The sequence below is a fragment of the Prosthecodimorpha hirschii genome, from assembly GCF_001305515.1.
Taxonomy (GTDB): domain Bacteria; phylum Pseudomonadota; class Alphaproteobacteria; order Rhizobiales; family Ancalomicrobiaceae; genus Prosthecodimorpha; species Prosthecodimorpha hirschii.
This window is the reverse complement of record NZ_LJYW01000001.1, coordinates 3,612,650-3,669,634: the sequence shown is the minus strand read 5'-3', so window position 1 is coordinate 3,669,634 and position 56,985 is coordinate 3,612,650. Positions and strand designations below refer to the sequence as shown.

At 68.9% G+C, this 56,985-nt stretch carries 51 protein-coding genes (1 of these 51 running past the window's edge); 38 read left to right on the top strand and 13 right to left on the bottom strand.

Going from position 1 to position 56,985, the window contains the following annotated elements:
* Positions 1–1,308: the 5' portion of an Asp-tRNA(Asn)/Glu-tRNA(Gln) amidotransferase GatCAB subunit A gene (locus ABB55_RS16055; RefSeq protein WP_054359702.1), read on the bottom strand. 111 nt of this gene lie to the left of the window's left edge; only the first 1,308 of its 1,419 coding nucleotides appear in the window; the start codon lies at positions 1,306–1,308; its stop codon lies beyond the left edge, outside the window.
* Between the two features lie 8 nt (positions 1,309–1,316).
* Positions 1,317–1,493 (bottom strand): hypothetical protein, encoded by a 177-nt coding sequence (locus ABB55_RS30410; RefSeq protein WP_160321252.1) that lies wholly within the window; start codon positions 1,491–1,493, stop codon positions 1,317–1,319.
* Positions 1,494–1,681: 188 nt separating this feature from the next.
* Here ABB55_RS30410 and ABB55_RS16050 point away from each other — a divergent pair, with 188 nt between their 5' ends.
* A complete protein-coding gene (locus ABB55_RS16050) occupies positions 1,682–2,554 on the top strand; it encodes a DMT family transporter (protein WP_160321251.1) in 873 nt (290 codons plus the stop codon).
* An 88-nt stretch (positions 2,555–2,642) separates the two neighbouring features.
* Positions 2,643–4,241, top strand: coding sequence for an ABC transporter substrate-binding protein (locus tag ABB55_RS16045; RefSeq protein ID WP_054359700.1), 1,599 nt, complete (start codon positions 2,643–2,645; stop codon positions 4,239–4,241).
* Between the two features lie 393 nt (positions 4,242–4,634).
* Here the strand turns inward: ABB55_RS16045 and ABB55_RS16040 are convergent, their stop codons facing one another.
* Positions 4,635–5,048 carry a DUF6481 family protein gene (locus tag ABB55_RS16040; protein ID WP_054359699.1) on the bottom strand — a complete coding sequence of 138 codons (414 nt, stop codon included), beginning with the start codon at positions 5,046–5,048 and terminating at the stop codon, positions 4,635–4,637.
* A 557-nt stretch (positions 5,049–5,605) separates the two neighbouring features.
* Between ABB55_RS16040 and ABB55_RS16035 the strand changes: the two genes are divergently transcribed.
* The 6 genes from ABB55_RS16035 to ABB55_RS30405 all read left to right on the top strand — a co-directional run bounded on the left by ABB55_RS16035 (position 5,606) and on the right by ABB55_RS30405 (position 11,839).
* On the top strand, positions 5,606–6,832 hold the full coding sequence (locus ABB55_RS16035) for a lytic murein transglycosylase (RefSeq protein ID WP_200912112.1): 1,227 nt from the start codon (positions 5,606–5,608) through the stop codon (positions 6,830–6,832).
* A gap of 151 nt (positions 6,833–6,983) precedes the next feature.
* Positions 6,984–7,361: a DUF2946 family protein gene (locus ABB55_RS16030; RefSeq protein ID WP_054359698.1), complete on the top strand. Its 378-nt coding sequence runs from the start codon at positions 6,984–6,986 to the stop codon at positions 7,359–7,361.
* Between the two features lie 93 nt (positions 7,362–7,454).
* Positions 7,455–9,620 (top strand): TonB-dependent receptor, encoded by a 2,166-nt coding sequence (locus ABB55_RS16025; protein WP_054359697.1) that lies wholly within the window; start codon positions 7,455–7,457, stop codon positions 9,618–9,620.
* A 94-nt stretch (positions 9,621–9,714) separates the two neighbouring features.
* Positions 9,715–10,335 (top strand): MotA/TolQ/ExbB proton channel family protein, encoded by a 621-nt coding sequence (locus ABB55_RS16020; RefSeq protein ID WP_054359696.1) that lies wholly within the window; start codon positions 9,715–9,717, stop codon positions 10,333–10,335.
* Complete coding sequence (locus ABB55_RS16015) at positions 10,332–10,859, top strand: ExbD/TolR family protein (RefSeq protein ID WP_054359695.1); 528 nt, start codon at positions 10,332–10,334, stop codon at positions 10,857–10,859. The genes ABB55_RS16020 and ABB55_RS16015 overlap by 4 nt, the downstream gene beginning before the upstream one ends.
* Before the next feature lie 647 nt (positions 10,860–11,506).
* Positions 11,507–11,839 (top strand): TonB family protein, encoded by a 333-nt coding sequence (locus ABB55_RS30405; RefSeq protein ID WP_160321250.1) that lies wholly within the window; start codon positions 11,507–11,509, stop codon positions 11,837–11,839.
* Between the two features lie 27 nt (positions 11,840–11,866).
* On the opposite strand, the gene ABB55_RS16005 is transcribed toward ABB55_RS30405, so the two are convergent.
* The gene (locus ABB55_RS16005; protein ID WP_152982067.1) at positions 11,867–12,715 is read right to left on the bottom strand and encodes an IclR family transcriptional regulator; all 849 of its coding nucleotides are present in this window, start codon (positions 12,713–12,715) and stop codon (positions 11,867–11,869) included.
* A gap of 296 nt (positions 12,716–13,011) precedes the next feature.
* On the opposite strand from ABB55_RS16005, the gene ABB55_RS16000 reads away from it, so the two are divergent.
* From ABB55_RS16000 to ABB55_RS15875, 26 genes are all read left to right on the top strand, one after another.
* Positions 13,012–13,917 (top strand): MBL fold metallo-hydrolase, encoded by a 906-nt coding sequence (locus ABB55_RS16000; RefSeq protein WP_054359692.1) that lies wholly within the window; start codon positions 13,012–13,014, stop codon positions 13,915–13,917.
* Entirely contained in the window at positions 13,914–15,518 is a 1,605-nt protein-coding gene (locus ABB55_RS15995; protein ID WP_054359691.1) for an FAD-binding oxidoreductase, read from the top strand. Before ABB55_RS16000 ends, ABB55_RS15995 begins: the two co-directional genes overlap by 4 nt.
* Positions 15,519–15,526: 8 nt before the next feature.
* Entirely contained in the window at positions 15,527–16,783 is a 1,257-nt protein-coding gene (locus ABB55_RS15990) for a 3-isopropylmalate dehydratase large subunit (RefSeq protein ID WP_054359690.1), read from the top strand.
* An 8-nt stretch (positions 16,784–16,791) separates the two neighbouring features.
* Positions 16,792–17,301 (top strand): 3-isopropylmalate dehydratase small subunit, encoded by a 510-nt coding sequence (locus tag ABB55_RS15985; protein WP_054359689.1) that lies wholly within the window; start codon positions 16,792–16,794, stop codon positions 17,299–17,301.
* Between the two features lie 14 nt (positions 17,302–17,315).
* Entirely contained in the window at positions 17,316–18,176 is an 861-nt protein-coding gene (locus tag ABB55_RS15980; RefSeq protein WP_054359688.1) for an isocitrate lyase/PEP mutase family protein, read from the top strand.
* Between the two features lie 36 nt (positions 18,177–18,212).
* Positions 18,213–19,337, top strand: coding sequence for an ABC transporter substrate-binding protein (locus ABB55_RS15975; protein WP_083463663.1), 1,125 nt, complete (start codon positions 18,213–18,215; stop codon positions 19,335–19,337).
* A 97-nt stretch (positions 19,338–19,434) separates the two neighbouring features.
* Positions 19,435–20,307 carry a branched-chain amino acid ABC transporter permease gene (locus ABB55_RS15970; RefSeq protein WP_054359686.1) on the top strand — a complete coding sequence of 291 codons (873 nt, stop codon included), beginning with the start codon at positions 19,435–19,437 and terminating at the stop codon, positions 20,305–20,307.
* On the top strand, positions 20,304–21,263 hold the full coding sequence (locus ABB55_RS15965; protein WP_054359685.1) for a branched-chain amino acid ABC transporter permease: 960 nt from the start codon (positions 20,304–20,306) through the stop codon (positions 21,261–21,263). Before ABB55_RS15970 ends, ABB55_RS15965 begins: the two co-directional genes overlap by 4 nt.
* 14 nt (positions 21,264–21,277) lie before the next feature.
* Positions 21,278–22,066, top strand: coding sequence for an ABC transporter ATP-binding protein (locus ABB55_RS15960; RefSeq protein WP_054362102.1), 789 nt, complete (start codon positions 21,278–21,280; stop codon positions 22,064–22,066).
* Positions 22,059–22,763, top strand: coding sequence for an ABC transporter ATP-binding protein (locus ABB55_RS15955; protein WP_054359684.1), 705 nt, complete (start codon positions 22,059–22,061; stop codon positions 22,761–22,763). The genes ABB55_RS15960 and ABB55_RS15955 overlap by 8 nt, the downstream gene beginning before the upstream one ends.
* 3 nt (positions 22,764–22,766) lie before the next feature.
* Positions 22,767–25,394: an alpha/beta fold hydrolase gene (locus tag ABB55_RS30630; protein WP_200912032.1), complete on the top strand. Its 2,628-nt coding sequence runs from the start codon at positions 22,767–22,769 to the stop codon at positions 25,392–25,394.
* Between the two features lie 147 nt (positions 25,395–25,541).
* Positions 25,542–26,345, top strand: coding sequence for a carbon-nitrogen hydrolase family protein (locus ABB55_RS15945; protein WP_083463662.1), 804 nt, complete (start codon positions 25,542–25,544; stop codon positions 26,343–26,345).
* A 21-nt stretch (positions 26,346–26,366) separates the two neighbouring features.
* A complete protein-coding gene (locus tag ABB55_RS15940; RefSeq protein WP_054359683.1) occupies positions 26,367–27,032 on the top strand; it encodes an RraA family protein in 666 nt (221 codons plus the stop codon).
* A gap of 57 nt (positions 27,033–27,089) precedes the next feature.
* A complete protein-coding gene (locus ABB55_RS15935) occupies positions 27,090–28,136 on the top strand; it encodes an extracellular solute-binding protein (RefSeq protein ID WP_054362099.1) in 1,047 nt (348 codons plus the stop codon).
* Between the two features lie 130 nt (positions 28,137–28,266).
* Positions 28,267–29,379: an ABC transporter ATP-binding protein gene (locus tag ABB55_RS15930; protein ID WP_083464132.1), complete on the top strand. Its 1,113-nt coding sequence runs from the start codon at positions 28,267–28,269 to the stop codon at positions 29,377–29,379.
* 14 nt (positions 29,380–29,393) lie between these two features.
* On the top strand, positions 29,394–30,263 hold the full coding sequence (locus ABB55_RS15925) for an ABC transporter permease (RefSeq protein ID WP_054362097.1): 870 nt from the start codon (positions 29,394–29,396) through the stop codon (positions 30,261–30,263).
* Between the two features lie 3 nt (positions 30,264–30,266).
* Positions 30,267–31,061, top strand: a complete 795-nt coding sequence (locus ABB55_RS15920; protein ID WP_054359682.1) for an ABC transporter permease — start codon at positions 30,267–30,269, stop codon at positions 31,059–31,061.
* Positions 31,062–31,229: 168 nt separating this feature from the next.
* A complete protein-coding gene (locus tag ABB55_RS15915) occupies positions 31,230–33,275 on the top strand; it encodes a hydantoinase/oxoprolinase family protein (protein ID WP_054359681.1) in 2,046 nt (681 codons plus the stop codon).
* A gap of 11 nt (positions 33,276–33,286) precedes the next feature.
* Positions 33,287–34,969 (top strand): hydantoinase B/oxoprolinase family protein, encoded by a 1,683-nt coding sequence (locus ABB55_RS15910; protein WP_054359680.1) that lies wholly within the window; start codon positions 33,287–33,289, stop codon positions 34,967–34,969.
* Complete coding sequence (locus ABB55_RS15905; protein WP_054359679.1) at positions 34,966–36,009, top strand: Ldh family oxidoreductase; 1,044 nt, start codon at positions 34,966–34,968, stop codon at positions 36,007–36,009. Before ABB55_RS15910 ends, ABB55_RS15905 begins: the two co-directional genes overlap by 4 nt.
* 220 nt (positions 36,010–36,229) lie before the next feature.
* Positions 36,230–37,315 carry an NAD/NADP-dependent octopine/nopaline dehydrogenase family protein gene (locus ABB55_RS15900; protein ID WP_054362096.1) on the top strand — a complete coding sequence of 362 codons (1,086 nt, stop codon included), beginning with the start codon at positions 36,230–36,232 and terminating at the stop codon, positions 37,313–37,315.
* A complete protein-coding gene (locus ABB55_RS15895; protein ID WP_083463661.1) occupies positions 37,312–38,298 on the top strand; it encodes a 3-hydroxybutyryl-CoA dehydrogenase in 987 nt (328 codons plus the stop codon). The genes ABB55_RS15900 and ABB55_RS15895 overlap by 4 nt, the downstream gene beginning before the upstream one ends.
* A gap of 73 nt (positions 38,299–38,371) precedes the next feature.
* Positions 38,372–39,427: a TRAP transporter substrate-binding protein DctP gene (dctP, locus tag ABB55_RS15890; RefSeq protein WP_244472052.1), complete on the top strand. Its 1,056-nt coding sequence runs from the start codon at positions 38,372–38,374 to the stop codon at positions 39,425–39,427.
* Between the two features lie 83 nt (positions 39,428–39,510).
* On the top strand, positions 39,511–40,011 hold the full coding sequence (locus ABB55_RS15885) for a TRAP transporter small permease (RefSeq protein WP_054359677.1): 501 nt from the start codon (positions 39,511–39,513) through the stop codon (positions 40,009–40,011).
* Positions 40,012–40,024: 13 nt separating this feature from the next.
* The gene (locus ABB55_RS15880; protein WP_317131860.1) at positions 40,025–41,344 is read left to right on the top strand and encodes a TRAP transporter large permease; all 1,320 of its coding nucleotides are present in this window, start codon (positions 40,025–40,027) and stop codon (positions 41,342–41,344) included.
* Positions 41,345–41,420: 76 nt separating this feature from the next.
* The gene (locus tag ABB55_RS15875; protein ID WP_244472051.1) at positions 41,421–42,206 is read left to right on the top strand and encodes an aspartate/glutamate racemase family protein; all 786 of its coding nucleotides are present in this window, start codon (positions 41,421–41,423) and stop codon (positions 42,204–42,206) included.
* Positions 42,207–42,264: 58 nt separating this feature from the next.
* Here ABB55_RS15875 and ABB55_RS15870 read toward each other — a convergent pair whose 3' ends face one another.
* The 6 genes from ABB55_RS15870 to ABB55_RS15845 form a co-directional block, all read right to left on the bottom strand.
* Complete coding sequence (locus ABB55_RS15870; RefSeq protein WP_054359676.1) at positions 42,265–43,593, bottom strand: NAD(P)/FAD-dependent oxidoreductase; 1,329 nt, start codon at positions 43,591–43,593, stop codon at positions 42,265–42,267.
* Positions 43,594–43,645: 52 nt separating this feature from the next.
* The gene (speB, locus tag ABB55_RS15865) at positions 43,646–44,611 is read right to left on the bottom strand and encodes an agmatinase (RefSeq protein WP_054359675.1); all 966 of its coding nucleotides are present in this window, start codon (positions 44,609–44,611) and stop codon (positions 43,646–43,648) included.
* Between the two features lie 24 nt (positions 44,612–44,635).
* A complete protein-coding gene (locus ABB55_RS15860) occupies positions 44,636–45,460 on the bottom strand; it encodes an ABC transporter permease (protein WP_054359674.1) in 825 nt (274 codons plus the stop codon).
* A 4-nt stretch (positions 45,461–45,464) separates the two neighbouring features.
* Entirely contained in the window at positions 45,465–46,727 is a 1,263-nt protein-coding gene (locus ABB55_RS15855; protein ID WP_054359673.1) for an ABC transporter permease, read from the bottom strand.
* A 127-nt stretch (positions 46,728–46,854) separates the two neighbouring features.
* Positions 46,855–47,901 (bottom strand): ABC transporter substrate-binding protein, encoded by a 1,047-nt coding sequence (locus tag ABB55_RS15850; protein WP_054359672.1) that lies wholly within the window; start codon positions 47,899–47,901, stop codon positions 46,855–46,857.
* 103 nt (positions 47,902–48,004) lie between these two features.
* Entirely contained in the window at positions 48,005–49,099 is a 1,095-nt protein-coding gene (locus ABB55_RS15845) for an ABC transporter ATP-binding protein (RefSeq protein ID WP_054359671.1), read from the bottom strand.
* Between the two features lie 487 nt (positions 49,100–49,586).
* On the opposite strand from ABB55_RS15845, the gene ABB55_RS15840 reads away from it, so the two are divergent.
* Entirely contained in the window at positions 49,587–50,465 is an 879-nt protein-coding gene (locus ABB55_RS15840) for a LysR family transcriptional regulator (protein WP_054359670.1), read from the top strand.
* 16 nt (positions 50,466–50,481) lie between these two features.
* Here ABB55_RS15840 and ABB55_RS15835 read toward each other — a convergent pair whose 3' ends face one another.
* The 3 genes from ABB55_RS15835 to ABB55_RS15825 form a co-directional block, all read right to left on the bottom strand.
* Positions 50,482–51,774 (bottom strand): NAD(P)/FAD-dependent oxidoreductase, encoded by a 1,293-nt coding sequence (locus tag ABB55_RS15835; RefSeq protein WP_054362092.1) that lies wholly within the window; start codon positions 51,772–51,774, stop codon positions 50,482–50,484.
* A gap of 200 nt (positions 51,775–51,974) precedes the next feature.
* The gene (locus ABB55_RS15830; protein WP_054362091.1) at positions 51,975–53,189 is read right to left on the bottom strand and encodes a M24 family metallopeptidase; all 1,215 of its coding nucleotides are present in this window, start codon (positions 53,187–53,189) and stop codon (positions 51,975–51,977) included.
* A gap of 145 nt (positions 53,190–53,334) precedes the next feature.
* Complete coding sequence (locus ABB55_RS15825) at positions 53,335–53,952, bottom strand: DapH/DapD/GlmU-related protein (RefSeq protein WP_054359669.1); 618 nt, start codon at positions 53,950–53,952, stop codon at positions 53,335–53,337.
* Between the two features lie 158 nt (positions 53,953–54,110).
* Between ABB55_RS15825 and phnC the strand changes: the two genes are divergently transcribed.
* The 3 genes from phnC to phnE all read left to right on the top strand — a co-directional run bounded on the left by phnC (position 54,111) and on the right by phnE (position 56,953).
* Complete coding sequence (gene phnC / locus ABB55_RS15820; protein WP_054359668.1) at positions 54,111–54,911, top strand: phosphonate ABC transporter ATP-binding protein; 801 nt, start codon at positions 54,111–54,113, stop codon at positions 54,909–54,911.
* 58 nt (positions 54,912–54,969) lie between these two features.
* Entirely contained in the window at positions 54,970–55,884 is a 915-nt protein-coding gene (gene phnD, locus ABB55_RS15815; protein WP_054359667.1) for a phosphonate ABC transporter substrate-binding protein, read from the top strand.
* Positions 55,885–56,065: 181 nt separating this feature from the next.
* Positions 56,066–56,953 (top strand): phosphonate ABC transporter, permease protein PhnE, encoded by an 888-nt coding sequence (gene phnE / locus ABB55_RS15810; RefSeq protein WP_054359666.1) that lies wholly within the window; start codon positions 56,066–56,068, stop codon positions 56,951–56,953.
* Positions 56,954–56,985 lie beyond the last annotated feature (32 nt).

Sequence of the window (56,985 nt, the reverse complement as noted above, 5' to 3'; positions counted from 1 at the left end):
CCGGCCGACGATCTGCATGGACAGCGGCAGGCCGTCGGAGGAGAAGCCGGACGGCGTCGACAGGGCCGGCGAGCCGGTCACGTTGAAGGCGCGGGAGAAGAGCGACTTCCGCTTCGACATGAAGGCGGCGACCTCGCCGAGGAGCGGCGCCGGATCCGGGGTGGTCGGCGTGACGATCACGTCCACGGTGGTCATCACGGCGGCCAGTTCGCGGATCAGTTCGCCGCGCAGGCGCAGCGCATTGACATAGTCGGGCGCGCGGACGAGCGCCCCCATGCTGATGCGCTGGCGCGCGATCGCCCCGTAGAGCTCCGGTGTCCTGGTCAGATACTGCTCGTGGATGGCATAGGCTTCGGAGCGCGAGATCAGCGTGCCGGTGTCGTTGTAGGTGCCGAGCGGGGACAGCGTCACCTCGACGATCTCGGCGCCGAGCGCGCGATAGACCTCCAGGGCCGCCTCGATCGCCGCCTTGGTCTCAGCGCCGCAGTCCACGTCGGTTTCCCAGAAGTGGCGCGGCACGCCGATCCGCAGCCCCTTCAGGCTTGGCGACAGGGCGGCGGCGAAATCCGGGATCGGCACGTCGGCGCTGCCGGGGTCGAGCGGATCGTGGGCCGCGAGCGCCTGCATCATCAAGGCGCAGTCCTCGGAGGTCCAGCACATCGGGCCGCCATGGTCGAGGCTGAAGGACAGCGGCAGGATCCCGCGCCGGCTGACCAGCCCGTAGGTCGGCTTCAGACCGGCGATGCCGCACCAGGCGGCCGGAAACCGGATCGAACCGCCGGTATCGGTGCCCATTCCGGCCATGGCCAGGCCCGCCGCCACGGCGGCGCCGGTCCCGGACGAAGACCCGCCCGGATCGTGCTTCGGATTCCAGGGATTGCGCGCCGGCGGCCAGGGCAGATCGAAGGAGGTGCCGCCGATGGCGAACTCCCAGGTCGCGGTCTTGCCGAGCAGGACCGTGCCGGCCTCGGCGAGCAGCCGGGTCGTGACCGCATCCTCGGCGGGGACGTGATCCTTGAAGAGAGCGGAATGCGCCGTCGTGGCGATGCCGGCGGTGTTGTAGATGTCCTTCAGCGCGATCGGAATGCCGTGCAGCGGTCCGCGTGACCGGCCGGCCATGATCTCCGCTTCCGCCCTGCGGGCATCCGCCATGGCCTTGTCGGCGGTCACCAGAATGTAGGCGTTGAGCCCGGCGTCGTAGCGCTCGATGCGCTCCAGGAAGGCCCGGGTCAGTTCGACGGGCGAAAGCTTGCGCGCCGCGATCTGCCTGGAGGCCTCGGCGATGGTCAGAAAGCACAGGTCGGTCACGGCGGGCCTCACTTCTTCCAGAGCCGAAGCGCCTGCACGGGCTCGGTGAGATAGGACCAGTCGCGGCGGACGGTCGCGGCGGCGGCGGCGAGATCGGCGGCGAGCGCGGCCAGCTTCTCCACATCGCCCGGCGGCAGCTTCAGCCCGGCAGCCGCGAGCTGCCGGTCGACGGATAGGTCGGCCATCGAAAGTCTCCTCGATTGAAACAGGCAGAGTGCCGGATTGGATGCAATCCGGGCCTGCGCCTTGCAAGGCACGCGCCATCGGGGCCGCCACGGCGGCGGAATGCACGGATCCCTTCGGGCACCCCCGCAGGCCCCTGCGGGGACGACGGACCGGGAGCGGCGTGACGATGCGGAGCGAGGGCGACAGGGTGAGCGAGAACGCCGTAAAGATCGGTATTTATTGGATGATTGCGAGCACGATCTGTCTCAGCGTGGGCAATTCGGCGGTCCGGGTAGTGGCGGCCGATCTGCATCCGTTTCAGATCAGCTTCATGGCCAACACCCTGATCCTGGCCGTCGTCTGGCCTGCCTTCAAGGAGCGTGCGGATCCGATCCATCGCCCAACGAGGCGGCGATTGTACACTTTTACGGCAATCTTCGGCGGCATCTCGAATCTGAGCTGGTTCTATGCGCTGGCCAACGTACCCCTGGCAGAGGCCACGGCGGTCACCTTCGCGGCGCCGATCCTGGTGACCGCGCTGGCCGGCGTGATGTTCGGCGAGAAGGTCGGACTCGAGCGCTGGCTGGCCGTTCTGGCCGGGTTTTCCGGCGTCATCCTGATCGTTCGCCCTGGTTTCACGGCGCTCGATGCCGGCATGGTGGCGGTCCTGATCTCGACCGTCGGCATGGCCGCGCTCTATGTGCTGTCCAAGCAGCTGACCCGCGTCGAGGGCATGCGCCGCGCCGCCGCCATGATGACCGCCATCCCGGTGGTGATGAGCGCCATCCCGGCCGTCTGGGTCTGGAAGACGCCATCATTGAGTACAATGGGCTGGATCGTTGCCATGGCCGCAGTGATATATGGCGGCCGCATGTCGATGCTGCTCGCCTTCCGCAATGCGCCGGCGTCCGTGGTCATGCCCTTGGATTTCGGCCGTCTTCCGTTCATTGCCGCGATCGCCTACGTCGCCTTCGGCGAGGTTCCCGATGGCCTTGCACTCGCCGGTGCGGCCTTGATCGTCGTCGCTTCCGGCTACGTTGCCCTGCGCCCGCCGACGGTTGGTGGACAAAACGTGGCATGACGATTGCTTTGGATACAATATCGCAGCTTTGCGGCGACCGCCACGCTGACGGCGGTCGCCGGCTCCCCCGATCTGAGAGGACATCGCGATGCGCCATTGGAAGACATTCGTCACCGCAGCGGCCCTGATCCAGATGGTCGCCGGCCCGGTCCTGGCCGAGCCCGGTCATCTTCGGATCGCCATGACCGCCGCGGACGTGCCGACCACCACCGGCATGCCGAACAACGGCGCCGAGGGCATGCGCTTCGCCGGCTATCCGATCTTCGAGCCCCTGGTCGACTGGGACCTCGCCAACGCCGTCGACCGGCGTGCCGGCCTGCGTCCGGGCCTTGCCGAATCCTGGCAGGTCGACGAGACCGACAAGACGAAGTGGATCTTCAAACTGCGCAAGAACGTGAAGTTCCACGACGGTTCGGCCTTCAATGCCGATGCCGTCATCTGGAACTTCGATCGGCTGTTCGACGACAAGTCGCCTCAGTTCGAGGCGGCGGCCTCCGGTATCGCGCGGGCGCGGGCGCCGCAGGTGGCGAAGTGGGAGAAGATCGACGACTACACGGTGGCGATCTACACCAAGAAACCGACCGCCTTCTTCCTCTATATCGTCGTCTGGCTGCCGCTCGCCAGTCCGGCCCAGTTCGAGAAGGTCGGCAAGAGCTGGGAGGCCTTCGCCAAGGCGCCGGCCGGCACCGGCCCGTTCAAGATCACCAAGGTGACGCCGCGGGTCTCGATCGAACTGGCCAAGAATGCCGACTATTGGGACCCGAAGCGGGTGCCGAAGGTCAACAAGGTGACCCTCTTCCCGATGCCGGAGGCGAACACGCGGCTATCGGCGCTGCGCTCCGGTCAGGTCGACTGGATCGAAGTGCCGCCGCCGGATGCGATCCCGAGCCTGAAACAGGCCGGCTACAAGATCACCACCAAGCTCTACCCGCATATCTGGCCCTGGGCGCTGTCGGTCGAGCCGGACAGTCCCTTCAAGGACAAGCGGGTCCGCTATGCCGCCAACTATGCGGTCGACCGCGACGGCCTGGTCGGCTTCCTGAACGGGACCGCCACGCCGGCCTATGGCTTCGTCGGCCCGGACGACGTGCAGTTCGGCAAGCCGAAGATCCGGTTCGGCTACGACCCGGCAAAGGCCAAGGCGCTGATGAAGGAGGCCGGCTACGACGAGAAGAATCCGGCCAAGGTGAAGATCATGATCTCCACGTCCGGTTCCGGCCAGATGCTGCCGATCCCGATGAACGAACTCGTCCAGCAGAATCTCGAAGCCGTCGGCTTCAAGGTCGAGTTCGACGTGGTCGAATGGGGCACCATGCTGCTCGGCTTCCGGCAGGGGCCGGACAGCGCCATCAACAAGGGTCGGCACGCGATGAACATCTCGCTGACCTGGACCGATCCGTCGGTCTGGTACCGGTGGTTCCACACGGACGCCTTCACGCCCACGGCCAGCAACTGGATGCACTGGTCCAGTCCCGACTACGACAAGATCATCGACCAGGTTTCGGTGACCTTCGACGAAAAGGAGCAGGAAAAGCTGCTCGCCAAGGCCCACGAGATCCTGGTCGATGAAAGTCCGTGGCTGTGGATCGTGCATGACCTGAACCCGCGCGCCTTCTCGCCGAAGGTGAAGGGCTATGTGCCGGTGCAGAGCTGGATGCAGGATTTCACGCAGGTCACCGTCGACTGACGACGGAGCCGGCTGGCCTCCCGCGCGCCTCTCGCGGTCTTGCCGTCCGCGCGCGGTTCCGGTCACGGCCCGGCGGTCCGGCGCAGCGAGCGATCGCGGAGCGATCGTCGGACCGCCCGCCGGCTTCCGGGCTCGTCGCCCTGTCGCCGGATATCGGCCCCGCCGGCCTCCAGTTCGGGGCGGCGGTTGCCGCGCGATCACGCCGATCCGGCGGCGGCACCGGCGTGGTCCGTCCGGCCGGCCAGAGCCTGGCGGATGGCGCGTTGCGTCACGCGAACGGCCCGGGACGCTGGCGCCCCGGGCCGTTGAAAAACGAAATCTCGTCGTGTCCGACAGAGGCATGACCGGGCGGCGCGCCGACCGTCGGCCTTCCCGGATCAAGCACGGCCGGTGTCAGCGGCGAACGGCCTTGCGGACATGGCGATTGTCTTCGCCCTGCTGCTTGCGCACCTTGCGCGCCGCATAGCGTTCGTCCCGGGCTTCCTTCTTGCGAGCCTCCTCGGCCGCCAATTCGGCTTCCTGCTCCTGTCGGGCGGCCTCCTGCCTGACGGCCTCGGCTTCCGCATCGGCGATCGCCTGCAGGCGGGCCTTCTCGTCCTCGATCGCCTTGGCAGCGTCGGCAGCCATCTTTTCGCGGCGGCGCGTCTCCTCGCGCACGGCGCGGGCCTCGGCGACCGCCTTCCGGGCTTCCGCCCGGCTGACGACGGCGGGATCATTCGGGTCGATTCCCGCCTTGAACTTGTCAAGGAGCTTGGACTGGGCGGCGGCGGCGGCTTGGCGACGTTCGGCGAAATTCGGAATTCTCATGGGAGGGTGTGGACTCCAAGGGACGGTGAAGGCGAATGCGGGGCGGCCGTTGCGGCAGCGCCGTCCGATCGCTTTGGGCGAGTGGGGCCGTCGGACCTGTCAGGTTCGACAAGCCAGCTGGTGGCCTCCAGGGCATGACGCAAGCGGCAATGACATAAGCCCGGTTGACGGATCATCACACGGATGACCGTGGCTGCGTCTGATCCGTCAAGGATCGGAAAACGACACGAATTGTCACCGACAAAGCGAAAGCGTGATGTCGTGGATCGAAAATCGTCGTCATCTGCCATGGACGAGGGCGCTTATACAGGACCCCCTTGCTTTCTCCTAAGGAAAAATCTGCCGCCGCCGTCGCACCTTCGGCCCGTTCATGCACCGGCCGGCCCCGCCGCCATGCCCCGAATGCCGGACCGCCTTCATTCCGAGGGCTCGGGAAAGGCCGGAACGATGCCCCGGAGAGCGGCGGCCATGGGAAGCGCAGGTCCCACGCGCGAACATGGTCGTGCTAGCCTGCCGGATCACGATCGCGCGAGTCGGGGAGGCGATCCTTGTCGTTCATCGGGCGCTTGATCGCCATCGGTCTTCTGTCGGCTCTCGCCTTTTGGGCCGGGCCGTCCCATGCGGCGGACGCGGGCTTTTCCCGGTTCGTCGCATCGCTCTGGCCGGAGGCCGAGGCGGTCGGCGTTTCCCGGGAAACCTTCGACCGGGAGACCCGCGCCCTCGAACCGGACTACGGCCTGCCCGATCTCGTCCTGCCGGGACGCCCCGAGACCGGGGCTCCGCGACAGCCGGAATTCGTGCGCCCACCGGCCGACTATATCAACGAAGCCCAGATCGCGCGGCTGGCCGGGGACGGGCGCCGCCTTCTGGGCGCGCATCGCGCGGCGCTCGAGGGGGTGGAGGCGCGCTTCGGCGTTCCGGCCACGATGGTGCTGGCGATCTGGGGGCGGGAAACCGATTTCGGCCGCTCGCCGGAGCGCTACGACGGTCTCCGTGTGGTCGCCACGCAGGCCTATGTCGGACGGCGCAAGGACCAGTATCGGCGCGAATTCGTGCTTGCCCTGAAGCTTCTGGAGACCGGAGCGGTGACCAGAAAGGCCTTCCGCGCCTCCTGGGCCGGGGCGACCGGGCTCACTCAGTTCCTGCCGTCCGAGTATTTCTCCCATGGCGTCGATTTCGACGGCGACGGCCGGATCGACATCTGGCGCTCGGTCCCCGATGCGCTTGCCTCCGCCGCCAAGCAACTCGCCGACAAGGGCTGGCAGCCCGGCCTGCGCTGGGCCTGGGAGGTCCGGCCGCCCGCACGGGCCGACTGCACCCTGGGCGTTCCCGAAATGCGCCGGACCGTCGGGGCATGGCTCGACGCCGGCTACGCGCCGGTCGGCGGGCGCATTCCGACGGCTACCGAACGGACGGAGGCCGCGTCGCTGCTGCAGCCGGAAGGCATCTATGGCCCGTCCTTCCTGACCACGAAGAACTACTTCGTCATCAAGGAATACAATTTCTCGGACCTCTACGTGCTGTTCGTCGGCCATCTCGCCGACCGGATGCTCAGCCCGCAGCGCTTCGCGACGCCCTGGTCGGCGACCGGGCAATTGAAGACCGCCTCGGTCGAGGAGATGCAGCGGCATCTGACGCGCCTCGGCCACTACCGCGACAAGGTGGACGGCAAGGCCGGGATGCTGACCCGGGCGGCGCTCGGCGCCTACCAGAAATCGGCCGGGCTGACGGTCGACTGCTGGCCGAGCGAGGCGGTGCTGGGGTCCCTGCGCCTGGCGCGGTGACCGGACGGGCGAGACGGCGGGCGAGACGGCGGGCGCGCCTGCCGCCGACGCCCGCCACGCCCGTCAGGGCTGCGTTGCGCCGATAGGTCTCACGGCCCGGTTGGCCCGATCACGGCGCGGTGATAAGGGTGATGCGGGTTGGGGGAAGGGCGTGACCGGCGCGCGCAAGACGATCGCACGACTGCTCTGTGTTCTCGCGCTGATCGTCCAGATCATCGCGCCGACGCATGCTGTCGCGGCGATGGCGAGTGCCGCTGCCGACCCTCTCGCCGGCGCGATCATCTGCGCCGCGGCGTCGGACCCGTCCGACCGAACGCACCCGGCTTCGGCCCCGGACCATCGCAGCGAAGCCTGCCTTTTCTGCCGGCTCGTCAACGGCGACGGCTTTGCACCGCCGCCGTCGATCGTCGCCTTCGTGGTCCCGATCGCCACGATGCGCGGCGCGATCTGGGCGAAGCGCGACACGCCGACCATCGTTTCGCGTCTGCTTGAGCAGATCCGAGGCCGCGCCCCGCCTGCCCTCTCCTGAGAAGACGTTGCATCGTCCGCGCCGGCCGCAAGGCCGCGGCGCACGTCAGTCGTCGAAGGACCGCGACCTCGGTCGCCTCCTCGGGAGATCGTCATGAAATCCGTCCGCCTCCACGGCAGCGTCAGCCTGCTCACGCTCGTCCTTGCCGCTTCGCCCACCCTTGCCCAGCAATCGAAGCCCGAGATCCTGCCCGAAGTCGTCGTCACCGCCGACGGGCAGGGAAAGATGTCGACGCCGTCGACCGGCCTCGCCTCGCCGCTCAGCGCCTTCACCATATCGGGGCAGCCGCTGCAAAGGCTGTCGCCGTCGAACAGCGACACGGCCGGCCTGCTGACGACCATTCCGGGCGTCGACGTTGCGACAGGCGGCGGCGTCTCCGGCCTGCCGGTGATCCACGGTCTCGCCAGCGACCGCGTCAACGTGCTCACCTACGGCATGGCCATCACGGCCTTCTGTGCCAACCACATGAATCCGCCGCTGTCGCATGCCGACGCGAGCGCGATCGGTTCGGTCGAAGTCCTGTCCGGCATCACGCCGGTGTCGAAGGGCGGCGACAGCATTGCCGGCTCGATCATCGTCGAGCGCAAGCGTGCGGTCTTCGCCAACGACGACCGCATCGAGGTGCACGGATCGGTGTCGGGCTTCTACCGCTCGAACGGCCACGGCCTCGGCGGCTCGCTCGACGCCTCAATCGCCAACCGCGACTGGAATCTCGAATATACCGGTGCCTGGAGCCGATCCGACAACACCAAGGCGGGCGGCAACGGCGGCACCATCCGCTCATCGGAATACGAGTCGCTCAACCACATGCTGACGCTCTCCCGGCGTCTCGACAACGGCCTCGTGACGCTCAGCGGCGGCATCCAGAACATTCCCCGCCAGGGCTATCCGAACGCCTGGATGGACATGCTCTACAACCGTGCCGCCTTCGTGAACGCGGCCTATGAGGGCACGTTCGACTGGGGCCGCCTCGACGCCAAGGCCTATTGGCGCGAGACCAACCACTACATGAACTTCCTCGACGACAAGGGCGGCAGCACGCCGAAGACCGGCATGCCGATGTATACCCACGGCCACGATGCCGGCTGGTCGGTCAAGGCGACCATCGACCTGTCGAAGCAGGACATCGTGCGGCTCGGCAACGAGATGCACCATGCCGATCTCGACGACTGGTGGCCGGCCGTGCCGGGTTCGATGATGATGGGCCCGAACACCTACCGCAACATCAACGACGGCCGGCGCGACCGGATCGGCACCTATGCCGAGTGGGAGCGCGCCTGGACGAAGGAATGGTCGACGCTGATCGGCGGTCGTATCGATGTCGTCGACATGAATACCGGCGACGTTCAGTCCTATAACGGCATGGACACGGACGCGACCGCCGCGACCGCCTTCAACGCCCGCAACCATCACCGCACCGACGTGAATTTCGACCTGACGGCGCTCGTCCGCTGGAAGCCGAACGACCAGACCGACGCCGAATTCGGCTATGCGCGCAAGACCCGCTCGCCCAATCTTTACGAGCGCTACGCCTGGGGCACGGGCGGCATGTCGAGCCAGATGACCGGCTGGTTCGGTGACGGCAACGGTTATATCGGCAATCTCAATCTGAAGCCCGAGGTCGCCCACACGATCTCGACCACCCTCTCGCTGCACGACCCCGCATCGAAGGCCTGGTCGTTCAAGGTCACGCCCTATGTGAGCTACGTCGAAAACTACATCGACGCCGACCGTGTCGCGCCGCCGATGATGTGGGATCCGAATTTCGTCCAGCTGAAATTCGCCAATCACGATGCCCTGCTGTGGGGCTTCGACGCCAATGCCAGCGCGGCGATCTGGTCGAGCCCGGCCTGGGGCGCGATCTCGCTGACCGGCCGGCTCGCCTATACGCGCGGCGAGAATCTCGACACCAATGACGGCCTCTACCGCATCATGCCGCTCAATGCGACGATCGGGCTCGACCATCGCCTGGGCGACTGGACCAACGGCTTCGACGTGAAGCTGGTGGCGGCCAAGACCGACGTCTCGAAGACCCGCCTCGAACAGACGACCCCGGGCTATGCCCTGCTCAACTGGAAGACGGGCTATCGCTGGGGCCAGGTCAGCTTCGACTTCGGCGTCGACAACATTCTCGACAAGAAATACGCGCTGCCGCTCGGCGGGCTGAACATCGTCGACTACGGCTGGAACGGGCAGCCGCTGCGGCCGCTGCTCGGCACCGGCCGGTCGTTCTGGGCCGGGCTCAAGGTCCAGCTCTGATCGAGCCTTCGGGTCGGCGGCGGCGCGGCGGCCGAGGCCGCGCATGCCGCCGGCCAGCGCCGTCCCCGGCACAACAGGTCACGGATTCCCCTCCATGGATGCCATCACGCTGTCCCCGCTGGGGCTTTTCCTCGCGGCCGGACCGGTCGGCCGCGGTGTCATGATCCTGCTCGGGCTCGCCTCGCTCTGGTGCTGGGTGCTGATCATCGAGGGACTGTTCGCCGCGGCGCGATTGCGGCGGGCGGTATCGGGGCCGATCGATGCGGCCGCCGGCGCCCATCTGGCGCCGGTCTTCGAAGCCGGCCTTCAGGCCGGCAGCTTGGTGATACCGGGCGAGAGCGTCGGCGAGCGACGCCACCGGCTCGCCGAGGCCATGGGCCGCGCGGCGCGTCTGCTGCTCGCCGATGCCGAAGGCCGCCTGCCGGATCTGGCCGTGATCGCCTCGGTCGCGCCCTTCGTCGGCCTGTTCGGCACGGTCTGGGGCATCATGACCAGCTTCGCCGGCATCGCCACCGCGCAGGATACCAGTCTGGCGGTGGTCGCCCCGGGGATCGCCGAAGCCCTGGCGGCGACGGCCTATGGGCTCGCCACCGCCATTCCGGCCTCGGTCGCCTATAGTCGGCTCGGTGCCCGTTTCGCCGCGACGGCCTCGGCGCTCGCCGACCGGATCGACGAACATGCGGTGACGCTCGTCGCCGGGAAGGCCCGGCAATGACCCGCCGCCCCCTGCGTTCCCTGCGGCCGGAGGGCTTCCGGCCGCTCTCGGACATCAACGTGACGCCGCTGGTCGACGTCATGCTGGTGCTCCTGATCGTGTTCATGGTCACCGCGCCGATGCTGGCGGCCGGCCTCAAGGTCAATCTCCCGCGCGCCGATACCGCCCGCCCCTTGCCGCCGCGCACGCCGATCGTGGTCACCGTGACCCGCGACGGCGGACTGTCGGTCGACGGCGCCCCGGTCGGCCGCGACGCCTTGGTGGCGGCCCTCGGCCGACAGCTTGCCGGCGACGGCGAGCGCCTGGTCCAGATCCGCGGCGATCGGGATACCCCCTATGGCGAGATCGTCTCGGTCATCGACCTGCTCGCCGCCGGCGGCATCTCGCGCCTCGCCCTGGTGTCGCGCCCGAACGGACCGGCGACCGCCGGCGCTCCGGCGGCCGCGAGTTCGCCGTCGACGACGGGGCCGTCGACCATGGGGTCGCCGACGACCGGGCCGTCGACGATGGGGCCGCCGCCGTGACGACATCCGCATCGCGACCGCGATGGCTGCGGCCCGCGGCCTGCGCCGCCGCGCTGGCGATCCATCTGGCCGCGTTCGCCGCCTACCGGCCACAGACCGGCATCGCCGCGATCGGCCCGGTCGAGATCGACATTCTGAACGATCCCGGGCCCGAGACGCGCCCGACCCCGGACGCCGTCCCGATGCCGGACTCGAGGGCGGCGACGGCGGAGGTCGTCCCGCCACCGGAACCGGAGCCCAAGCTCACGCCCGAGCCCGAGCCAGAGCCCGAGCCGACCCCACAGCCAGCGACCGAACGGATACCGGAACCGAGGCCGCCGGAGCCACAATCGCCGCCGCCGGCCGCCGAAGCCGACCCGCCCGTGCCGGCACCGGACCCGACACCGGAACCCGTGCCGGCACCGGAACCCGTACCAACGCCGGAGCCCGTGCCGACGCCTGAACTCGCACCGGCACCGGAGCCCGTTCCGACGCCGGTTGTCCCCGTCGAACCCGAAAATCTGCCGCCGCCCGAGCCGCCCCCGCCCCGGCGCGCGCCACCGGTCGACCGCGAACCGTCGGCGATCGAGCGAAGCCCGGTCCGGGCCGTTCCGGCTCCACTGAGGCGCCCGCAGCGGGAGACGCGGCCGGACCGCATCAGGCCGTCCGTGGAGTCGCGCCGGTCCGAAGTTTCGCGGCCGCGCGCCTCCGCGCCCGACCCGACCGCCACCGCCGCCTACGCCGCCGAGGTCTCCGCCGCCCTGCGCCGCCTGCGCCACTATCCGGCAGCGGCCCGGGATACCGGCATCACCGGAACCGTGACGGTCACCTTCATCATCGGCCCCGGGGGTCGCGTCGCCACCCATGCGATCGCGCGATCGTCCGGCCACCCGGTCCTCGATCAGGCCGCCCGGGCGATCCTGGGAAATCTCGCACTGCGCCCCCCGCCGGCCGGACTGTTCCGCGCGACCGTACCGATCCGGTTCGAACTGACGCGCTGACGGACCGGGTCCGCACCCGGCCGGCGGCTATGATCCGATGCGGGCCGCGATCGTGGCGGCGGCGCGGAGCAGCCGATCGAGATGTACCGGCCGGCCGCGGCGCGACATCTGCGGGGTCAGGCCGGCGAGACTGATGGCACAGAGCAGCGCACCGGAGCGGTCGAGGATCGGCACCGCCAGGGCCGACAGACCGACCGCCACGTCGTCGACCGCGAATTCGTAGCCGCGCGCACGGATGGTTTTCAGGTGATCCCGCAATTGATCGGGCGCCGTGACGCTGCGCGGCGTCATCGCCACCAGCGGCCTGGCCAGGGCCGCCTCGATGGTCGGCTCCGGCTGGTAGGCGAGCAGCAGCTTGGGCGCACCGCCGCAATTGTGCGGCAGGCTGCCGCCGACGGCCCACCAGCGCACTTCCATGCCCTTCATGTCGTGGACGCGCTCCAGGCAGGTCGCCTGGCCATCCTGAAACACCGAAAGAAAGGCCGTGAAGTGCAGCTCGGCCGCCAGTTCGGACAGGACCGGGACGGCCGCGGCGCGCAGGTCGATCTCGCCGGCCGCGCTGGCCGCGAGATTGCGGACGGCCCGCCCCAGGCCGTAGCGCTGGTTGGCAGCATTCTGCACGATGAAGCCTTCGCCCATCATGGTGATCAGCAGACGCCGGGTGGTGCCCTTGTCGAGGCCGGTCGCCGCGGTGACCTCGGCCAGCGACATTTCAGGCTGCCCCTCGAAGGCGCGCAGGATCGCGAGCGCCCTTTGCACGGCGCGAACATGCGTGATGCTGCCCGCCTTCTCGGTCATTCGCGTCCCCCAGACGAGCCGCTCCGGCTCGATCACCACGAGATGCCGGTGGACCGCGTCCGTGTCAAGATATGACATGCCGATCAAACTGCCGGCGGCCCCCGAGGGAATCGCGACGGATCGGCCAAGGCGACCTTTCGAACACAACTACTATGTTGATTTTTATTGATTTTTTATCCCGGAGAAGAGCGCTCAGCCGGTGCGTATCGGCTCCTCCGGACCCAGCCGAACATGTGCGCGCGCCGGGCGACGGGTGCAGGTTCGGCGATATTATGTGTCATGGATAGACATAGAAGTTATCTGTTGACACACCGACACCAGTGCGGTCTGTTGCGCACCCAAGAGAACGCAAAAGACGTTCCGGGAGGAAATTCGTGACCAGCGCCCGCATCGGGGCGATCGAGGTCGTGCGCGTCGAAGAGATGCTCACGCCCGGCTTCGACCCCGCATTCCTGTTTCCGGACTGGGATCCGGCGATCCTCGATCGCCATCCGCAGCTGCGCGAGCCGACATTCCGCGACCCGGACAGCGGGCGCCTGATGTCGAGCATGCAGAGCTGGCTGGTCCGCGCCGGCGACGACGTGATCATCGTCGATACCGGCTGCGGCAACGGCAAGACGCGCTCGGCGCCCGCCTTCCGCCGCTTCCACGATCTGGCGACCCCCTATCTCGACCGTCTGGCGGCCGCCGGCGTCCGCCCGGAAGACGTGACGCTGGTGGTCAACACCCATCTGCATGTCGACCATGTCGGCTGGAACACGCAGCGGGTCGGCAACCGATGGGTGCCGACCTTCCCGAACGCCCGCTACGTCTGGGGGCAGGTCGAGACCGACCATTGGCTCGATCCGGCCGGCGGCCTGGCGGTGCAGCCGGAGGCCGCCGAAGTGATCGAGGATTCGGTCCGGCCGGTGCTCGATGCCGGTCTGGTCGATTTCGTTTCGGACGGCGATCAGCTCCGCCCCGGTCTCGTCTTCCGGGCCGCCCCCGGCCACACGATCGGGCAGCTGCAGCTTTGGATTGAATCCGACGGCGAGGCCGGCGTCTTCACGGCCGACTGTCTGCACCAGCCGATCCAGGTCTACGAACCGGGCTGGAACAGCCGCTTCTGCGAGCTGCCGGAGGCCGCCGTGGCGACGCGGGCGGCACTGCTGGAGGCCGCAGCCGCCACCGATGCGGTGATCTTCCCGTCCCATTTCGGCGCCCCGCATGCCGGCCGCATCGGCCGTCGCCCGGGCGGCTACACCTTCCTGCCCCTGCCATCCGCCGGGAGACCGTCATGACCCTGCTCGCCGACCCGGCTTCGGGCCTGCTCGACCGACTGCACGGCGCCCTCGGCGCCGAGGCGGTGCTCGCCGACGAAAAGAGCCGCCGCTACTATGCCAACGACATTTTCTGGCAGCCCGGCATCGAGCCGGCCGCGATCCTTCTGCCGCGCACCCGCGAGGAGGCCGCCGCCGGCATCCGACTCACCACGGAAGCCGGATTGTCGGTGGTGCCGCGCGGTGGCGGCATGTCCTACACCAAGGGCTACCTGCCAGACCGGGCCGGCGCCGTGGTGATCGACGCGCGCCGGCTGAACCGCATCGTCGAGGTCAATGCCGCCGATCTCTACATCACCGTCGAGACCGGCTGCACCTGGGAGCAGGTGGCCGCGGCGCTCGAGGGAACCGGCCTGCGCACCGCCTATTGGGGGCCGCTTTCAGGCCATGTCGCGACCGTCGGCGGCGCCCTATCGCAGAACAGCGCCTTTTTCGGCTCGGCCGCACATGGCACCGTCGCCGAAGCCGTGCTCGGCGTCACCGTGGTGCTGGCCGACGGCAGTCTGGTCACCACCGGATCGGGCGGACGGATCGGCACCAAGCCGTTCACGCGGGAGGGCGGGCCGGACCTGACCGGACTGTTCCTCGGCGACAACGGCGCGCTCGGCTTCAAGGTCGCGGCGACGCTCCGGCTGATGCGCCGTCCGGAGGCGGTCGGCTTCGTGTCGTTCGGGTTCCGGTCGATCCGCGACATGGCCGCCGCCCAGGTCGAGATGGCGCCGCTCAAGGTCGTGGCCGAAGGCTTCGGCATCGACCGGACCAAGGTCGAGCATTCCGCCTCGGTCAACAAGCTGATGGACGGCGTGCGCACGCTCGGGCAGGTCGCCCGCGCCGGCGGCGGGCTGGTCGCCGGCCTCAAGGATGCCGTGCAGGTCGCGGCGGCCGGCACCGCCTTCCTGAAAGAACATGCCTTCACGCTGCATCTGGTCGTCGAGGCGCGCAACGCCGCCGAACTGGACACGTCGATGGCGGCGGTCCGAGAGATCGGGCGCCGGCACGGCAGCGAGATCGAGAATACCGTGCCGAAGGTGATGCGCTCGAAGCCGTTCGGGCCGCCGCGCGGCATGCTCGGCCGGGACGGCGAGCGCTGGGTGCCGATCCATGCGGTGTTCCCGCTTTCCGCCGCCCTCGAGGTCTGCGACGCCAACGATGCCTTCTACGCGACCCGCCGCGACTTCATGGCCCGGCACGGCATCGTCTATTCGGTGATGACGATGACGGTCGGCACCGAGTTCTTCCTGGAACCGGCCTTCTACTGGCAGGACGAAATCACCGACCTGCATGCCCGAACGCTCGGCGAAGACGTGGTGCGCCCCTGGCGCGGTCGTCCGGCCAACGAGACGACGCGGGCCGCCGTCGCCGAACTGCGCCGTGCGACGCAGGAGCTCTATGCCGGGCTCGGCGGCGTCAGCTGGCAGGCGGCGCGCGACTATCCGTTCCGCGAAGTGCTCCAGCCGCCGACCCTGGCCCTGCTCGAAAGCGTCAAGCGCGCGCTCGACCCGCGCGGCCTGATGAATCCCGGCGCGCTCGGTCTCGCCGCCACGCCAACCCTTACCGCCTGAGGCCGCAGATGGGCTCTACGATCACCGAAAAGATCATGGCGCGCGCCGCCGGTCTGCCGTCCGTCAAGGCCGGCGACGAGGTGCTGGCCAAGCCGGACTACGTCATCGCCTATGACTTCCCCGGCTATACGGACGTCTACTTCAAGTCGATGAAGGAGGATTTCGGCATCGAGCGCGTCGCCGAGCCGGATCGCTTCGCCATCTTCATCGACCACATGGTGCCGGCGACCAGCCCCAAGGAAGAGGAGCTGCACATCATCACGCGCACCTGGTGCGCGGAGAACAACGTGCCGCTGTTCGAGCGCAAGGGGATCGGCCACCAGGTCGCGGCCGAGGTCGGCTATGCGGTTCCGGGCGCCTTCGTGGTGCATTTCGACGGCCATATCAGCCAGCTCGGCACCTTCGGCACGCTGGCCATGGGCATTCGGCGCAACATCCTGGAGGCCTTCGTCCGCGAGCGCATCTCGATCCGCGTGCCGCACACCGTGCGCGTCGATCTGGAGGGCGAACTCCAGCCGGGCGTCATGGCGCGCGACGTGTTCCACCATCTGGTGCGGGTGCTGGGTCCGTCCTCCTGCCGGTTCCAGGTGCTCGAACTGGGCGGATCGGGCCTTTCGCAGCTCTCCACCGAGGGCCTGCAGACGGTGACCGGGCTCGCCATGTTCACCGGCGCGATCACGGCGATCGTCAATCCGGACGAGACCCGTCTCGCCTATGCGCTGCCCCGGGCGCGCAAGGCGCTCGACCCGGTCTGGAGCGATCCCGACGCCGACTATGCGGCCCGTCACACCATCGATCTCTCGGTGATCGAGCCGGTCATCGTGATCCCGCCGACGCCGGCCAACACGCGCGATCTGAAAGACTATCTCGGCCTCGAAGTGCAGGTCGGCTATCTCGGCTCCTGCGCCTCGGGCCGGCTGGAGGACCTGCGCGTCGCCGCCAAGATCCTGGCCGGCCGGCAGGTCGCACCCGGTTTCCAGCTCAACGTCATCCCGACCAGCCAGGAGATCATGGCGGCGGCGGCCAACGAAGGCCTGATCGGGACGCTGGTGGCGGCCGGGGCCTTCGTCTCCTCGCCGAGCTGCGACTACTGTTTCGGCCGCATCGCCACGATGACCCAGAAGCAGCGCGCGGTTTCGACCGGAACGCTCAATGTCCGCGGGCGCATGGGCAGCACGGATTCCGAAATCTACCTGTGCAGCGCCGCCTCGGTGGCCGCCGCCGCGATCGAAGGCGCGATCGCCGATCCGCGCAAATACTGGTGAGGTCCGTCATGCCGCTTCAGAACCTGCGCGGGCGCGTCGCCTTCATCTTCGAAGAGATCGACTTCGACGTCGACCAGATCGTCGGCGTCAAGAACATCAAGATCACCGACATCGAGGAGCTCGCGGCCGCCGCGATGCAGGACTACGATCCCGACTTCCGTAAGGCGGTGCGCAAGGGCGACCTCCTCGTCGGCAATGCCAATTTCGGCTACGGCCACCCGCACTATCCGCCGATGCGGGCGATGCGGCACCTCGGCATCGCCGGCATGATCGCGGAGTCCTTCTCGCCAGGCTACTGGCGCGGCGAGGTCAGCATGGGCTTCCCGCAGGTCAGCTGCCCGGGAATCCTCGGTCTGGTCAAGCGCTGGGACGAGGTCGAGGTCGACTGGCAGCAGGGTCGGGTTCTGAACCTGACAACCGGCGCTGCGCTGCCCTTCGAGCCGCTGGCGCTGGCCGACCGGCGCATGATCGAGGCCGGCGGCCTCGTTCCCTATCTCAAGCAACCCCTCGAAGTCTGAGCCGGAGACCCGTCATGGCCTCGTCCGAATTCCGCGCAAGGGTCGTCAACCAGAAGACCGTCTGGTCGGCCGGCGCCTACGATACGCTTTCGGCCCGCTTCATCGAGGCGGCCGGCTTCGATGCCGTGATGACCTCCGGCTTCGGCGTCTCCGCCTCGCTGCTCGGCCAGCCCGATGCCGAGCTCTATACGATGTCGGAGAATCTGGGCGTCGCCCGCAATGTGGTGGCGGCCGTGCGGGTTCCGGTGGTGGCCGATATCGACACCGGATACGGCAACGCCATCAACGTGATGCGCACGATCCGCGAGTTCGAGGCGGCCGGCGTCTCGGCCGTGATCATGGAAGATCAGATCGCCCCGAAGCGCTGCCCGATCTGCGTCGCCGGGGTCGAGGTCATCGACAAGGACGAGGCGGTCGCCAAGATCCAGGCGGCCGTCGCGGCGCGGCGCAATCCGGACATGCTGATCATCGCCCGCACCGACGTGGTCGACGAGGCCGAGGCGATCGACCGCGCCAAGGCCTATGTGGCCGCCGGCGCCGACGTGATCCAGCCGATTTCGAAATGCTTCAAGTCGATCGAAGGCCTGCGCGCGCTGCGGGAGGGCTGCGGCGTGCCGCTGTCGCTGCAGATTCTCGGCTGGCTGGAGAAGAACCTCTCGCGCCAGGAGGTCGAGAGCGTGGCCGGCATGGCGACCTTCGCGCTGGTGCCGCTGATGACCGTCGCGGCGGCCCTGCGCGAGAACCTCGCGGTGCTCGCCGCTGAGAAGAGCAGCCGCAACCTGCCGCGCCCGGTCATGGCGCATGATCCCTTCGTCGAATTCATCGGCTTCGGCGAAGTCGAGGAACTGCAGAAGAAATACCTGCGGTCCCGCTGACGGCAGGCCCCAGAAAGAAAAACGGGAGGAACGCGCATGTTCAGAACCACGCTACTCGCCTCCGGCATGGCGCTTGCCCTGCTGGCCGCCGGTCCGGCTGTCGCTCAGGACAAGCCGCCGGTGAAGATCGCCGCCATCGTGCCGCAGAGCGGCGCCGGGGCCTTCGACGGGCAGCTTGCCCTGGAGGGCATGCAGGCCGAGGCCGCCCTGGTCAACGCCGCCGGCGGCATTCTCGGCGGGCGCAAGATCGAACTCGTCGTCTATGACGACAAGGGCACGCCGGAGGAAGGCGTCAGCGCCGCCCGCCGCGCCATGGAGCAGGACAAGGTCGACATGATCGTCGGCGGCTGGTTCTCGGCCGTCGCCCTGTCGATGAAGGAGGTCACCCGCGACAAGATCATCTCCGTGATGACCTCGTCGCAGCATCCGGACGTGACCGCCAAGGGACACAAGTTCCTGTTCCGCCTGAACGCCACATCGAACATGATGTCGAGCAAGTATGGTCAGGAAATCTGCGCCCGCATCAAGCCGAAGTCGGTCGCCTTCATCACCATCAACGACGATTTCGGTCGCCTCGAAGTCGATAACTATACGAAGCTGCTCGGCGCCTGCAATGTCGAGATCAAGGGCAACGAGTTCTACAATCGCAACGATACGGACTTCACCGTCGCCCTGACCAAGCTGAAGAGCCTCAATCCGGATGCGATCTACGTCTCGGCGATCAACACCTCGCAGGGCGCCACCATCTATCGGCAGGCCCGGCAGGCGGGCTTCCGCGGCACGCTGATCGCCTCCGCCGGCAACATGAATCCGAAGCTGATCGAACTGGCCGGACCGGCGCTCGAAGGCGTCTATTCGATCTCGCTCTATGCCCCCGACAGCGACAACGCCAAGCTGAAGGCCTGGACCGAGCAGTACGGCAAGACCTTCAAGAACCAGCCGGCCTTCATCGGCACGCTCGGCGCCCAGGCCGTGCAGGTCCTCGCCGCCGCCGCCGACAAGGCCGGCACGGCCAACGATCCGGACAAGATCGCCGCCGCCCTGCGGAGCCAGACCTGGCCGACGCTGCTCGGCGAGATCAAGTTCGAGGAGAACGGCCAGGCGCTGCAGAACCTCTATCTGATCCGCGTCGAAGGCGGAAAGATCGTCAGCATCAAGTGACCGACCGGCGGTCCCGGGGGCGGCGCCGAAGCGTCGCCCCACCCGTCCGGCCGGGCCTTCCCTGGCCGGGTCGTTTCCGACCCCATGGAAATTCCTGATGGATTGGACCCTCCTCGGCCAGCAGCTCGCCAACGGCGTCGTCAACGGGATGAACTACGTGCTCATCTCGACCGGACTGACCCTGGTCTTCGGCGTGCTGCGCGTGATCAACTTCGCCCATGGCGAATTCTACATGCTCGGCGCCTTCCTGACCTACTTTGCCATGTCGGCGCTGGGCATCGGCTATCTGCCCGCCGTCCTGCTGGCGACGGTCGCGGTCGGTGCGCTCGGCATCCTGGTCAACCGGCTGTTCTTCTGGCCGCTGCGCAAGGAGCACGAGTTCACCGTGCTCCTGTCCAGCCTCGGCCTCGCCCTGCTGGTCACCCACGGCGCCGAACTCGGCTTCGGCCACGACCCGAAATATCTCAACAGCCCGTTCACCGACGACATCCTCGAGGTCGGCACGATCGTGCTGACCCAGCAGCGCGTGCTGATCTTCGCCGCCGCCGTCCTGGTCCTCGCCGCCACCTATGCGGCGATCCGCTGGACGACCTTCGGGCGAATGATGCGCGCGACGGCGCAGAATCCGGAGGGCGCGGCCCTGACCGGCGTCGACATCCGCTTCGTCCACACCATCACCTTCGTGCTCGCCTGCGGCCTCGCCGGGCTGGCCGGCGCGCTGGTCGGCCCGGTCGCCATGATCTTCCCGACGGTGGGCAGCTGGGCCGTCCTGAAAGGCTTCATCGTGGTCATCCTGGGCGGTCTCGGCAGCGTGCCCGGCGCGCTGGTCGGCGGGCTGACGCTCGGCGTCGTCGAAGCGCTCGCCGGCGGCTACGTCTCGCTCGGCTTCATGGAGGCGATCGGCTACGCGATCATCATCCTGGTGCTGCTGTGGCGCCCCCAGGGCCTGTTCGGGAGCGTCGCCCGATGATCCGCAAGGCGCTTCCCTTCGCGGCCGCCCTGGTGCTCGCGCTCCTGCCGCTCGGCACGCAGTCGACCTACCTGCACCACGTCATGGTGCTGTGGATGCTCTATGCGCTGCTCGCGCTGTCGCTCAACGTGATCATCGGCTATCTGGGCGAACTGAGCTTCGGCCATGCCGCCTTCTTCGGCCTCGGCGCCTACGCATCGGCGATCCTGACGATGCAGACCGGCGTCCCGGTCTGGCTCGCCCTGATCGCGGCCGGTCTGGTCGCCGGCCTGTTCGGTTTCGTGATCGGCTACGTCTCGCTGCGCATCGTCGGCCCGCAATTCGCCATCCTGACGCTCGGCTTCGGCTCGATCATCTACACGGTCACCAACTATTGGGACGACCTGACGCGCGGCCCGATGGGGATCAACAACATCCCGCCGGTCACCGTCCCGGGGGTGGGTCCGCTCGGCGAGGCGCGCGACTACTATTTCGTGGTGGTGGCCTGCGTCCTGGCTTTCGCCTATGCCTGCCACGCGCTGATGCGCAGCCGGACCGGCCGGGCCTTCCTGGCGGTTCGCGAGAATGCGCCGCTGGCCGCCTCGCTCGGCATCGACGTGTTCCGCACCAAGCTGCTCGGCTTCGTCGCCGCCACCGTCGTCGCCGGCATCGCCGGCGGGCTCTATGCCCACTATCTGCGCGTGATCACGCCGGAGCTGATGAGCCTCCAATACATGGCGGCGCTGATCATCATGGTGGTGGTCGGCGGGCGCGGCACGGTGGTCGGCCCGATCCTCGGCGCCCTCATCTACGTGGTCCTGCTCGAAGTCCTGCGCGCCTTCGGCCCGCTGCGCCTGATCGTCTTCGCCGCGCTGCTGACCGGCTCCGTCATCTTCGTTCCCCACGGGCTGGTCAGTCTCTGGCGGCCCTGGCGCCGACGGGCGGACCCCGCCATCCGCCCCGAGCCCGCGCCATGACCGGAGCCCGCGCCATGACCGGAGCCGCCCCGCTTCCCCTGATCGAAGCTGTCGACCTGACCCGCGCCTTCGGCGGCCTGGTCGCCGTCAACAAGGTCTCGCTCGCCGTGCACACGGGCGAGATCGTCGGTCTGATCGGCCCGAACGGTGCCGGCAAGACCACCATGTTCAACATGCTGGCCGGCTCCCTCGCCCCCTCCGCGGGCACCATCGCGTTCGAAGGGCGCGACGTGACCCGCGCGCCGGCCCATGAGCGGGCGCGGCTCGGCATCGCCCGCACGTTCCAGATCACCAGCGTCTTCCCGATGCTGACGACCCGGGACAACATCCGCACCGCCACCTATCGGACGCGCGGCGCCGGCTGGCTCGCCAGCACCTTCCGGACGGCGGCGTGGCGCCGCGACGAAGCCGCGATCGACGCGGTGGCGGACGAAGTGCTGGCCTTCTGCGATCTCGCCGCACAGGCCGACATTCGCGCCGATGCGCTGTCCTACGGCGAGCAGCGGCGTCTGGAGGTCGCGATCGCCCTGGCGGCGGCCCCGCGCCTCCTGCTGCTCGACGAACCGGCGGCCGGCCTCAATCCGGAGGAAGGCCAGCGGCTGGTCGGCATCATCCGCAAGGTGCGCGACCGCGGCGTGACCGTTCTGCTGGTCGAACATCATATGCGCGTCGTCATGGGCGTCTGCGACCGGATCGTCGTGCTCGATCACGGCGCGCGCATCGCCGAGGGCACCCCACAGGAGGTGGCCGGCAATGCCGATGTCGTCCGCGTCTATCTCGGCCGGGAGCAGGCCCATGCTTGAACTGGTCGGGATCGACGTCCGCTACGGACACAAGCGCGCGCTCGAAGGCGTCTCGATGCGCGTGAACCAGGGCGAGATCGTCACGCTGATCGGCTCGAACGGTGCCGGCAAGACCACCGCGCTGAAGACCATGTCGGGTCTGATCCGCCCGGCGGCCGGCGAGATCCGCTTCGAGGGCGAACGGATCGACCGGCTGCCGCCGCATCGCATCATCGAGCGCGGGCTGGTGCAGGTGCCGGAAGGCCGGCTGCTGTTTCCCGACATGACCGTGATGGAGCATCTCGATCTCGGCGCCCACCGCGCGCGGTCGGACCAACCGTTCTCGGCGCGGCTGGACGGGATTCTGTCGCTGTTTCCGATCCTGGCGGAACGGCGGGCGCAGAAGGCCGGCACGCTCAGCGGCGGCCAGCAGCAGATGCTGGCGATCGGCCGGGCCCTGATGGCGGCCCCGCGCTTCCTGATGCTCGACGAACCCTCCCTCGGCCTTGCACCCGTGATGGTCGACCTGCTCGCCGATGCGATCCGGACGATGCATGCCTCGGGCATCACCATCCTGGTCGTCGAGCAACGGGTCGACCTGGCGCTGAGCCTCGCGGACCGCGGCTATGTGCTGGAGACCGGCCGGATCGTGATCGAAGACAGTGCGGACCGGCTCCTGTCGGATAGCCGCATCAAGTCCGCCTATCTGGGGATCTGAGCCATGACGCCGCGCGCCGCCATGGTCACCACCGGCTTCGGGCAGATGCGCCTGTTCCGCGCCGGCCGGGGACCGGCCGTGGCGGTTCTGCCGGATCTCGCCGAGGCGGCGGTCGTCGTCGCGGCCCGGCTGGCGGCCGCGATCCCGTCCGTGGCCTGGACGGTCCTCGAACTGCCGGGCATCGGCGGCTCGGCGGAGATCGAGCCCGCCACGTACGCCGGGGTGATCGCCGCGGTGGCGGCGGCCCTGGAGGCGGCCGGGCTGGCCGAAGCGCCGATCCTGGCCGAAGGGTTCGGCACCGCCTTTGTTCCCGGCGAAGGACCCGCAGCGCGCGTCGTCGCCACGGGCGGCGGCCGGGCCCGTGCCCGGGCCGCATCCCGGCTGGCCCCGCCGGATCTGGCGCCGCGCCCGGACGGCACCCACCTGCCCGCGCTGTTCGCCCATCTGCGCGACGCCGCCATCCTGGATCCGGCCGATCCGCTCCGGCCGCTGCGCGACGGCCCGCCCCTGCCGGATGCCGATGCCCTGCACGAGACGCTGATCGCGGCGGCGGTCGCCCCGCTGCACTACCAGGCCCTCTGGCGGCTGGCCGCCGATGCCTTGCGGAACGGATCGCCCGATCGCCCCGACCTCGACTGGCACGACGCGCCGGCCGCGGCGGCCGCCTTGGCCCGGCACGATCCGGACGCCGCCCCGCTCGCCGCCGCCGCGCCGCTCGGCCCGGGGCGGATCTGGCAGGACCATGTCGATATCCCCGAAGCCCGCGTGCATCTGCGCCGCGCGGGGCCGGACGCCAAGACCCGGCCGCTCTTCGTCCTGCAGTCGGCACCCGGCTCGGCCGCACCGCTGCGGGACGTGATCCTCGGCCTCGCCGAAGGACGCCGCGTGATCGCGCCGGACTATCCGGGCAACGGCGATTCCACCAAGCCGGACGGGCCGGTCGACATCGCCCGTCTTGCCGGGTGGATGTGGCAGACCGCCGATGCGCTCGGCATCGACGGCTGCGACCTCTGGGGGACCCATACGGGCGCGCTGGTGGCGCTGGAGATGGCCATCCAGGCCCCGCACCGGGCCGGGCGGCTGGTGCTGGAGGCGCCGCCGATCCTGTCCGGCGGCTTCACCGCGGACATCCTCGCCCACTATCTGCCGCCGATCCGCCCCGACCCGTTCGGCCTGCATGTCTGGCAGGCCTGGACGATGCGCCGGGACATGTTCCTGTTCTGGCCGTGGTACCGGCGCGAACGTGCCGCCGGGCGCGCCCTCGGCCTGCCGGATCCGGACATGCTGCACGACTGGACCGTGGGTCTCCTGAAGAGCGGCCGCAGCTACGACCGCAGCTACCGGGCGGCCTTCGAATACCCGACCGCGGAGCGCCTCGCTCGCCTCGAACGGCCGGCCCTCCTCTGCGCCGGTCCGACCGACATGCTGGTCGACGCCCTGGAGAGCGCCCGGCAGATCGCACCCGACCGGATCACGATCGACGCGACGCCGGCCACCGTCTGGTACCCGAACCAGGCCGAGGACGACCGCCGGGAGACGATCCGTCGATACGCCCGCTTCCTGGACGGCACGGGGGGAATAGTCCCTGCCGGTCCGCGACAGGACGGGGCGGGCGGGGGCGAGGCGGACCGCGGACCGGGACCGATTTCGATTTCCGTCTGCATCGCGGCCGGTTTGGGCTATCCTTTGGCCCCCTCGTCTTCGGAAGCGATCGCCCCCGTGAATCTGCGCTTTCTCGAAACGTTTCTCTGGGTCGCGAAGCTGCGCAGCTTCTCGACCGCGGCGGAGAAGCTGCACACGACCCAGGCGGCCGTTTCCAACCGCATTGCGACGCTGGAGCGCGAACTCGGCATCCGCCTGTTCGAGCGCGATCCGCGCACCGTCCGGCTGACGCCGCAGGGCCACACGGCGCTGAAGCGGGCCGAGGAGATCGTCCGCCTGACCTCCGAATTCCGCGAATGCGTCGGCGATGGCGCACGGCTCAGGGGGCAGATCACGATCGGGACCGTCGACACGATCGTCTACGCCTGGCTGCCGCTCCTGATCGAGCAGATGGGCAACCGCTACCCGAGCGTCAGCCTCGATCTCAACGTCGACACCAGCCTCAACATCGCCCGCCAGCTCCTGGAGGGCACCGTCGATCTCGGCATCCTGATGGGGCCGGTGGTCGGTGCGGACATTCGCAATCTCGAAATCTGCCGGTTCGAATGCGAGTGGTTCGCGGCGACCAAGCTGGCGATCCCGGCCGAACCGCTCGAACTGGTCGACCTCGTCCGCTTTCCGATCCTGGCCTATTCGAAGGGATCGCAGCCGCACCACGCCATCCAGCGCCTGCTGGAGGCGGCCGGGATCGCGACCGACGAGGCGCGCATCTACAATACCAACTCGATCGCCACCATGATCCGGCTGCTCTGCGACGGCATCGGCATGACCACCCTGCCGCCGGCAGTGGTGCGCGAGCCGCTCGCCGCCGGGCTGATCCGGCGCGTCGCCGTCAATGCGCGCATCCCGCCGCTGCATTTCCACGCAGCCTATGCCGATCGGCCGGGCAATCCGATCCCGGCCGCGATCGCCGGCATGGCGGCCGAAATCGCCGCGGACTTCCAGGCCTTCGCCGATCGGATGCTGTAGCGGCGCCGGCCGGCCGCCGATCCGGCGCAGGTTTTCTGCCCAAGGCGTGATCTATAGATTTTTCTTGTCGATCCGGATCAGCATTTCGCGTTTGCCGACCGCACCGGGCTTTGGTCTCCTGCTGGCGTGGAGCCAGAAGGAAGAGCCATGAAGATCGGCATCGTTCAGATGAACACCCAAGACGACAAGGCGGCCAATCTCGCCGTCGCGTCCCGGCTGGTCGAGAAGATCGCGGCCGAGGAGAAGGCCGATCTGATCGTGCTGCCGGAATATTACGCCTTCCTGGGGTCCGACCCGCAGGCGGCACGCGACAGCGCCGAGACGCCGCCGGAGGGCGATGCCTATCGCACCATGTCGGCGCTCGCCGCCCGCCTCAAGGTCACCATTCATGCCGGCTCGATCGTCGAGAAGGACGGCAACGGCTTCTTCAACACCACCTACGTGTTCGGCCCGGACGGCGCCGAGATCGCCCGCTACCGCAAGATCCACCTGTTCGATGTCGACGTGCCGGGCGGCGTCAGCTACCGCGAATCCGACACGGTCGGCCGCGGCGAGGAGGTCGTCACCTACCAGGTCGCGGGTCGCACGGTCGGCTGCTCGATCTGCTACGACCTGCGCTTCCCCGAACTGTTCCGCGCTCTGCGCGACAAGGGCGCCGAGGTCATCGTGCTGCCGGCGGCCTTCACGCTCCTGACCGGCAAGGATCACTGGGAGGTGCTGCTGCGGGCGCGTGCCATCGAGACCCAGTGCTGGATCGCCGCCTCCGCGCAGGTCTTCGCCCATGCCGGCGGCACCAAGGCCTGCTACGGCCATTCGATGGTGATCGACCCCTGGGGCCAGGTCACCGCGATGGTTCCCGACATGGTCGGCACCACCGCCGCGCGCCTCGATTTCGACCGGATGGCGGATATCCGCACCAAGCTGCCGGTCGCCAATCATCACGTGCTCTGACCCGCCCCGGAGGCGCTCCCGATGTTCGACATCAACCCGATGCCGCCGCAGATCCCGGCCGAGCTGGTCGCCCTTCTCGAGCAGGTCGAGACCGCGACGGTCGGCCATGTGCTCCATTCCGGCTTCGTCGACCGCCGGATCAGCGCCGTCCTGCCGGGCAAGCGCGTCGCCGGCACGGCGGTCACGATCCGCATTCCGCACGCCGATTCCGCTCTGCTGCACTGGCTGACGGCGGAAGTCCGGCCCGGCGATATCGTTCTGGTCGACCGCTGCGGCGACGACCGGCATGCCTGCTGGGGCGGCGTCATCACCAATGTCATGAAGCAGGCGGGCGTGAAGGCCGGCGTCATCGACGGCCCGGCGACCGATTTCTCCGAGATCGTCCGCGTCGACATGCCGATCTGGTGCCGCGGCCCGTCGCCGATCACCACCAAGCTGATCGGCTCCGAGGGCGCCGTGAACGTTCCGATCTCGGTCGGCGGCCAGGTCGTCCATCCCGGCGATGCGGTGCTGTGCGACGAGAGCGGGGTGATCGTGCTCGATCCGACGCGCGCCCGGGCCGTGGCCGAGAAGGCCCTGCAGATGCAGGCGGCCGAACTGGTCCTGCTCGAACGACTGCGCAACGGCGAGCGCCTGCCGGACATCAGCGGCGCGCGCGCCATGGTGGACGCCAAGCGACGGGCCTGAACCGGGCGGGGCCGGTTCGGCAATCGCATCCAGGGACAACAGGGGAAGGACGAGATGATGGATAGGCGTCACTTTGCGAAGACGGTTCTGGCTTTCGCATGCGGCCTTGCGGCCGTTCCGGCTTCGGCGGCGGAGACCGTGACCCTGATGGCCTATACGGGCCTGTTCCAGGATCGCTACACCCAGGCCGTCCTCGCGCCCTTCGAGAAGGCCAACCCGGACATCAAGGTCGTTTTCGCGCCGCAGCCCACGTCGGGGGCCATGATCGGCCAGTTGCGCGCGCAAAAGGCGGCGCCCCAGGTCGACGTGGTGATCATGGACGTGTCGGTCGCCAAGGCCGGGACCGACGAGGGCCTGTTCGTCAAGCTGGAGGCCAAGGACCTGCCGGTCATCGACGAACTCTATCCCAACGCGCGCATTCCCGAGATCGCCGGCGTGGCGGTGACCTTCGACAATCTCGTCCTGATCTACAACACCGAGGCCTGGCCGACGGCTCCGAAGAGCATCGCCGACATGGCGACGCCGGCCGTCAAGGGCAAGGTGGTCATCCCCGGCATCCCGGACATCCAGGGCATGTCGCTGGTCGCCATCCTCGACAAGAAGAACGGCGGCCCCGGGGTCGAAGGCAAGTTCGCCAAGGGCATCGAGGCCATGGAGGCGATCGCCCCGAACGTGCAGACCTGGGAGCCGAAGCCCGAGGTCTATGCGCCGGTGATCGCCGGCCAGGCGAGCATCGGGGTCGGCTGGAACGCCCGCGCCCAGGTCAACACGGACACGTCCGGCGGCAAGATGAAGGCCGTCATCCCGGCCGAGGGAACCGCATTCCAGATCAACACGATCAATCTGGTCCAGGGCGCCCCGCAAAGTGCCGCCGCGCGCAAGTTCATCGCCTATGCGCTGTCGGCCGAGGCCCAGAAGAGCTTCACCGAAACCATGTTCTACGCGCCGACCAACGCCAAGGCGCAGATCGCGCCTGCGGCGATCGACCGGACCGTCGTCAAGTCGCTCGACAAGGTCGTCCCGATCGACTGGCTGGCCGTCGCCAAGGTGCGCGACCAGGTCGCCGAGGCCTGGCGCCGCAAGGTGATCCCGCTGTCCCGCTGACCGTCCGACCGAGGCGGACGGCCGATCCGGCCGCCTCGTCGCCGACCCGTCATTCCGCATCCGCCGGCCTTGCCGGCGGGTGACGGGACGACGCATCCTTTCCGGATCGCCAGTGATCGAGCGGGACCCCATGATGCATCAGGCACCGACCGCCATGACCATCGCCGAAGCCGGGCCGGTCCGCGGACAGGGCTTCCTGTCCCTGCAGGCGCTGACCCGGCGCTACCACGACTTCGTGGCCGTCGACGCCGTCGATCTCGATGTCGCCAAGGGCGAGTTCGTGTCGCTGCTCGGACCTTCCGGCTGCGGCAAGACCACGACGCTGCGCATGATCGCCGGCCTCGTGCCCGCCTCGGACGGGCGGATCGTGGTCGCAGGCCGGGACATCACGGCCATGCCGACCTACCGGCGCGACATGGGTCTGGTGTTCCAGAGCTACGCGCTGTTCCCGCATATGACGGTCGCCGGCAATGTCGCCTTCGGGCTCGAGATGCGCGGATTGCCGAAGGCCGAGATCCGCACGCGCGTCGCCGAGGCGATCGCCATGGTGCGTCTCGACGGCCGCGAGGACCGCAAGCCCGGCCAATTGTCCGGCGGCCAGCAGCAGCGCGTCGCCCTGGCGCGCGCGCTGGTCATCCGGCCGTCGATCCTGCTCCTGGACGAACCTTTGTCCAATCTCGATGCCAAGCTGCGCGAGGAGATGCGCAACGAAATCCGCGACATCCAGCGCCGGCTCGGCACCACGGCGATCTTCGTCACCCACGACCAGGACGAGGCGCTGACCATGTCGGACCGGGTCGTGGTCATGAATCACGGCCATATCGAGCAGATCGGCACGCCCGAGGATCTCTACGAGCGCCCGGCCTCGCCCTTCGTCGCCGCCTTCGTCGGGCGGACCAACCGGCTCGAGGGCGTGCAGCAGGGCGCGACCGTCACGGTCTCGGGCCTCGCCATCGAAGCGCCGATCCCGAAATCCGGCCCGGTCGAGGTGCTGGTCCGCCCGCACCGGGTCCATGTGGCCCCGCACGGAGCGCCGCCGCCCGCCGGCCGCAACCGCGTGGACGGCACGATCCGGCGCGCCACCTATGCCGGCAACGTCGTCCAGTACGAGATCGACGCCGGGTCGGTGACCCTGACCGCGGAGGCGGCGACGGCCGGCATCGGCGGCCTCATCCCGGTCGGCACGGCGGTGACCGCCGCCTGGGCGGTCGAGGATACCCTGGTCTTCGGGAGGCCGTCGTGAGTGCGACCGCGACCGTGGCCGCGACCGCCGGATCTGCGGCGGACCGGCCGGCCGGCGGCGGTCTCGTCGTCGCCCTGCTGCTGCCGATCGCGCTGGTCAATCTGGTCGGTTTCCTGCTGCCGGTCTTCAATCTGGCGCTGATCTCGCTGCAGGAAGTGCAGGCGAGCGGCGCCATGACGGGCGGCTGGTCGACGGCCAAATGGGTCTCGGTGGTGACCGACGACTTCTATTGGGAACTGCTCTGGAACACGATCCGGACCAGCCTCGGCATCACGCTGGCGACGCTCCTGGTCTCCTACCCGATCGCCCTCTACCTGCACCGGTCGAGCGGGCTCTGGCGCAGCGTGCTGCTGGTCATGGTCATCTCGCCGCTGCTGCTCTCCGCCGTCGTGCGCACCTATGGCTGGATCGCCATCCTGTCCGATCAGGGCGTCGTCAACAGCGTGCTGAAGGCCTTCGGGGCCGCCGAGCCCTGGCGGCTGATGTTCAATCTGACCGGCGTCACCATCGGGCTGACCGAGATCCTGATGCCCTACATGATCCTGGCCCTGGTCGCCGGTTTCGGCCGGCTGGACCCGCGCGCCGAAGAGGCCGCCGCCACGCTCGGCGCCTCGCCGTTCCGGGTCTTCCGGCGCATCGTGCTGCCGCTGTCGGTGCCCGGCATCGCGCTCGGCTCGCTCCTGACCTTCGTTCTCGCGGTGTCGTCCTTCATCACGCCGAAACTGCTCGGCGGCGGCCGCGTCTTCCTGCTCGCCACCGAAGTCTACGACCAGGCCATCGTGACGCTCGACTGGCCGCTCGCCGCGACCCTGTCGATGATCGTTCTGGTCGTCTTCGGCATCGCGATCGCGGTCTATGGCCGCCTCGTCCGATCGATCGGGTGACCCATGGACAAGCCGCCGATCTCGCCCGCCCTCAAGTGTCTCGCCGCCATAGCCTTCCTGTTCCTGCTGGCACCGGTGCTGATCGTCGTGCCGCTATCCTTCTCGGGCGATGTCTTCATGTCCTTCCCGCCGAAGAGCTGGAGCGGACGCTGGTACGCGGCGATCCTGCAGAACCCGAAGATGCTGGAAGCCTTCCTGTTCAGCGTGAAGCTCGCTGCCGGCGTGACGGTGGTCAACCTGGCGATCGCGGTGCCGGCCAGCTACGCCTTGGTGCGGCTCGCTCCGCGCGGCGCGGAGGCGATGACCAGCCTGTTCACCGCGCCGCTCTTGCTGCCGACCATCGTGCTCGGCCTCGCCATGCTGATCATCTTCGCGCGGATCGGCCTGCTGGCGACCGTGCCGGGGCTGTTCGTCGCCCATCTGGTGGTCACCCTGCCGTATGTGCTGCGCGTCATTTCGACCGCCCTCTCGACCCTGCCGATCGCCGTCGAGGAGGCCGCCGCCACGCTCGGCGCGGCGCCCGCGACGGTGTTCCGGCGGGTGACGCTGCCGATGATGCTGCCCGGCCTCGTCGCCGCCGGCGCGCTCTCGTTCCTGGTGTCCTTCGACGAGGTCGTGCTGTCGCTGTTCATGTCCGGCCCGCGGCTGTCGACGCTGCCGGTCGAGATGTATCACCACGTGGAATCCCGGGCCGATCCGCTGGTCGCGGCGATCTCGGTGCTCCTCGTCGTCTTCACCCTGGCGATCGTGATCGTGGTCGATCGATCGCTCGGACTGGCCAAGACCTTCGTGAAGTGATCCCGGCGGCTCGTCCCCGGCCCGTCTCGAACCGAACCGGCGGCCTGAGCCGCCATCCGCAACTCCGAACGACTCGCGCGGCCTAGCGCGCGGGTCCGACGGGATGCGCCCGGACGGCCAGCGGCCGCCGCGCCGCGTCCCGGCGCCATCGAAGCGAAAGTCCACCGCATGACCTCGCCCCTGCGCATCGCCGTCGACATCGGCGGCACCTTCACCGACATCGAGATCCTGGAAGCCGCGACCGGCCGCGTGCATCAGTTCAAGACGCCGTCGACGCCGTCGGATCCCTCCATAGGATTGATCGGCGGCATCAAGGCGGCGGCCGAGCGGTTCGGCCTCGACATCGGCGCCGTCGAGCACATCCTGCACGGCACCACCATCGCCACCAATGCGGTGCTGGAGCGCAAGCTGCCGGCCGGGGCGATCGTCACCACGGCCGGCTTCGAGGACCTGCTCCAGATCGGCCGGCATGGCCGGCGCGACGTCTACGCCATCGCGCTCGATCCGCCGGCGCCGCTGGTGCCGCGCCGCCACGCCTATGGGGTCCCGGAGCGGATCGGACCGGACGGGCAGGTCCGCGTCCCGCTCGACGAGGCGCGGGTCGCCGCAGTGGCGGACCGTCTGCGAGAGGCCGGCGTCTCGGCCGTCGCCGTCTGCCTGCTGCATGCCTATGCCAATCCGGCCCACGAACGCCGCGTCGGCGAGATTCTGGCCGCCGCCCTGCCGGGCGTCGCCATCTCGCTGTCCTCGGACATCTCTCCGGAGATCCGTGAATATGAGCGGCTGTCGACCACGGTCCTCAACGCCATGCTGATCCCGGTCGTGTCCGGCTACACGCGTCGGCTGTCCGACCGGATCGCCGCGGAGGTCCCGGGCAGCCACATCTATCTGGTCCAGTCGAACGGCGGCGTCAGCGGCCTCGCCAAGGCCGGTCGCGAGCCGGCGCGCCTGCTGCTGTCCGGCCCGTCCGGAGGCGCCGCGGCGGCGCGGCGGCTTTCGGCGGAACTCGGCGAACCCGATCTGGTCGCCGTCGACATGGGCGGCACCTCCTTCGACGTCTCTGTGGTCCATGGCGGCCAGGTGTCGATGGTCACCGAAGGCGACATCGACGGCCTGCCGGTGCGCCTGCCGATGGTCGAAATGCGCACCATCGGCGCCGGCGGCGGCTCGATCGCCTGGGTCGACGACGGTGGACGGCTGCGCATCGGGCCGCAATCGGCCGGCGCCCAGCCGGGACCGGCTTGCTACGGCCGCGGCGGCACCGACCTGACCGTCACCGACGCCAACCTGATCCTCGGCCGGCTGGAAGCATCGTCCTTCATGGGCGGCGCCATGCCGCTCGATGCGGCCGCCGCGCGCGCCGCGGCCGAGCGGGTCGCCCGACGGATCGGCCTCGGCGTCGACGAGACGGCGGCCGGCGCCATCTCGGTGACCAATTCGAGCCTCGCCACGGCGATCCGGCTCAGCCTGTTCGAGAAGGGTCTCGATCCGGAGGATTTCGCGCTGCTCTCCTTCGGCGGTGCCGGCGGCGTGCATGCCTGCGAGGTGGCCGAGGATCTCGGCATCCGCCGCGTCGTCTTCCCGCCGCATGCCTCGACCCTGTCGGCCTGGGGCATCCTGTGGTCTGACATCGTCCACGATCTCGCCGCCACCGAGATCGGCCTTCTGGCCGAGGCCGGCCCGCGGCTCGCCGCCGCCGCCGTGAGACTTCGCGGCGAAGCCGAACGGCTCCTCGCCGAGGATGGCGTGGCCGAGGCCGACCGCCGCTTCGAGTGGCGCATGGATCTGCGCTACGCCGGTCAGGCCTTCGATCTGGCCGTGCCGATCGACGACGCCGATTTCGGCCCCGCCGGCCTCGAGGCCGCGGCCGCGCAATTCCATGCGCTCCACCGCCGCCGCTTCTCCTATGACGAGCCCGCGACGCCGGTCGAGTTGGTCGCCCTGCGGCTCGCCGCGGTCGGTCGCCTGGCCAAGCCGGCGCCCGACGCCTCCGAGGCCGCAGCCGCCGCGGCGACGCCCAAGACCCGTCGGGCCTGGGCGCGCGGGGCTTTCGTCGACACCGCCGTGTGGGCCCGCAGCGCGCTCGGCGAACGTGCCGTCGCCGGTCCCGCCGTGATCGAGGAGACCTATACCAGCTCCTATGTGCCGCCCGGCTGGGAGGCCCGGCTCGAACGCTCCGGCGCGCTCGTCGCCCGTCGCATCGCCGACCAGTGAGGAAAGCCCCGATGACCGCCATCAGTCCCGTCCGGGTCGAAATCGTCCGCAATGCCCTGGTCGCCGCCGCCGAGGAGATGAGCATCACCATCTGGCGCACCAGCCGCTCCACGGTGGTGCGCGAGATCCTCGACTTCTCGACCGCCGTCTTCGATGCCGAAGGCCGCCAGGTCGCGCAATCCGCCCGGATACCCGTGCACCTGAATTCGATGTCGGCCTGCCTGGAACGGCTGATCGCCGATTTCATCCCGCTCGAGCGCTGGGACGACGGCGACGTGATCGTCACCAACGATCCCTATTCGGGCGGCCAGCACCTGCCCGACATCCAGACCTTCCGGCCGGTGTTCCACGAGGGGCGCCGGATCGCCATCGTCGGCACGCTCTGCCACCATGTCGACGTTGGCGGCGGCGCGCCCGGCAGCTACTACGCCGATGCACGCGAGATCTTCCAGGAGGGCATCCGCATCCCGCCGCTGAAGCTCGCCGAGAAGGGAGTTCTCAACCAGGCGATCGTCGATCTCGTGCTGGCCAATGTGCGCCAGCCCGACGAGACCTCCGGCGACCTCAAGGCGCAGATCGCCGCGCTTGGCATCGGCGCCCGCGCCATGGAGCGGATCGCCGCCAAATATGGCGCGGCCGACCTCGCCGCCGCCACCTCGGCCATTCTCGACGGGTCCGAGACCATGATGCGCGCGGCGATCGCCGGGTTGCCGGACGGGGCCGCGGACTTCGTCGAATGGGTCGACGACGACGGCCAGACCGAGGGGCCGATCCGCCTTCAGGTCCGCCTGGAGAAGCAGGGCGACCGCATCCGGCTCGATTTCGCAGGGTCGAGCCCGCAGGTGCAGGGACCCGTCAACAATACCCGCGCGATGACCTGTTCGGCGGTCTACTATGCGCTCCTCGCCGCGCTCGGCAAGGACATCCCGGCCAATAGCGGCTGCTATCGGCCGATCGAGGTGGTGCTGCCGGAGGGCAGCGTGGTCGATGCCCGCTTCCCGGCGCCGGTGACCGGCCGCATGGTGGTCAACCATCGCATCGCCACCGCGGTCTTCGGCGCGCTTGCCCAACTGGTGCCCGACCGCATCCCGGCGGCCTACTACGCCATCTCCTACGTCTATGCCCTCGCCACCGTGGAGGCGTCGGGCCGGCGGCGCGTCTATTTCGACATCGAAGTCGGCGGCTGGGGCGGCCATGCCGGCGGGGACGGGGCGAGCGCGCTCTCCTGCGGCCTGCACAACAACACCAATGCGCCGATCGAGATGGTCGAAGCCAAGTATCCGGTCACCTTCCTGCGCTACGGCCTGGTGCCGGACAGCGGCGGGCCGGGCCGCAATCGCGGCGGGCTCGGCCTGGTCCGCGAATTCCGGCTCGATGCGCCGGTCGGCAGCCTCTCGACCAATTTCGAGCGCTTCAAGCATCCGCCCTACGGCATCGGCGGCGGCCGGCCGGGCTCGCTCAGCCGGACCACGCTGACCCGCGCCGACGGCAGCGTCGAGGCCCTGCGCTCCAAGGTGTCGGGGGTGCCGGTCCGGGCCGGCGACGTGATCACCATCGAGACCTCGGGCGGCGGCGGCTGGGGCGATCCTGCAGAGCGGCCCGCCGCACGGATCGCCGCCGATCTCGCCGACGGCATGGTGACGCCGGCCGGCGCCGCCCGTTACGGCACCGATCTGAATGAGGCCGCCGAATGAGCGCCCCCGGAAACACCCCCGGCGCGACCGTCCGCCTGACATTGGCCGAGGTGGAGGACCTGACCTTCCGCGCCCTGGCCGCCTCCGGCCTCGGTCCGGTTCAGAACCGGGCGGTGACCGCCTCGGTGGTCGACGCCGAAGCCGAGGGCGTGCACAGCCACGGCCTCGCCCGCCTGCCGACCTATTGCGAGCATGCCCGTTGCGGCAAGATCGACGGGCGGGCCGAACCCACGCTGACGCGGCCGGCGCCCGGCCTCGTGCGGGTCGACGCGGCCGACGGCTTCGCCCATCCGGCGATCGACCTGGGGCTGCCGGCGCTGATCGAGGCCGCGGCACGCCAGGGTGTCGCCGCGATGGCGGTGACCCGGTCCTACAATTGCGGCGTGGTCGGCTACCATGTCCGGCGCATCGCCGAAGCCGGCTTCCTGGCCCTGGGCTTCGTCAACGCGCCGGCCTCGATCGCGCCGGTCGGCGGCACGGTCCCGGTCTTCGGCACCAACCCGATCGCGCTCGCCGTGCCGCGCGCCGAGGGCGGCCCGCTGGTGCTCGACCAGTCGTCGAGCGTGGTCGCCAAGAGCGAGATCGTGGTGCATCGCCAGCGCGGGGAGGCGATCCCGCTCGGCTGGGCGCTCGATCGCGACGGGCACCCGACCACCGACCCGGCGGCGGCGCTCGACGGCGGCACCATGGTGCCGGCGGGCGGCCACAAGGGCGCCGGCCTCGCCTTCCTGGTCGAGATCATGGCCGCCTGGATGACCGGCGCGAGCCTGTCGGTGGACGCCTCCTCCTTCGCCGACAATGCGGGCGGCCCGCCGCGGACCGGCCAGTTCTTCCTGGCGGTGGCGCCCGGCCCGATCGCCGGCGAGGCGGCGGAAGCCCGGCTGGCCAGGCTCCTGGCCGCGATCGCCGACCAGCCCGGCGCGCGCCTGCCGGGAACGCGGCGGGCTGCCGCCCGGGCCCGGACGTTGGCCGAAGGCGTGGTGATTCCGGCAGCCCTGCACGGGCGCCTGCTGGTCTATGCGACAACATCGACCGGTTGAACGGCTGCGTCCGGACTAGCCGCGCACGGCACGTTTGCTGCACCGCAGCGCCTGGTGGTGCGCGGCCTTATTCCATGCGAGAGCATCCAATTCGTACTTTCCGTTAGGTCGGACGTTGACAGCGCGATGACACGAACCTAGCCTTCCTTTAGCTTTGAAATATCCGTGCGGCGCCGACGGGCCGCACCGGAGCGGAGGGCTTGCCATGTCGACGACGCCGATCAGGATCGCGGTGCTGGGGGGTGGCAACGGGTCCTATGCGGCTGCAGCCGATATGAGCGAGGCCGGCCATGAGGTGCGCTTCTGGCGCCCGAACCGGGAGGCCTTCGCGCCGGTCCTGGAAACCGGACGGATCACGCTGAAGGACGCCCAGGGTCGCCGCGATGTGGCGATCGCCCGGCCGACGACCGAGATCGGCGAGGCCGTTGCCGGCGCCGATCTGATCCTGGCGCCGGTGCCGGCCTCCGCGCAGATCGACCTCGCCCGCGCGCTCGCCCCGCATGTCGCGGACGGGCAGACGATCTACCTGCCGCCCGGCACCTTCGGCTCCTATCTGATGACCAAGGTGATGCGCGACGCCGGCAATCGGGCCGATTTCGCGATCGCCGAGACCGGCACGCTGCCCTGGCTGACCCGCAAGCACGGCCCGGCCGAGGTGGCGATCACGACCCGCGCCACGCGATTGCCGACCGGCGTCTTCCCGTCGCGTCTCGCCACCCCTGCCCTTGCGGCGGTCTCGGCGGCCTTTCCGGGTGCGATCGAGCCGATCGAGGATGCCCTGTCGGGCGCCCTGATGAATGCCGGCCCGATCATCCATCCGCCGCTGATCCTGATGAATGCCGGCCCGATCGAGCATTTCGACCGCTGGGACATCCACAACGAGGGCACCCAGCCGTCGATCCGGCGGGTGCATGGCGCGCTCGACGCCGAACGCATGGCGGTGCGCGAGGCGCTCGGCTACGGCGTGCCGCATTTCCCGCTGGCCGACCACTACGAGACCTCGAACTGGATGTACGGTAACCTGGCCCACGACAAGCTGGTGGCCTCGAAGGACTGGCACGAGCGGCTGAACCTGAAGGATCACCGCTACCTGACCGAGGATGTGAAGCTCGGCCTCGCCTTCCTGGTCTCGGTCTGCCGCTGGGCCGGCGTGCCCTCGCCGGTCGCAGCCGGCCTGCTCGCGATCGCTGGGGCGGCGGCGGGCGAGAACTTCTTCGAGACCGGCCGCACGCTCGACGGCCTCGGGCTGGCCGGCCTGTCGAAGGCCGCCATGGCGCAGCTGCTCGCCGAAGGCCTGCCGGCATGAGCGGCGCCCCGGCCAGGATCGCCTGTATCGGCGCGGGCCGGATGGGCCGCGGCATGGCCCATGCGTTCGCATATGCCGGACACGACGTGGTGCTGGTCGATGCCAAGCCGCGCGACGCCGAGGCGCATGCGACGCTCGCCGCCGAGGCGCTCGGCGAGATCCGGGCAAGCCTCGGCCAGCTGGCCGGCCTCGGCGCCTTCGAGGCCGCCGCCATCGAACCGATCATGGCCCGCATCCGCGTCGTCGCGCTCGACGATGCGGCGGCGGCGCTGGCCGACTGTCCCTTCGTGTTCGAGGGCGTGCCGGAGACCCGCGAGGCCAAGGCCTCGGCGCTGGCCCTGATCGACGCGATCGCCCGGCCGGACGCGATCGTGGCCTCGACCACCTCGACCTTCCTGTCGACCGATCTCGCCGGGCTGACCGCCCGGCCGGACCGGTTTCTGAACGCCCATTGGCTGAACCCGGCCTATCTGGTGCCGCTGGTCGAGGTCAGCCCGTCGCCCGCGACCGACCCTGCCGTCACCGCCGCCATGCTGCGTCTGCTCGAGGGCGCCGGCAAGATGCCGGTCGTCTGCGCCGCCTCGCCGGGCTACATCGTGCCGCGCATCCAGGCGCTGGCCATGAACGAGGCGGCGCGCCTGGTCGAAGAGGGCGTGGCGACGGCCGAGGATGTCGACAAGGCCGTGCTCTACGGCTTCGGCTTCCGCTTCGCCGTGCTCGGCCTGATCGAATTCATCGACTGGGGCGGCGGCGACATTCTCTTCTATGCCAGCCGCTATATGCGCCAGGCGACCGGCGAAGAGCGCTTCGCCGCCCCCGCCGTGATCGAGCGCAACATGGCCGAAGGCCGCATCGGCCTGAAGACCGGCCGCGGCTTCTACGACTATGCCGGCCGCGATCTCGACGCCTATCGGCGCGAGCGGCTCGGGGCCTTCCTGGCCATGCTCGGCCATCTCGGCCTGACCAGGCCGCCGGTTCTCTAGAGTGTTGGAAGACGGGACCGGCGGCGCCGCTCGGCTCCGCCGATCCCCGGCGAGAGACGAGAGGAGACACAGCATGGTTCATGAAGCGCATTCCGCCCCGACCGTCGCCCGTCGGGATCGGGCCGCCGGCAGGCTCGCACGGCGGGCCCTGCTCGGCCTCGCGGCCGGGTTCATGTTCGCCGCCACGCTCGGAACCGCCCCGGCGCGGGCCGACGAGGTGGTGCTGCGCGCCGTTGCGGCCTTCCCGAAAGCGCTCGCCTTCACCAAGAGCTTCCTCGGCTATGTCGACAAGGTGAATGCGGCCGGCAAGGGTGTCGTGCGCATCGACTTCACCGGCGGCCCCGAGGTCATCCCGCAGAACCAGCAGGTCGATTCCGTCCGGCGGGGCGTGCTCGACATGCATTACGGCCCGGCGAGCTTCTATCTCGGCAAGATGCCGGAAGCGGATGCCTGGGTCGGCGCCACCGTGACGGCCATGGAGGCGCGCAAGAACGGCGGCTTCGCCATCATGCAGAAGGCCTTCGACGAGAAGCTCGGCGTCACCCTGCTCGGACACATCGATTCCGGCATCGGCTTCCACGTCTATCTGCTCAAGGAGCCGAAGCGCACCGCGGATGGCGGCGTCGACCTCAACGGCCTCAAGATCCGCTCGCAGCCGATCTACAAGTCCTTCTTCGAGGATCTCGGCGCGGTCTCGGTCTCGGTGCCGGTGCCGGAAGTCTATGGCGGTCTCGAACGGTCCGTCTTCGACGGCGCCGGCTGGCCGATCATCGGCATCCTGGACCTGAACTGGGACAAGTTCCTGAAGGTCCGCATCGATCCCGGCTTCTATTCGACCGATCTCGGCATCACGATCAACACCGCCAAGTGGAACAGCCTGCCGCAGGCGGCCAAGGACATCCTGACCAAGGCGGCGATCGAATACGAGCAGGAATCCTTCGACAACTTCCAGAAGGAGATCAAGGCCACCGACGAGACGGCGCGCTCGCGCGGCATGACCGTCCTGAAGCTGACCGGGGCGGCCGAGAAGGCCTATCTGGACAAGGCCTACGAGTCCGCCTGGAAGCGCATGAAGGACGCCGGCTCGCCGCATTACGACGCCCTGCGCAAGGCCTACTATACCCGCTGAGAGACCGACGCCCGCGGCCGGCCAGCCCCGGCCGCGGGCGATCTTCCGGCACCGCACGACGTCCTCCAATCCAGCGAGCCCGCATGCGCCCCGTGTCCCGCACCTATGATGCCCTGATCTACGGCCTCGCGGTTGCGGCCGCCGCCAGCCTTGCCTTCATCACGCTGGCCATCGTGGCGGACGTGATGGTGCGCAATCTCGGCGGCCGGCCGTTCCGCTGGACCAGCGCCACGGTCGAATATGTGCTGCTCTTCTCGACCATGGCCGGGTCGCCCTGGCTGGTGCGCAACGGCGGCCATGTCGCCATCACCACCTTCATCGAGATGCTGCCCAAGGCGTTGCACGACGCGCTCGGGCGCCTGGTGATCCTCGCCTGCGCGGCCATCTCGGGGCTGATCGCCTGGCGGGCGCTGGCGCTCGCACTGGAGGAATTCCGATCCGGCTCGCTCGACATGCGCTCGATCACCCTGCCGGGCTGGCTCACCTACGCCATGATCGGGGTCGGCATGGCGCTGATCGCGCTCGAACTTCTGCGCCTGATCGCCGTCGGCCGCGTCCGCGCGGGCGAAGGCGAGCGGCACTGAGGGGGAGGCGATCATGATCGATTGGGCCCTGGCCGCGAGCCTGATGTTCGGCGGCGTCCTCCTCTTCCTCGGCATCGGCATGCCGGTCGCCTTCGCGTTCTTCTGCATCAATATCGTCGGCGTCGTCGTCTTCATGGGCGGGCTTGCCGGCATCGACCAGATGATCGCCAACGCGACCGACGCGGTCACCACCTTCACGCTCGCGCCGGTGCCGCTCTTCGTCATCATGGGCGAACTGTTCTTCCATACCGGTCTGGCGATGCGGGTCTTCGACGCGCTCGACAAGTGGATGGGCAACATCCGCGGCCGGCTGACCTATCTGACCATCGGCGGCGGCACGCTGTTCGCGGCGCTGTCCGGTTCGTCGCTCGCCAACACCGCGCTGCTCGGCGCCCTGATGGTGCCGGAGATGCTGAAGCGGGGCTACAAGCCCTACATCATCAACGGGCCGATCCTGTCGACCGGCGGCCTCGCCATGATCATCCCGCCCTCCTCGCTGGCGGTGCTGCTCGCCTCGCTCGCCCGGCTCGATGTCGGCGCGCTGCTGATGGCCGGCGTCATCCCGGGCGTGATCCTGGCCGGCATGTATGTCGCCATGGTGCGCATCCAGCTCGCGCTCGATCCCGACGCGGCGCCGGCCTATGACGTGCCGCGTGCCAGCTGGGGCGAGAAGATCCAGGCGCTCGTCGTCAATGTGCTGCCGATGGGGCTGGTCGTCTTCGCCGTGATCGGGCTGATCCTGCTCGGCTGGGCGACGCCGTCGGAAGCCGCGGCCTTCGGCACGGTGTCGGTCGTCGTGCTGGCGATCCTCTATCGCTGCCTGACCTGGACGGCGATCGTCCGCTCGATGAAGGGCGCCCTGGCGGTCACCGCCATGACCTTCTTCATCCTGCTCGGCTCGACCACCTTCTCCCAGATCGTCGCCTATACGGGCGCCACCACCAGCATCATCAAGATCGCGCTCGGCTACGATCTCAGCCCCTACATGCTGCTGCTCCTGATGCTGCTCGCCCTGCTGGTCCTCGGCATGTTCATGGACCAGCTGTCCATGATGATGCTGACCATCCCGATCTTCTTTCCGCTGATCATCCAGCTCGGTTTCGAGCCGATCTGGTTCGGGCTCGTGATGCTGCTGGCGCTCGAACTGTCGCTCGCCACGCCGCCCTTCGGGCTCCTGCTGTTCATCATGGTCGGGGTCGGGCCTCCGGGCACGCGGCTCGGCGCGGTCGCGCTGGCGGCGATGCCCTATATCGGCTGCACGCTGCTGCTGATCCTGATCCTGACCGCCTTCCCGGGCATCGCCCTCTGGCTGCCGAACCACATCGCGAAGTAGCGGGCCTCCGCGTCATGCGCGGGACTGCCGTCACCATCTCGAAACCCAAGCGGACGTCTTGCCGGGGGAGATCGTCATGACCAAACCGATGCGCATCTGGTATCAGAGCTATGTCGACTACGAGCACGGCAAGACCTACTGGGACCGGCTTCGCCTGCATCTGAAGGACATCGTCGACGAGGGCACGACGGTCGACATCCACGGCATCACGCCGCACGACAACTACGCCCACGCGATCGTCGAATTCCGCTGTGCCCGCGAGGTGATCTGCAACGCCGTCCGGGCCGAGCGGGAAGGCTACGACGCCTTCGTCATCGGCCATTTCCAGGATGCCGGGCTCTATGAGGCCCGCTCGGTGGTCGACATCCCGGTCGTCGCCCTCGGTGAGGCCTCGATGCTCTATGCCGCCCAGCTCGGGCAGCGAACCGGCATCGTGACCATCAACACGCGTTTCATTCCGTGGTTTCACCACCAGATCGGCAAATACGGCCTGAAGGAGCGCGTGACCGGGGTCCACGCCATGCAGTTCGAGCCCGGCCAGATCCTGCGCGCCTACGAATCCGAGGATCTCGCGCGCGAGGTCGAGGCTCTGTTCGAGGCCCAGGCGAAGCCGCTGGTGGCGTCGGGTTGCGACGTGCTGATCCCGGGCGGCGGCATCCCGATGTTGCTGTTCTCGGCCTTGAAGAACCACGCCGTCGACGGCGCGCCGGTGATCAACGGCATTCCGATCGTGGTCAAGATGGCCGAGATGGCGGTCAAGCTGCGCCGCCTGACCGGCCTCGGCGCGTCCCGGACCTCGGACTTCATCAAGCCGCCGCCGGAAATCATCGAGGAATTCCTGGCCAACCCGAAGGGTCTCTGACCGCCGCCGGAACCGTCCCGCGCCGAACCGGCGGGCGCGGCTACGATCCGCCCAGTGGCTACAGGCCGCCGATGGGGCGGGCGCGCGACCCGTCGGTGAAGCGGGAGAAGCGGTAGGGCGCGGGATCGACGATCGGCGGCGCGCCGGTGGCGAGTTCGGCGGCGAGCTGGCCGGCGGCCGGGCCGATGCCGAAGCCATGCCCGGAGAAGCCGGTCGCGATGACCAGGCCCGGCAGCGCCTCGACGGGCGAGATGACCGGCACGGCATCCGGCGTCGCATCGATGAAGCCGGCCCAGCTCTGCGCGATGCGGGCCTTGGCGAAGCCCGGGAAGGCCGCCGTCAGCCGGGCGAGGCCGCGCTGCAGGGCGGCCCGGTCGGGCTCGGGATCGAGGATGCGGACGCTCTCGAAGACGCTTCTGCGATCGAGCGGCGTCGGCTTCCAGGTCGCCGCCTCGTCGAAGAAGCGGGCGCCGAGACGGAGCTTGTAGTTGCGGAACTCCATCAGGGCGAGCGGCGTGAAATCGACCAGGAAGCGGAAGCTGTCCGGGGTGATCTCGGCGACGCTGGAATGGCCGTCGGCGATGGTGTAGCCGCCGTCGAGCCGCTTGCGGAAGGCGAAGTCGCCCGCCCACATGGCGGTCTCGGGCAGACCGTCGAGCGGATCGGTGCGCAGCACCGAGGAGCGCACCTTCAATTGCGGCAGGCGGATGCCGGCGCCGCGGGCGAGCAGGCTGGTCCAAGCCCCGGCCGCATAGATCACCGTCTTGCAGCGGATGCGGCCATGCTCGGTGACCACGGCCGAGACGCGGCCGGCGGTGGTCTCGACGCCGCGCACCGCGCAGCCCTCGCGCACGATCGCGCCCTTGCGCCGTGCCGACGCGACGATCGCCGGCACCGCCTTCTGCGGCTCCGCCCGCCCGTCCGAGGCCGAATAGAGCCCGCCCGCATAGGAACGGCCGCCGGGGAAGAGTTCGGCCATCTCGGCCCGGGAGAGCAGGCGCGTGTCGAGCCCGTTCGGGCGCGCGCAGTCGTTCAGCCACTGTTCCCGGCGGGCGACATCGGCCTCGGTCTCGCAGGAATAGCAGATGCCGGAATGGCGGAAGCCGGTCTCGCCGTTGATGCGCCGGTCCATGCCGTCCCACAGCCGGATCGCGTGGTCGACCAGCGGCACCTCGCGCGGGTCGCGGCCGGTGACGCGGCACCAGCCCCAGTTCCGGCTCGACTGCTCGCCGGCCAGCACGCCCTTCTCGCAGAGGACCGTCGGGATGCCGGCCTCGGCCAGCCAGAGCGCCGCCGAGGCGCCGATGATGCCGCCGCCGACGACGACCACCTCGGTCTCGGGCGGCAGGGCGTGGTCGGTCTCGGCGGCGTCGATCGTCGGTCCCATCGTGTCCGGTCCGTCCTGTGCTTTGAGAGGCGCCGCGCGGTCAAAGGCCCGATCAGGCCCCGGCCTTGCGCTTCGCCTCGAAGATGTAGCCGAGGAAGTTGAGCAGCACCTGGGCGGCGAGGAAACCCGTGATTCCGCTGGGGTCGTATGCGGGCGCGACTTCGACCAGGTCGATGCCGACCACCGCGTGACGCCCGGCCACCGCCTGCAGGATCTCCATCACCTCGTAATAGAGGAAGCCGCCATGGCTGGGCGTGCCGGTGCCGGGCGCGATCGACGGGTCGAAGCCGTCGATGTCGATGGTCACATAGACCCGCGCGCCGGCCGGAATGGTCGCCAGCACGGCGTCGCGGCCAGCCTTGCGCACTTGGCGCACCGACAGGATGGTCGAGCCGCGCGACCGGGCGTCCTCGTAGCCCTCGCGCGCCGTCGAGGAGACGTTGCGGATGCCGATCTGGGTCAGTCCGGCAACATGGGCCTGCTCGGCGGCGCGACGCATCGGGTTGCCGTGGCCTTCCGTCACGCCGTGGCGCACGTCGACGAAATCGAGATGGGCGTCGATCTGCAGGATGTGGATCGGCCCATGCTCCGAGAAGGCGCGGATGCAGGGGATGTTGATGGCATGGTCGCCACCGAGCACCACCGGAAGGGCGCCGGTGGCGAGGATCTTGCGCACCGCCAGTTCGGCATTGGCGTGGCTGCGGACCGTGTCGGTATGGACGATGTCGGCGTCGCCGGCATCGACGATGCGGACCTGGTCGAGCGGCAGGTAGGTGGCGTCGTCCTCGTGGTCGTAGGCGCCGCCATGGCCGAAGGAGAACAGCGTCGAGGCCTCGCGGATGGCGCGCGGCCCGAAGCGGGCGCCGGACCGGTACTGGGTGCCCATGTCGTAGGGGATGCCGAGCACCGCCACGTCGGCGTCGATGGCGTCCCAGTCGGTGACGATGGGGCGCTTGCCGAAGGTGCAGTGACCGACGAAGGGCAGGTCGAGGCGGCCCTTTTCGTAGCCGTGGCTCATGGGATGGGGCTCCGGGATGGGGGATCAGCGGCCGCGCGCGAGGCGCTCCGAGCGGCGGCGCAGCAGTTCGAGCGTCGTCATCAGGAGGGCGGCGAAGACGATCAGGAAGGTGGCGGCGGCGGTGATGGTCGGCGAGATCTGCTCGCGGATGCCTGAGAACATCTGCCGCGGCAGCGTCCGCTGCTCGGGGCTGGCCAGGAACAGCGCGACGACGACTTCGTCCCAGGAGGTGACGAAGGCGAACAGCGCGCCGGAGACCACGCCCGGCGCGATGATCGGCAGGGTGACGATCCGGAACACTGTCCAGGGCGCGGCGCCGAGGCTGGCGGCGGCGCGGGTCAAGGAGCGGTCGAAGCCGGTCAGCGTCGCCGTCACGGTGATCACCACGAAGGGCGTCGACAGCGCCGTATGGGCGAGGATCAGGCCGAGATAGCTGTTGTTGAGGCCGACCAGCGCATAGGCGAAATACATCGCCACCGCGGTGATCACCACGGGCACGACCATCGGAGAGATCAGGATCGACATGATCAGCCCGCGATAGGGCAGGTTGCCGCGCGACAGGCCGAGGGCGGCGAGCGTGCCGAGCGTGGTCGCCAGCAGCGTCGAGGCGAAGCCGACGATGGCGCTGTTCTTGATCGCCACCACCCAGCGCTCGTTGCCGAAGAAGTCCTCGTACCAGCGCAGGGACAGACCCGGCAACGGATAGGTGAACCACGGCTCGCTCGAGAAGGAGAGCGGCACGATGACCAGGATCGGCGTCACCAGGAAGACGAAGACCAGGACGCAGAAGCCGAGATAGGCGGCGTGGGTCAGGCGCTCGCCGCGCGAGGCATAGGACGGAAGAGCCATGACGCTACCCGAGCTTGACCTTGTCGATGCCGACGAGGCGGTTGAAGATCGCGTAGAACACCATAGTGACCGCCAGCAGCACGGCACCGAGCGCCGAGGCCTGGCCCCAATTGAGCTCGCGGTTGGTGTAGAGCGCGACGAAATAGCTGATCATCTGGTCGAGCGGTCCCCCGACCAGCGCCGGGGTGATGTAGTAGCCGAGCGACAGGATGAAGGTGAGCAGGCAGCCAGCGCCGACGCCCGGCAGGGTCTGCGGCATGTAGACCCGCGTGAAGGCATAGACCGGGCCGGCGCCGAGCGAACGCGCGGCGCGCATATGGGCCGGCGAGATGCCCTTCATCACGCTGTAGATCGGCAGCACCGTGAACGGCAGCTGGATATGGGTCATCGCCAGGACGGTGCCGAAGCGATTGTAGATCAGCTGGATGCGCTCATCGAGCAGACCGAGCCAGACCATCACGTCGTTGAGCACGCCGTTGGTCTGCAGGAGCACCACCCAGGCGGTGGTCCGCACCAGGATCGAGGTGGTGAAGGGCAGCAGCACCAGGAGCATCAGGAGATTGGCGTGGCGCGGCGGCAGGCTCGCCAGCAGATGGGCGATCGGATAGCCGAGCACCAGCGTCGAGACCGTCACCAGGAGGCTGATCCAGAGCGTGCGGAACAGCACGTCGAGGAAGATCGCCTGATCGGGCACCTGCCGGGTCAGGGCTCCGGTCTGGTCGAGGCGCAGGTCGACGGCGGAAAGCAGGTAGAAGGCGGTCATCGGCTGGCCGATCCGCTTCAGGGCCGACCAGAAGACCGGATCGGTCCATTGCGGGTCGCTCTTCTCGAAGACCGGCTTCCACGGGCCGCCGGCCGGAGCGCGCTCCAACTCGCGGCCGACCTTCAGGAATTTCGAGCGGGCGCCGGGGATCTCGTAGTTGACGCGCTTGCCGACCAGGCCGGTCGTGCGTGCCTTCTGGGCGGCGATCAGGTCGGCGGCGAGTGCGGCGAAGACCGGTTCGTCGGGAACCCCGCCCTGGGTCCAGCCCTTCATGGCCGCGACCGTCGCCGGCAGGGTCTCGGCCACCTCCGGATTGTCGATCGCCCGGTAGAGCATGAAGCCGAGCGGGATGCAGAAGCTGGCGACGATGAACAGGAGCAGCGGCGCGACCAGGGCGAACGAGACCAGCCGGCTGCGGCGCTCCGCCCGGGCGAGGCTCGCCTTCAGCGATAGGCCGTCCGGTCCGAGACCGGCGGCAAGGGCGGAGGCGGTCGTTGCGGTCATTCCGGTCCTCGGTCGCCCGGCGGGGCGGGATGCGGATGGGGAGGCCGGCCCGGGCCGCAACGATGGGCGGTCCGGGCCGTCGAAGGCGTCGCACGGGACGGCCCGTCAGTTCGGGCGCGTCATCCGATCACTGGGCGAGCCAGGTGTTGAAGCGCTTGCGCAGTTCCTCGCCGTTGTCGCCCCAGAAGACCGGGTCGTTGGCGAGCGCGGTCTTGGCGTTTTCCGGCGCGGTCGGCAGATCCTTGAGGATGTCCGGCGCGATATGCGGCGTGGCGGCGGCGAGCGCCGGGCCGTAGGAGATGTACTTGGTCTGCTCGGCCTGCTGCTCGGGCGAGGAGGCGAACTGCAGGAAGGCATAGGTGGCGTCGAGGCTCTTCACGCCCTTCGGGATCGCCCAGAGATCCCAATCCTGCAACTGGCCGTCCCAGACGATCTTGAAGTTGCGCTTGTCGGTCTTGTTGGCGCCGAAGATGCGGCCGTTCCAGGCGGTCGCCATCACCACCTCGCCGGAGGCGAGCAGCTGCGGCGGCTGCGCGCCGGCCTCCCACCAGACGACGTCCTTCTTGACGGTGTCGAGCTTCTTGAAGGCGCGATCGACGCCCTCCTTGGTCTTAAGCACCTCGTAGACCTTGTCGACCGGAACGCCGTCGGCCATCAGGGCGAATTCGAGATTGCCGAACGGGGTCTTCTGCAGGGCCCGCTTGCCCGGCCACTTCTTGGTGTCGAACAGGTCCGCGATGGTCTTCGGGCCGTCCTTGATCTTGTCGGCGTCATAGGCGTAGATCGTCGAATAGATGATCGTCGGCACGGCGCATTCGAAGGTCGAACCCTTCACGAACTTGTCCTTGCCGCCGAACTTGGAATAGTCGATCGGCAGCAGGATGCCTTCGTCGCAGCCCTGCTGGGCCGTCGCGGCATCGACGTCGATGGCGTCCCAGGTGGTCTTGCCGGATTCGACCATGGCGCGGATCTTGGAGATCTCGCCGTTATATTCTTCCTGCGTGATTTTGATCTTGGTCTTCGCCGTATAGGGCTTGAAATAGGCCTCGTCCTGGCTCTTCTGATAGGCCCCGCCCCAGGAGGTGATGGTCAGATCCTGGGCGAGGGCCGAACCCGCGCCGAGGGTCAGCGCCGCCAACGCCAGGGCGGCCGTGCGGATGGTCGTCTTGGACATGAATTCAGTTCCCCTTTGAAGGCCCCGAAGGGCGCGCGCTGCATATCGAGCCGGTTGAGGCCGGCATTCTCCCGAGCGGCACGGGCCCGCGCCCGTGCCGGATTCAACCGACGGCGTCGAGCGCCCGGCAATCGTCCGGGCGCCAGCCGATGCGGACCGGCGCACCGACGGCGAGGGACGGCCGGTCGTCGGAATTGTGGACCTTGACGACGAAGTCGCTGACGCCGCCGAAGGCGACGCGCACCCGCAGATGGTCGCCATGGAAGATCAGTTCCTCGACCGTGGCGTCGAACAGGTTCGCGACCGCGCCCGGCGCCGGATCGATGCGCACCCGCTCGGGACGGATCGACAACGTCGAGCGCGCCCCTACGGTCGCCTGCTCGACGGCGGTCGCCAGGATCGCCGTGCCGTCGTCGAGCCGGACGCGGCATTGGCCGCCCTCGCGCTGCTCGACCGTGCCGGTCATGCGGTTGTTCTCGCCGATGAACTGGGCCACGAAGGAGTTGGACGGGCGCTCGTAGATCTCGTCCGGCGGCGCCACCTGCTGGATCGCGCCCTCATTGAAGACGGCGACCCGGTCCGACATGGTCAGGGCCTCGGACTGGTCGTGGGTGACGTAGACCACCGTGACGCCGAGCCGCTCGTGGATGTGGCGGATCTCCATCTGCATGTGCTCGCGCAGCTGCTTGTCGAGCGCGCCGAGCGGCTCGTCCATCAGCACCAGCTTCGGTTCGAAGACGAGGGCCCGGGCGAGCGCCACGCGCTGCTGCTGGCCGCCGGAGAGCTGGCCGGGGCGCCGCGCCGTGAACGAGGTCAGGTGCACCATGTCGAGGGCGCGCTTGACGCGCTCGAAGATGGCGGGCCCGGCCACGTCGCGCACCCGGAGCGGGAAGGCGACATTCTCGGCGACGGTCATGTGCGGAAAGAGCGCATAGTTCTGGAACACCATGCCGATGTCGCGCTTTTCGGGCGGCACCCGGTTGAGCGGCCGGCCGTCGAGCGTGATGGTGCCGTGGGTCGGCGCCTCGAAGCCGGCCAGCATCATCAGAGAGGTCGTCTTGCCCGAGCCGGACGGCCCCAGCAGTGTCAGGAACTCGCCGCGGGCGATTTCGAGGTTGAGGTTCTTCACGACCAGCGTTTCGCCGTCGTAGGTCTTTTGGACGCCGGAGAATTCGACGAAGGGATCCGTCCTGTTCACCCTGAAGGTCCCCGATCCTGAATTGCGGGATGCTCGATCCCAGGGGTGGCGAGACGCGTCGGCCGGCCGGATCGTCCGGTCGTCGGTTGCGTTCACGGCCACACGCATTGCATCTTGCATGCCATTCGGCCCTTCACGCTCAATCATATCGGGAGACCCACCAATCGAGGGACCCGACGACTTGAGCGCGAGCATGCCGGACACTCGTGCGTCCGGCGAAATGAGAATCTTAAATCTCCCGATAAGCGTTCGATATTCAGCGGTTTTTGGGACATTTCCGCCGTTTTACTCGGCCTCATCGGGCGGCACCGAGCGCACATCGCTTGGGCAACCGGGCGGCCGATTCCGGCGAAACCCAGCGGTCCTGCCGCAAGGGGACGGACCGGCCGCCGACGCGGTTGCATAGAATCCGGGCATCGCACGGCCTGCCGCTTTGGCTTGCACGTGACGCCGGCCCGTGATGACATCGGGACGACCGGAGACGCCCATGCGCAACATCCCGACCGACCTTCTCAGGGCTTTCGTGACCGTGATCGACCTGAAGGGCTATACCCGCGCGGGCGAGCGGCTCGGGCGGTCCCAGCCGGCCATCAGCCTGCAGATCAAGCGGCTGCAGGATCTGATCGGGGCGCCGTTGTTCGAGAAGGATTCCGGCGGCACGCTTCTGACCGAGAACGGGCAACTGGTCGCCAACTATGCGCGCCGCATCCTGTCGCTGAACGACGAGCTGGTGGTCAAGCTGTCGCGCCGGCAACTCGGCGGGCGGCTGAAGATCGGCCTGCCGAACGACTATGCCGACCATTTCCTGCCGCTGCTGCTCGCCGACCGGCGTGCCCGCAACGACGGCGCCGGCTTCGATGTCGTGTGCGATCTCTCGGCCAATCTGTTCGCGGCCTTCCGCGAGGGTGGGTTCGACCTGATCGTCGCCATGTCGGAGGGCAGCGCCGCAGAGGGCGCCTGGATGTCCTGGCGCCAGCCGCTGTCTTGGGTCGGGCTGCCGGACGAGGCGGTCGACGAGGACGGTGTCCTGCGGCTGGTCGCCTATCCGGAGGGCTGTCTCTACCGCCGGGCCATGCTGGCGGCTTTGCAGCGCGACGGCCGCGCCTACGACATCGTCTATACCAGCCCGAGCCTGGCCGGGCTGGAGGCCGCGCTGACCACCGGCTTCGGCGTCACCGCCTTCTCGCGCGACATCCTGCCGCCGAAACTGGTCGGCCTCGCCCACCCCACCGCAGGGATGCCGGTACTGACCGATCTGGTCGCCGGCATCTATCTCCGCCCCGGCAAGACGTCGGCCCATGTCGAATCGCTGGCCGCACGGATCGCCGACCTGTTCGCCGCCTCGTCGCACGACATGGTGGCGTGACCGTCTTTAGGGCCGCTCAGAATCCGAACCGCTCCTTCATCAGGCCCCAGGCGAGCGCGGTCTTGACGCCGATCGGCCAGAACGGATGGAACCGCATCGGGGTGATCGGCGTGACCGGCAGCGGCAGGTCCTCCGGCCGGGCGCCGGCGACGCGGTCGGCGAGGATCCGGCCCATCGCGGTCGCCATGGCGACGCCGCGGCCGTTGTAGCCGAGGCCGATATGGAGGGTCGGTGCCGGCTCGTGCAGGTGCGGCAGATGGTCGGCCGTGACCGCGACGCGCCCGTTCCAGACCTGACGCCACTCCGCCGCCCGGAGGGCCGGGAAGAGTTCCAACGCGTGGGCGACGAGGCCGCGATAGTCGGCCGGATCCGCACTGTCGCGCAGCACGCTGCGGCCGCCCATCAGGAAGCGCCCGTCGGCGTCGAGCCGGTAATAGGCATAGCGCGCCGAGATCTCGTAGAGCACGGGCCGCGCCGGCAGGATCGCGGCGGCGATCTCGGACGGCAGCGGCGCGGTCGCCGCGATGGCGCTGAAGACCGGTGCGACGGTCGCCTTCAGCCGCGGCCAGAGCCCGTCCGTGTAGCCGTTGGTGGCCAGCACGACATGATCGGCCGTGACCGTGCCGGTGGGGGTTGCGAGCCTCCAGCCGGTGCCGGCCGGGGCGAGACGGGTCACCGGTGCGCCGCTCGCCACCGTCGCGCCGGCCCGGATCGCCGCTTCGGCCAGCCCCCGGGCATAGCCGAGCGGGTTGACGCTGCCGCCGCGCCGGTCGAGCGAGGCGCCCCGATAGGCCTCGGTGCCGGTGGCGGCCGCCGCAGCCGGTCCGTCGAGCCATTCGACCGGGGCCCGCCGTCGCGCCCAGCCCTCGACTGAAGCGCGCACCGAGCGTTCGGAACGGTCGTTGACGGCTGCCCGAAGGGTGCCGCCGCGGATGGCCTCGCAGGCGATCGCGTGTCGGGCGATCAGGTCGAAGACCAGGTCGGGCGCGCTGCCGCCGAGTGCCGCCATGGCGCCGCCGCGTTCCGGGCCGAAGGCGCCTTCCAGTTCGTCCGGTTCCCATTTGAGGCCGGGGTTGACCTGCCCGCCATTGCGCCCCGAAGCGCCCCAGCCGGGTTCGTGGGCCTCCAGAACCAACGCCTCGATGCCGCGTTCGGCCAGATGCAGCGCGGTCGAAAGGCCCGTGAAGCCGCCGCCGACGATCGCCACCGAGGTCCGGCGATCGCCGTCGAGCCGGGTTTCCGGCGGTGCCGGCCGGGCGGTTTCGGCATAGAGGGAGGCGGGCAATGGCTGTCGGGTCGGCGCGGTCATGCGGATGTCCATCATCGGGCCGGGGCGGCCGTCAAGCGTGAAGACCGCCCCTCGCAAGGCCCGTGCCGGCCGCCCGTCGGCCGACGCAATCCAGCCGGCCGACCAAGCCCCGGCGGCCAACTTCGCCCCGGCGGTCGATGCCGCCTTGGCGGCCCGCGCCACTCTGGCGGCCAGCGCCGCTCTGGCGCCCGACGTCGCGTTCAGGCGCGCAGGATGTTGTGCGCCGGACCGAACGGGAAGCCGGTGATGTTCTCGGCGCCGGTCTCGCGGATGACCAGGATGTCGTGCTCGCGGTAGCCGCCCGCCCCCGGCAGGCCTTCCGGGATCGACAGCATCGGCTCCATCGAGACGACCATGCCGGGCGCCAGCACGGTGTCGATGTCCTCGCGCAGTTCCACCCCGGCCTCGCGGCCGTAATAGTGGCTGAGCACGCCGAAGGAATGGCCGTAGCCGAAGGAGCGGAAGCCGAGCAGGCCGTGCTGGCGATAGATCTCGTTCAGCTCGCGGGCCACGTCCGAGCAGCGCGCGCCCGGCCGGATCAGTTCGAGGCCGCGCCGGTGCACCGCGCAGTTGATCTCCCAGATGCGCAGATGCTCGTCGGAGGCGTGTTCGCAGAACAGCGTCCGCTCCAGCGCCGTGTAGTAGCCGGCGATCATCGGGAAGCAGTTGAGCGACAGGATGTCGCCCGGCTGCACGGCGCGCGAGGTGACCGGATTGTGGGCGCCGTCGGTGTTGATGCCGGACTGGAACCAGACCCAGGTATCCATCAGTTCGGCATGCGGGAAGGTGCGGGCGATCTCGCGCACCATGGCCTGCGTCCCGGCGAGCGCGACCTCGTGCTCGCGCACGCCGGCCCGGACCGCATTGCAGACCGCGGCGCCGCCGAGATCGGCGATGCGCGCGCCCTGGCGGATCAGCGCGATCTCCTCGTCGGATTTCAGCGTCCGCATCCACATGGTCGGCTTGCCGAGATCGACGAACTCGGCGCCCGGGAAGGCCTCCTGCATGGCCTTGTAGAAGTCGAGATTGATGTGGTCGAACTCCAGGCCGATCCGCTTCGCGGCGGGGAGCTCCTGCTGCAGCGCATGGAAATAGTTGTCCCGGCGCCAGTCCGTATAGGTGATGTTGTCGCCGAAGCTGCGGCGATAGGGCTGGCCGGCATCGATGCCGGCCGTCACTGTGACCGCCCTGGCGTCGGTGACGACGAGCGCGTAGCGGCGGCCGAAGGAGCAGTAGAGGAAGTCGGAATAGTAGTTGATGTTGTGGTAGCTGGTCAGGATCGCCGCATCGAGCTTGAGATCGGCCAGCACCGCGCGCAGCCCGTCCTGGCGCCGCTGCATCTCGCCGGCCGAGAAGGTCGGCACGACCTTCTCGCCATTATGCATGGTCTGGAGGCGGCGCAGTTCGTTCGGCACATGCAAGGTCGTTTCGATCGGAGCGTTCATCGGCCCATCCATCGCGGTTGATGGCCCGGATGCTATCGGCACTCCCGCCCCGCCCGCGATTTGAAGTGCCTATGCGGCCATTAATTCGGGCCCGGCACGGACCGTTTGCCGCGCGTCAGCCGCCATGGGCCTCCAGGAAGGCCTCGACCGACAGGGCGCGGAACTGCGGCAGGGCCGCATGCAGGCGCTCGTGGCTCCAGTCCCACCAGGCGAGCGCCTGCAGCCGATCGGCAATCGCCTCGGGAAAGCGGCGCTTGACGACACGCGCTGGGACGCCGGCGACGATCGTGTAGGGCGCGACATCCTTGGTCACCACCGCCCCGGCCGCCACCACCGCGCCGGTACCGATGCTCCGGCCCGGCAGAATGACGGCGCCATGGCCGATCCAGACATCGTGGCCGAGCGTGACCGGCTGGGAGCGGCGCCAGTCGAAGAAGGCGTCCTCGTCCGGCTCGCCCGGAAAATAGGCCGAGGCGCGGTAGGTGAAATGCGCCTGCGTGGCCCGGTGCATCGGATGGTTGCCGGGGTTGATCCGGGTCATCGCGGCAATCGAGCAGAACTTGCCGATCCGCGTGTAGATGACGTTGGAATCGTTGACCACGTAGGAATAGTCGCCGAGCGTGCTCTCGGCGAACAGCGTGCGGGCGCCGATCTCGGTATAGCGGCCGAGATCGGCATCGCGCACGGCGGCGGTCGGGTGGATCAGCGGCTCGAGGCCGAGGGTCTTGGACATGGCGAGGCTCCGTCGGGGGCCCGCGCTGTGCACCCCTCCGATGACGCAGGCATGACACCCGCCGGCAGGCGGCCGCAGGCGAACGGCGATGCCGTCACGAAAGCGTTGCCGAGCGCGGGTAGCTGTTGGTCCCGACCAAACGGGTCCGGGAGACTGCCATGCTCGTCATCGAAGGCCTGACGCGACGTTTCGGCACCAAGGCTGCCGTCGACGACGTGTCGCTGGAGATCCCGGCCGGCAGTTTCGTCGGCGTGATCGGCCGGTCCGGCGCCGGCAAGTCGACGCTGCTCAGGCTGATCAACCGCCTGAACGATCCGACCGCCGGGCGGATCCGCTTCGGCGATCGCGACGTGACCGCGCTCGGCGGCGCGGCGCTCCGGGCCTGGCGGGCCGATTGCGCCATGATCTTCCAGCAGTTCAACCTGGTCGGCCGGCTCGACGTGCTGACCAACGTGCTGCTCGGCCGCCTCAACAAGGTCTCGACCGGCACCTCCGTGCTGCGCCTGTGGAGCGCGGACGACCGGGCCATCGCGCTGTCGGCCCTCGACAGCTTCGACATGGGCAGCTTCGCGCATCAGCGCGCCGAGAGCCTTTCTGGCGGCCAGCAGCAGCGCGTCGCCATCGCCCGCGCGCTCGTCCAGGAGCCCAAGATCCTGCTCGCCGACGAGCCGATCGCCTCGCTCGATCCGCGCAACACCAAGCTGGTCATGGATGCGCTGCAGCGCATCAACAAGGAATTCGGCATCACCGTCCTGTGCAACCTGCATTCCCTCGACCTGGCGCGCGCCTATTGCGACCGGCTCGTCGGCATGGCGGCCGGCAAGGTGGTGTTCGACGGCCGGGGCTTCGACCTGACCGACGACGTGGCGCGCCGCCTGTACGGGCTGGAAGCCGGCGACGTGGTCGACGAGACGGTCCCGACGGCGCCCGTGGCCGCGCGCGAAAAGGCCTTTGCCTGACGCAGGCCCCCATCCGACCCCTTCGATTTCTGCCGATCCCCAAAGGAGATCCGAACCCATGATCAATCGTCGCGCCGTTCTCGGCACCCTCGCCGCCACGCTCGCCTTCGCGGCCAGCCCCGCCGTCGCACAGGACTGGAAGGCCAAGTATCCCGAGCTGGTCTTCGCCATCATCCCGTCCGAGAACGCTTCCGGCGTGACCGACCGCTTCCAGCCGTTCATGGACTATCTGTCGCGCGAGATCGGCACCAAGGTCACCCTGCGCGTCGCCCAGGACTATGCGGCCCTGATCGAAGGCCAGAAGGCCGGCCAGATCCATATCGGCTACTACGGCCCGTCCAGCTTCGCCCGCGCGCTGATGACCGGCTCGAAGATCGACGCCTTCGCCATCGAAGTCTCCAAGGGCGGCGTCAAGGGCTACTACTCCGTCTTCTACGTGAAGAAGGACAGCCCCTACACCAAGATCGAAGACCTGAAGGGCAAGAATCTCGGCCTGGTCGACCCGAACTCGACCTCGGGCAACAACGTCCCGCGCTTCGCGCTCAACAAGATGAAGATCGATCCGGACGCCTTCTTCAGCAAGGTCGTCTATACCGGCAGCCATGAGAACGCCGTCATCGCGCTCGGCCAGGGCACCGTCGATGTCGCCGCCAACTGGTGGAACGCGGAAGACGATTCCAACCTGACCCGGATGGCCGCCAAGAACATGGCCAAGGTCGAGGATTTCCGGATCATCTTCAAGTCCGACATGATCGTGAACTCGCCGATCGCCTATCTGTCCGACATGCCGGAAGATCTGAAGGCGAAGATTCGCGATGCCTTCATGAACGCGGCCAAGAAGGACAAGGCCGCCTTCGACCGCATCTCGGACGGCAAGAACGAGCCCTACGAGCCGACTGACAACAAGGCCTACCAGCCGATCGTCGACCTCAACAAGTTCGTCGACGAGCTGCGCAAGAAGAAGGCCTCGTGAGATTGCGTTCCGCGCCAAAGCCCCGGCGCGGTGCGATCTTTTCAGCAGAATATTGCTCGATCGAAATTGCAGACGGCGGGTCCTGACGGGCCCGCCCACCTTCCGCGGCCGGTGGCTTGGCCCGCCGGTCGCCCTTCCCGTCAGGCCGCCCCGGCCTCGGCCGAACCGACGAACCGGATCCATGCGCGCCGACACCCTGCCCCGCCTCGATCCCACCGTCCGCGACCGTCTGGAACGCGGCTATCTGTATGCCACCGCAGCACGGCGCCGCCGGATGCTGGTCGGTTTCGGCCTGCTGGTGGTGTCGATCCTGCTGGCCGGCTGGATCGCCGAGGTTCAGCCCGCGAAGTTCTTCGCCAATTTCGGCAGCTTCACGAAATACATCCACGACATCCTGCCGGTCCTGCATCTCGATGCCGCCGATACCGGCATCGCCGAATGGTATTGGGGCTGGAAACGCTGGCTGAGGCTGCTCGGCGAGACCCTGCTGATCGCCTATGTGGGCACGCTGGTCGGGGCGCTCGGCGCCTTCCTGCTGTCCTTCCTGGCGGCCGGCAATCTGGTCCGCTCGCCGGGCCTGCGCTTCGCCGCCCGCCGCTTTCTCGAATTCTGCCGCACGGTTCCCGAGATCGTTTTCGCGCTGATCTTCGTGGTCGCCTTCGGGCTCGGGCCGGTGCCCGGCGTCCTGGCCATCGCCATCCATACGATGGGGGCGCTCGGCAAGCTCTTTTCCGAAGTCGTCGAGAATATCGACATGAAGCCGGTCGAAGGTCTCGTCTCGACGGGCGCCGGTTTCGTCGAGACCGTCCGCTTCGCCGTCCTGCCGCAGGTCATGACCAACTATGCCAGCTACATGCTGCTGCGCTTCGAGGTCAATGTTCGCGGCGCGGCCATCATGGGCTATGTCGGCGCGGGCGGCATCGGACAGGATCTGCTCGAGGCGATCCGCAAGTTCTACTACACCGACGTGAGCGCGATCCTGCTCATGATCATCATCACCGTGGTGGCGATCGACATGCTGACCGAAACCCTGCGGCATCGCGTTCTCGGCGCGGAGGGCGCTCGATGACCGCGCCGGTCCTGCCGCAGAGCCCCTTCTCC

Excerpts from the sequence above, each read along its gene's own strand:
- ABB55_RS15945 (WP_083463662.1), top strand. The coding sequence starts at position 25,542 with ATGAAGATCGGCATCGTTCAGATGAACACCCAAGACGACAAGGCGGCC.
- ABB55_RS15960 (WP_054362102.1), top strand. The coding sequence starts at position 21,278 with ATGACCGGAGCCGCCCCGCTTCCCCTGATCGAAGCTGTCGACCTGACC.
- ABB55_RS15850 (WP_054359672.1), bottom strand. The coding sequence starts at position 47,901 with ATGTCCAAGACGACCATCCGCACGGCCGCCCTGGCGTTGGCGGCGCTG.
- phnD (WP_054359667.1), top strand. The coding sequence starts at position 54,970 with ATGATCAATCGTCGCGCCGTTCTCGGCACCCTCGCCGCCACGCTCGCC.
- ABB55_RS16025 (WP_054359697.1), top strand. The coding sequence starts at position 7,455 with ATGAAATCCGTCCGCCTCCACGGCAGCGTCAGCCTGCTCACGCTCGTC.
- speB (WP_054359675.1), bottom strand. The coding sequence starts at position 44,611 with ATGAGCCACGGCTACGAAAAGGGCCGCCTCGACCTGCCCTTCGTCGGT.
- ABB55_RS15920 (WP_054359682.1), top strand. The coding sequence starts at position 30,267 with ATGGACAAGCCGCCGATCTCGCCCGCCCTCAAGTGTCTCGCCGCCATA.
- ABB55_RS15895 (WP_083463661.1), top strand. The coding sequence starts at position 37,312 with ATGAGCGGCGCCCCGGCCAGGATCGCCTGTATCGGCGCGGGCCGGATG.
- ABB55_RS16040 (WP_054359699.1), bottom strand. The coding sequence starts at position 5,048 with ATGAGAATTCCGAATTTCGCCGAACGTCGCCAAGCCGCCGCCGCCGCC.
- ABB55_RS15915 (WP_054359681.1), top strand. The coding sequence starts at position 31,230 with ATGACCTCGCCCCTGCGCATCGCCGTCGACATCGGCGGCACCTTCACC.
- ABB55_RS15825 (WP_054359669.1), bottom strand. The coding sequence starts at position 53,952 with ATGTCCAAGACCCTCGGCCTCGAGCCGCTGATCCACCCGACCGCCGCC.
- ABB55_RS15855 (WP_054359673.1), bottom strand. The coding sequence starts at position 46,727 with ATGACCGCAACGACCGCCTCCGCCCTTGCCGCCGGTCTCGGACCGGAC.
- ABB55_RS16015 (WP_054359695.1), top strand. The coding sequence starts at position 10,332 with ATGACCCGCCGCCCCCTGCGTTCCCTGCGGCCGGAGGGCTTCCGGCCG.
- ABB55_RS15875 (WP_244472051.1), top strand. The coding sequence starts at position 41,421 with ATGACCAAACCGATGCGCATCTGGTATCAGAGCTATGTCGACTACGAG.
- ABB55_RS15840 (WP_054359670.1), top strand. The coding sequence starts at position 49,587 with ATGCGCAACATCCCGACCGACCTTCTCAGGGCTTTCGTGACCGTGATC.
- ABB55_RS15955 (WP_054359684.1), top strand. The coding sequence starts at position 22,059 with ATGCTTGAACTGGTCGGGATCGACGTCCGCTACGGACACAAGCGCGCG.
- ABB55_RS15970 (WP_054359686.1), top strand. The coding sequence starts at position 19,435 with ATGGATTGGACCCTCCTCGGCCAGCAGCTCGCCAACGGCGTCGTCAAC.
- ABB55_RS15910 (WP_054359680.1), top strand. The coding sequence starts at position 33,287 with ATGACCGCCATCAGTCCCGTCCGGGTCGAAATCGTCCGCAATGCCCTG.
- ABB55_RS15975 (WP_083463663.1), top strand. The coding sequence starts at position 18,213 with ATGTTCAGAACCACGCTACTCGCCTCCGGCATGGCGCTTGCCCTGCTG.
- ABB55_RS15930 (WP_083464132.1), top strand. The coding sequence starts at position 28,267 with ATGATGCATCAGGCACCGACCGCCATGACCATCGCCGAAGCCGGGCCG.
- ABB55_RS15995 (WP_054359691.1), top strand. The coding sequence starts at position 13,914 with ATGACCCTGCTCGCCGACCCGGCTTCGGGCCTGCTCGACCGACTGCAC.
- ABB55_RS30630 (WP_200912032.1), top strand. The coding sequence starts at position 22,767 with ATGACGCCGCGCGCCGCCATGGTCACCACCGGCTTCGGGCAGATGCGC.
- ABB55_RS16020 (WP_054359696.1), top strand. The coding sequence starts at position 9,715 with ATGGATGCCATCACGCTGTCCCCGCTGGGGCTTTTCCTCGCGGCCGGA.
- ABB55_RS15860 (WP_054359674.1), bottom strand. The coding sequence starts at position 45,460 with ATGGCTCTTCCGTCCTATGCCTCGCGCGGCGAGCGCCTGACCCACGCC.
- ABB55_RS15985 (WP_054359689.1), top strand. The coding sequence starts at position 16,792 with ATGCCGCTTCAGAACCTGCGCGGGCGCGTCGCCTTCATCTTCGAAGAG.
- ABB55_RS15885 (WP_054359677.1), top strand. The coding sequence starts at position 39,511 with ATGCGCCCCGTGTCCCGCACCTATGATGCCCTGATCTACGGCCTCGCG.
- phnC (WP_054359668.1), top strand. The coding sequence starts at position 54,111 with ATGCTCGTCATCGAAGGCCTGACGCGACGTTTCGGCACCAAGGCTGCC.
- ABB55_RS15980 (WP_054359688.1), top strand. The coding sequence starts at position 17,316 with ATGGCCTCGTCCGAATTCCGCGCAAGGGTCGTCAACCAGAAGACCGTC.
- phnE (WP_054359666.1), top strand. The coding sequence starts at position 56,066 with ATGCGCGCCGACACCCTGCCCCGCCTCGATCCCACCGTCCGCGACCGT.
- dctP (WP_244472052.1), top strand. The coding sequence starts at position 38,372 with ATGGTTCATGAAGCGCATTCCGCCCCGACCGTCGCCCGTCGGGATCGG.
- ABB55_RS15935 (WP_054362099.1), top strand. The coding sequence starts at position 27,090 with ATGGATAGGCGTCACTTTGCGAAGACGGTTCTGGCTTTCGCATGCGGC.
- ABB55_RS15880 (WP_317131860.1), top strand. The coding sequence starts at position 40,025 with ATGATCGATTGGGCCCTGGCCGCGAGCCTGATGTTCGGCGGCGTCCTC.
- ABB55_RS15835 (WP_054362092.1), bottom strand. The coding sequence starts at position 51,774 with ATGACCGCGCCGACCCGACAGCCATTGCCCGCCTCCCTCTATGCCGAA.
- ABB55_RS15870 (WP_054359676.1), bottom strand. The coding sequence starts at position 43,593 with ATGGGACCGACGATCGACGCCGCCGAGACCGACCACGCCCTGCCGCCC.
- ABB55_RS15905 (WP_054359679.1), top strand. The coding sequence starts at position 34,966 with ATGAGCGCCCCCGGAAACACCCCCGGCGCGACCGTCCGCCTGACATTG.
- ABB55_RS15965 (WP_054359685.1), top strand. The coding sequence starts at position 20,304 with ATGATCCGCAAGGCGCTTCCCTTCGCGGCCGCCCTGGTGCTCGCGCTC.
- ABB55_RS16005 (WP_152982067.1), bottom strand. The coding sequence starts at position 12,715 with ATGTCATATCTTGACACGGACGCGGTCCACCGGCATCTCGTGGTGATC.
- ABB55_RS15990 (WP_054359690.1), top strand. The coding sequence starts at position 15,527 with ATGGGCTCTACGATCACCGAAAAGATCATGGCGCGCGCCGCCGGTCTG.
- ABB55_RS30410 (WP_160321252.1), bottom strand. The coding sequence starts at position 1,493 with ATGGCCGACCTATCCGTCGACCGGCAGCTCGCGGCTGCCGGGCTGAAG.
- ABB55_RS16045 (WP_054359700.1), top strand. The coding sequence starts at position 2,643 with ATGCGCCATTGGAAGACATTCGTCACCGCAGCGGCCCTGATCCAGATG.
- ABB55_RS15940 (WP_054359683.1), top strand. The coding sequence starts at position 26,367 with ATGTTCGACATCAACCCGATGCCGCCGCAGATCCCGGCCGAGCTGGTC.